The sequence below is a fragment of the Paenibacillus sp. FSL H7-0918 genome (genome assembly GCF_038007025.1).
In the GTDB taxonomy this organism is placed as follows: Bacteria; Bacillota; Bacilli; order Paenibacillales; family Paenibacillaceae; genus Paenibacillus_AQ; species Paenibacillus_AQ odorifer.
Window position 1 is genome coordinate 1 of the sequence record NZ_JBBOWJ010000005.1, and the last position, 57671, is coordinate 57671.

Genomic DNA, 57671 nt, shown 5'->3' on the forward strand with positions numbered 1-57671 from the left:
CTTTTTGTTATGTAAATAAAGAATTCATTAGGCTATATTTCGAGATACTAAGATGGAGATAAGCGTGGCTTAAAAGGTGAACAGAGATGCATTGTGAATTTTTTACACACTAAATTGTCCGCCCAGCACGGACTAACGTCCAATAATTCGCTTACTCGGCGGCCGTTTTTTGAATACCTACTCTGATGATGTAATGTTCTTGACAGTCCAAATGCCCTTTGCTAAGATGGCAATAATATATTTTTGGATAAGCATCTCAAACCTTAATTGAAGATCTACACTTGTTCAGCCCCCAGATGTACAGAATTGTCTGTCGTGAATGGACTGGAGTCAAAGGTTCTTCTTTCATAAAGTTTGTAGGCGGGTATAATTTAAAACAACCGAGGAGGAATGACCCAGGTGTGGAAAGATAAGTTTGGTAAAGAAGGTCTAACTTTTGATGATGTGCTGCTGGTTCCGCGTAAATCTGAGGTACTGCCTAAAGAAGTGGATTTGACCACAGTTCTAAGTAAGAATGTGAAGTTGAATATTCCACTTATGAGTGCAGGTATGGACACAGTCACAGAAGCCGCCATGGCCATTGCAATTGCTCGTGAGGGTGGCATCGGGATTATACACAAGAATATGCCTGTAGAGCAGCAAGCGGAAGAAGTAGATCGTGTGAAGCGTTCCGAGAGCGGAGTTATTACGAATCCATTCTCACTTACGGCAGAACATATGGTATCTGATGCAGAGCTTTTAATGGGTAAATATCGCATTTCCGGAGTGCCGATTGTAGACAGTGACAATAAACTTGTCGGTATTCTGACTAATAGAGACTTACGCTTTATTCATGATTTCAATATTCAAATTAAAGAAGTTATGACACATGAGAATCTTGTAACAGCTGCTGTGGGTACAACCCTTCAGGAAGCAGAAGGTATCCTGCAACGTCATAAGATCGAGAAGCTTCCCCTTGTGGACGAGAATAATATTCTTAAGGGTCTCATCACCATTAAGGATATTGAAAAAGCTATTCAATTCCCTAACGGAGCCAAAGATGCACATGGCCGTCTACTTGTTGGAGCAGCTGTTGGTATCTCTAAAGACACCTTCGAACGTACTGCAGCATTAGTAAAAGCTGGTGTGGACTTGATCGTCGTCGATTCTGCACATGGTCACCACATTAATATAATTGAAGCGGTTCGCCAAATTCGTGAGTTGTATCCTGATCTTACGATTGTTGCTGGTAACGTGGCTACAGGCGAAGCAACCCGTGAACTTATTGAAGCTGGTGCATCTGTAGTTAAAGTAGGTATTGGACCAGGATCGATCTGTACAACACGTGTTATCGCTGGTATCGGCGTACCTCAGGTTACAGCCATTTATGATTGTGTGACAGTTGCTCGTGAGTACGGAATTCCTATTATCGCTGATGGCGGTATTAAGTATTCTGGGGAGATCACTAAGGCTATCGCAGCGGGTGCTCATGCTGTAATGATGGGAAGTATGTTTGCAGGTACTGAAGAAAGCCCAGGGGAATCTGAGCTTTATCAAGGCCGTAAATTTAAAGTATATCGTGGTATGGGCAGCATGAGTGCCATGAAACAAGGCAGTAAAGACCGTTATTTCCAAGATGATGATAAAAAGCTCGTTCCTGAAGGAATTGAGGGACGTATTGCTTTTAAAGGGCCTCTTTCTGACACTGTTCATCAATTGATCGGCGGATTGCGCTCAGGTATGGGCTATTGCGGTACGAAGTCATTGGAAGAACTGCGTAACGATACTTCTTTCATTCGTATCACAAGTGCTGGACTTCGTGAGAGCCACCCGCATGATGTGCAAATTACAAAAGAAGCACCAAACTATTCCGTATAATGGACTAACCGTATTATTTTTTGGACAGACAGGACTATTTCGTCCTGTCTGTCTTTTTTTGCGGGTACCCCTGTGTTAGAATAGAACAAGCTATTGATATGAGATTTAAAGGAGAGTCGTAATCATTGAAGCACAAACGAAAATTTAATGGTAAGCAAATTGTAATTAAGACAGCGACTGTAGGTCTGCTTTTAAATATGTTAATGAACCCAGTAATTCCAGCATTGGCTGAAGCGGGCAAAACTCCGGTTACAACCGAAGGTGCCGCAACTGCTACTGAAACTGCACCCAAGACCAACGCAGTTAAGATCCCTTCTGTGGAATCTCTTAACTTGGAATTGAGTTCTGCTATTCTAATAGAACCAACTACAGGCCAAGTACTTATGGCTCTAAATCCAGATACACCACTCCCACCTGCGAGTATGACCAAGATGATGACTGAATATCTTGTATCTGATGCCGTGAAAAAAGGAGACATCTCTTGGGATCAAAAGGTTATCATTCAAGAGAATGCTTCCAAACAGGTCGGATCACGAATTTTTCTGGCGGCTGGAGATGAACATACGGTTAAAGAGCTATACATAGCGATGGCTGTAGGATCGGCGAATGATGCCACAGTTGCTTTGGCAGAATTGGTATCGGGTTCAGAAGAACAATTCGTAGAACTAATGAATCAGACTGCACAGAAGATGGGCATGAAAAATACCTATTTTATTAACTCAACTGGACTTGATCGGGCAGACATGCCGAAGAAATTCCGTCCTGATCTTGATAAAGAGACTGTAATGTCAGCTAGAGATGCAGCTACTCTTGCTAAATTTATAGTTACTGACCACCCGGACTTCACTGAATTTACAACGATTCAGTCTTATAAATTCCGTGATCGGGATACAGCGCCGATCATTAACTACAACTGGATGCTGGAAGCTAACAAAAGTATTCCCAACTTTAAGGCATATGCTTATCCAGGTCTAGATGGACTGAAGACTGGCCATACCACAAATGCAGGTAACTGCTTTACAGGTACTGCTGTGCGTGATGGAATGCGTCTAATCAGTGTTGTTATGGGTGCTAATTCAGAGGCACATCGATTCACAGAAACAAAAAAAGTGCTCGACTACGGGTTTAACAACTTTGAAATCAAACAGGTTGTAGCTCCGAAGGCTGTTATTGCTGGCACGGAAACAGTTCCGGTACTGAAAGGCAAGAATAAAGATGTTTCTATAGTTACTGATGAAGGAGTTTCTTTCATTGTTCCTAAGGGAACGGTTTCTCCTGAAGTTACTACAACTGTTGTAACAAATGACCCTGCAACTTTGGTTGCTCCTATAGCTCAATCCTCTAAAGTAGGTAAAGTTACCTATTCCTACAAGGCTGAAGGCATGCAAGCAGCACAGGAGAAAACAGTTAATCTGATCACAGTAGAGGAAGCTGAGAAGGCTGGCTGGTTCAAGTTGTTCCTTAGAGCGATTGGCGATTTCTTCGGTGATTTATTTTCAGGGATCAAGAACTTGTTCTAATGCAGTTTGGTGTCGAAATCAGCAGTAAATCCGAGTAAATGGGTTGTAGATTTCCCTTCATTGGGGTAAAATTACAAGTTAGATTAAGATAGATCATTCGGGGGGTTAGGACATGGAAACAGGTACATCGCGAGTTAAAAGAGGCATGGCAGAAATGCAAAAAGGCGGCGTCATTATGGACGTCATGAATGCAGAGCAAGCAAAAATTGCTGAGGCTGCTGGTGCAGTTGCTGTTATGGCTCTGGAACGCGTACCTTCTGACATTCGTGCAGCTGGCGGTGTAGCACGGATGGCCGATCCTACAATTGTAGAAGAGGTTCTCAAGGTGGTAAGTATCCCTGTTATGGCTAAGGCTCGTATCGGCCATTATGTAGAAGCGAAAGTTCTAGAATCTTTGGGTGTTGATTACTTGGATGAGAGTGAAGTTCTTACTCCTGCTGATGAAGTATTCCATATTGATAAACATGAGTTCACCGTTCCTTTTGTATGTGGAGCGAAGGATCTGGGAGAAGCACTGAGACGTATTAACGAAGGTGCCTCCATGATCCGTACAAAAGGTGAACCAGGAACAGGCAACATTGTTGAGGCCGTGCGTCACATGCGCTTTATCAACAGTCAAATCCGTAAAGTAACGAATTTGTCCAAGGACGAGCTATATAATGAAGCAAAGAACCTGGGAGTTTCCTACGAGCTGTTGCTCGAAGTACATGAGCTTGGCAAACTGCCGGTTGTTAACTTTGCCGCTGGGGGTGTAGCTACTCCTGCAGATGCTGCTCTTATGATGCATTTGGGTGCTGATGGTGTATTCGTAGGCTCGGGTATTTTTAAATCGGACAATCCTGAGAAATTTGCGCGTGCGATTGTTGAAGCCACTACACACTATACTGATTACAAACTGATTGCTGAAGTATCCAAGAACCTTGGTGCACCAATGAAGGGGATTGATATTGCAACTCTCACCCCGGCTGAACGTATGTCGGAGCGTGGCCGTTAATAGAGAGAAGGTTGTAGGATGAAGATAGGAGTATTGGCGCTGCAAGGCGCTGTTACGGAGCATATTGTTAGTATAGAGAAGACCGGTGCAGAAGGCGTGCCTATCAAGCGTGTGGAGCAGCTAGAAGAGGTTGAAGGCCTGATTATCCCCGGCGGAGAAAGTACAACGATTGGAAAGCTAATGCGGAAATATGGCTTCATAGAAGCCATCCGTGATTTTTCTGATCAGGGTAAGCCTATTTTTGGCACATGTGCGGGTATGATCGTGCTGGCCAAAAAAATTGCCGGTGGTGAACCGGGGCATTTGGAGCTGATGGATATTACCGTAGCCCGGAATGCATTCGGCCGCCAACGGGAAAGCTTTGAATGTGATCTGGAGGTTAAAGGCATTGATGAGCCGGTTCGTGCTGTGTTTATACGTGCACCGCTTATCAACGAGGTAGGACCGGGAGTTGATGTGCTTACAGTCTATAATGATGAGATTGTAACCGCGCGCGAAGGCAACTTGCTGGTGTGTTCTTTTCATCCAGAACTGACCGATGATTTCAGACTGCACCAATATTTTGCCGATATGGTAGAGGCGAATAGGGAAGTCCAACAACAAAATCGCATATAAAGAACATCCTGACTCTTTCAAAGCTGTAATCAGCATTTTGAAAGAGTTTAGGCTGTTTTCAGGAGGGAAACTTTGTGTTAGATGTAAAAATACTACGTAGTGATTACGCAAGAGTGGAAGAGGCTTTAGAAAAACGGGGCAAATCACTGGACTTAATTGCTGATTTTCCACAACTTGATTTGCGTCGACGTGAATTACTGCAAGAAACCGAAGGTCTTAAGAACCGTCGTAATACAGTTTCAGGTGAAGTAGCGAAAAAGAAAAAGAACGGCGAGCCAGCAGATGATCTAATTACAGAAATGCGTACAGTATCTGACCGAATTAAAGAGCTTGATGATGAAGTACGTGAACTGGAAGCTCAGATTGCTGATCTTACTATGAATATCCCTAATATTCCTCATGATTCAGTTCCAGTAGGGAAATCCGAGGATGATAACGTTGAATTACGCCGCTGGTCGGAGCCCAAAGAGTTCGGATTCACTCCGAAATCACATTGGGAGCTTGCGCAGCAGCTTGATATTATTGATTTTGAAGCTGCAGCAAAGGTTACAGGATCCCGGTTTGTTTTCTATAAAGGACTTGGAGCACGTCTAGAACGGGCGCTGATTAACTTTATGATGGATCTTCACAGTGGTGAGCATAACTATGAGGAAATGCTGCCGCCTTACATTGTAAACAAAGACAGCTTGTATGGTACAGGACAACTGCCTAAATTCGAAGAGGATCTGTTCAAGCTGCGGGATACCGAATACTATTTGATTCCTACAGCTGAAGTACCGGTAACGAACTACTATCGCGAAGAGATTTTGACGGCAGCTGACCTGCCTAAATACCATGTAGCTTACAGCTCTTGTTTCCGTTCTGAGGCGGGCTCGGCGGGCCGTGATACTCGCGGTTTGATTCGCCAGCATCAATTCAACAAGGTAGAGTTGGTGAAGCTCACCACCCCTGAATCCTCTTATGAGGAATTAGAAAAAATGACAGCAGATGCTGAAAGTGTGCTGCAGCTGTTGGGACTGCCTTATCGTGTACTTGGGTTATGTACGGCTGATATGGGCTTTACATCGGCTAAGACGTATGATTTGGAAGTGTGGTTGCCTGAGAGTGGGATGTACCGTGAGATCTCCTCTTGCTCAAATACAGAAGACTTCCAAGCACGCCGGGCAAATATTCGTTTCCGTAAGGATCCAAAATCGAAGCCTGAATTTGTTCATACGCTGAACGGCTCTGCTTTGGCGGTTGGACGTACGGTTGCTGCAATTCTTGAGAATTATCAGCAAGAGGATGGCAGTGTTCTGATTCCAGAATGCCTACAACCTTATATGCGCAATGTAAAATCGATACAACCAAAAACTATTTAAAGATATAGTTGCTTTTTCTTTGCATTGTATGGTACAATCCTAATGCATGTGAAATTTAAATGCATTTGGAGAGGTACCGAAGCGGTCATAACGGGGCGGTCTTGAAAACCGTTAGGGTGCAAGCCCACATGGGTTCGAATCCCATCCTCTCCGCCATTCCTTTATGAACTTAAAGAATAATTAGATAGAAACCGTTCCCTCTGGGGGACGGTTTTTTGTTTTGTTTGGTAGACCCAGTTCTATTGAGAATAAAAAGCTTCATTTCTCCGCAATGTATTAGAGAAGGAGGATGATCATAATCATGGATAGATCATTAGAAGTTGATCAGCATAAGCTTGTCTCAGCCTGGCAGGAGCGCTTGCCGGCGTTGATGGATGATGGGGATAGTTTCAGTGTGCTGGCGGATAATGGGGATCCGAATAGCTTGCTGATTCATTTTAATGCGGCAGGTCATCAAGGCTATTCGCTGGATTTTCGCTGCAAGTATGTAGATAGCAGAGAAGTGGCAGTGGATCTGCTGGATGTGGAACAGAGCGGTCTCCATATTGATGAGCGTAGTGATGCCGTACAGCAGCTGGCACAGCAATACTCACGGCAAATTCATGAATGTGCTCAGGCTCTTCAGAACTTGACCAATCCTTAGGAGGAATGAAAATGTCGAAACCAAAAAGTATCCCTGTTCCTGGGGCAGAGCCAACAAGTGGTGAGCGGAGAAAAGACCATACTCCTTCAGGCCCAGAACCACTTTCAGGTTCTAAAAAGGTGAAACAAGCGAACCATGTTGACCACCATAATCCACAAGGTTAACAAATAAAAACGTTAAGAATTTTAAAGAAGTGTTTCTTGATTTTTACAAATGGTTTATCATAGGAGGGGGAGAGATTTCTTTTACAATGGGAGAGGAGAACAATAATGAACAAAAAGTGGGGTTTGTCGGCCGCTGCATTGCTGCTTACAGCAGCAGTAATTCTGCCGGGATGTGCAAGTAAACAGGAGGCGCCAAAAGAGGCCTTAAAATCAGCCGCTACTAAAGCGACTACAATGTCATCTTATGAGATGAAGAGTAAATTCACGATCAACGATCTTACGATCGAGACTTCTGACGCTGAATCTGCTGCAATGACTACACAGGTACTTAGTATGCTTAAGAATGCTGATATTACCATTGATGGGGTATATCAAGCAGAGCCAATGCAGACAGAACTAACTATGGTTCTGAATCTGAAAGGCGATATGAGCATGAGCTTTAATGTTCCTATGGTAATGACTGCCGAGAAGTTGTATGTTAAGATTCCATCTATTCCTTTCGTACCGATTCCTGAGACGATCCTCAATAAGTTTGTAGAGGTTGATCTGAAGGCGTTGGCAGAGCAGGAGGGTGCAGAATTTAACCCAAGTACGATGGATACTCAAAAAATGCAGAAGCTGTCTAATGAAGTGGTGGACACTGTCCTAGCTGAATATGACGAAGAAAAATATTTTAACGAGATTGATCCCAAAGATGCTAATTTACCAGAAGGTGTGGAAGCTAAACAAGTCGTTCAGTTCCAAGTGACTAACGATAATGTTAAAGAAGCAATCACTATCTTGGTGAATAATGCCCTGCCAAAAATCATTGATATCGTAAGCAAGGAAGAATACAAGGATATGCTGCAGATTAAAGATGCAGATCTAGCTAAGGCTAAAGAAGAACTGACATCAGGTGAAGCTAGAACTGAATTGGATAAGGGCTTAGCTGATCTTGATAAGTACCTTACCATCAACCAGTTCCACTATAATACTGCGATCAATAAGGACGGATACGCTGTGTATCAGGATTTATTGATGGATGTTAAAGTAAATGATCCGGAAGATGGCACAAAAGTGGCCTTCTCAGTAAATGGAACGGGCCAATACAGCAAGATCAACGAAAAGCCGGTATTCAAGATTGGTATCCCTCAAGGTGATGATGTAATTACAATGGATCAACTTGGAGAAGAATTCGGTGGTTTGGGAACTTATTAATCCCAGTTCGCAAGATAAAGACCCGCATGAGGCGTATATTATACGCCCATGCGGGTCTTTTTTTAGGAAAAAAAGTAGCACTGATTCCTGCGACAATGCAGAATCCTATTTCTGTTCCTCTGTCAGCACATCTTCAGTTAAGATTGCGTAGGTTTGGTGATCCTGCCACTGTCCATTTATTTTAAGATACTGACGGGCAACCCCTTCAGGTTTAAACCCACTCTTCTCCAGGACTCTTCGGGAAGCTTCATTATGCAATAAAATAGCTGCCTGAACTCTATGTAGACCTAAGGCTCGGAAAGCATAGCCAAGGACTAATCCGACCGCTGCTGTCATATAACCTTGTCCTTGCATCCGATGATCCATTAAATATCCTAAATCAGCATATTGTGCTACACCTCGTGAGACGTTGGACAATGTGATCTGACCGATTAGCTGTCCATCCAGCAGATAAATGCCGAACATATAAGCTCTGTCCTGTAGGGCGTCCTCAATACGCTGATTGATGATCTGTTGCTGACTCTCCAGGGTAAAGAAGTGCTCATCACGTTTTGGCTCAAACGGTTCGTGGGTTACCCGGTTATTTAAACGAAGCTCCAGCAGGCTTTGTGCATCCTTAAGCTCAAGTGGAGAAATATAGATCCCTTGAGAGGTATGATATAGAGTAAGGGTCATTTAGGAGTCCTCCTTTTGTTTAATTGGCTTTTTACGTAAACGGCGAAAGAAGGAGGTGAGTAGATCTGCACATTCTTCTTGTAAAACATCCTGTATTACCTCAGTTCTATGATTAAATCGCGGCTCTTCAAGCAAGTTCATGAGGGTCCCGGCACATCCAGCTTTAGGGTCAGGCGTTCCATATACCGTGAGAGGCACTCTGGACTGCACTATTGCTCCTGCACACATCGGACAAGGTTCTAGGGTGACGTACAGCTGGCAATCCAGCAGACGCCAAGAATTCATGACATTGCTGGCCTCGCGAATGGCTACCATCTCTGCATGGGCTGTCGAATCCATTGTCGTTTCTCGTAAATTGTATCCACGTCCTATAATTTCACCATGTCGAACAATGACAGCGCCAATAGGAACCTCACCTAATGCCTCAGCTTTACGTGCTTCTGCGATCGCCTGCCTCATCCAATATTCATGAACCGCTTGTATATCTTCTGGCGATTCATTGGCTTTAATATTCAAGATCATCTTCCCTTCTTCTGTAACCATTGTACAACGAACAAATATTCGTTCTTAACAAAATGTGCATAACTCTGTGGATAACAGCCTACTTATACACATTTTTGTACACACCGGACTTTAATAATTTGTTTATATGTGCATAAGATGTGGATGGTTTCTTATATATTGTAGAGAAACACCTTTTGAATTTCAATATTTGGTGAATTAATAGGCTTGTTTTAAATGTCCTTTTCAAATGAGGGGGCAAAAGGTATGATGTTTATTATAGGCTCCGCAAGGATTTACCAGTGGATAAGAGGTGAATAACAGTTTGTCCATAAAGACAAAACTATCTGCTATTATTTTTGGAGCGGTACTGCTAATTTTAGCATTGAATCTGACATTTAACCTTTATGCCGCTCAGAATAATCTAAGAAATGAAAACGTAAATAATATGCAGATCACCGCTATGCAAATGGCTGTTTCTGTAGAACAAAGTAACTATAGCTCTAACTATGTAGAATATCAAATCGCGCATAACTTAAGAATGGCTGCCATCTTTGCCTCTAAGGAATTGGGTCCGGATTATAAGAATATAACCAACGCTCAACTTAAGGCCCTAACTTCCAAGTTGGGCGTGTCTAATATTTCAATTCTGGTAAAGACTGATAATGATATCGTGGTGACAAGGGCATCAAATCCGATTGATATTGGAATGTCCACTCAAGGTTGGGGGTACTGGTACCTTGCCCTTTTGGAGTTATTTGATAATCAGGAAGTCACTGTGGGGCAAGGTCAGTCATTGGATCATTTTTGGTCAGGCCCATTTGAATATTCAACCTACAATCCCGATTTCATTGAGAAGTGGGGTTATTATCATGATGAAGCAAGCAACTACATCATTAATCCTGTTATTCTCAATACTGCGGCAAGTGAATATATCGAAATCACCAACCCCGATCAAATTGTAGAGCGAACCAAAGAAGTTAATCCAGGGATTTTAGAGCTTACAGGATTTAATCCAACAACATTTGGTTTAGCAAGTATGGCGGGTGATGGAAGCGATGCATTTAAAAAGAAACTTGGCAACCGCCCAATTAAGTTCGGTACCTATACTTATGGTAATGTGGAGCAAGATAAAGCAGCTATTCTATTAGCTCAGCAGAAGCAGAAGCCAGTTACACTGGAGACGAAGGTACATGGGAAAAGAGTGCTCAAAAGCTTCATTCCTATTCAGAATCCTAAAATGGAGCCTTACGTAATCGGTGTAGTTTTGGATTATTCTGTGATTTCATCCGTAGTTCATGAACAATTAGCCAATTATTTGACTACGTCTCTGTTATTGCTAGCATTATTTTTGCTATGTAGTTACATACTTTCAGGTTTTATTACTCGTCCAATTCAGGCTATACTTGCCAAAGTCAATGACGTAGCGCGAGGTAAGTTCGAACCTCCATTAAAGGTAACCTCTCGTGATGAGTTAGGTCAATTAGCCTTGCGGATTAACGCTATGACTTCTCATCTTATGCAACGCACCAATCGTCTTAAGCAGACGCTGGAAGAGAACCGGGCGGTTAAGGAGCATTTGGAATCCGTAATTAACGGTACGTCGGATGCGATTCATACGTTGGATATGGAGGGACGAATCACTAGCACTAACAGAGCCTTTGAGGAGCTGTACGGATGGAGTGCAACAGAAGTGATAGGCAATATGCCATATCTTGTACCCGCGACAGCGCTTAAGCAAGAGGAAGAGCGGCTTGACGCGTTAAGAAATGGTGCAGTTCTGCCGCCGATCGAGACAGTGAGACTTAAACGGGACGGATCATTAGTTGAAGTTAGCGTTAGTACCTCGATAATTCGAGATGAAGAGGGTTATCCCCATTCCTTTATTCACGTTTCCCGTGATATGACGGAACGCAATCGAATGGAGGAGCTGCTTAGACGCTCTGAGAAACTAACTACAGTCGGCCAATTGGCCGCAGGAGTAGCTCATGAGATTCGTAACCCTCTTACCACGTTAAAAGGATTTCTACAGCTTCAACAGGAGAAGGAGCTCTTGGTTCCGCTTCATGTAGAGCTGATGTTATCCGAGCTGGAGCGGATTAATCTTATCGTCAGTGAATTTTTAATCCTGGCTAAGCCGCAAGCCGTTCATTTTCAGGAGAAAGATCTTCGCTACATATTAGGTGATGTAGTTTCTCTATTGGATAGTCAGGCTCATCTACATGATATTCAATTTAGTACGAAATTCTCTGAACAACCTGCTACTGTACATTGTGAAGAGAACCAGCTGAAGCAGGTATTTATTAATATTGTTAAAAATGCAATTGAGGCTATGCCTGAGGGTGGCGTCATTTCAATGGAACTGTGGAACTCTGTGGATTGCGTCTTTATTGTAATCAAAGATCAGGGTGAAGGGATTCCAGAGGACGTGCTGCCTAAGCTGGGTGAACCGTTCTTCACGAATAAGGAATCGGGGACTGGGCTTGGGTTAATGATTAGCCAGCGTATTATTCAGGCTCATAAGGGTCATTTGGAAATACAAAGTGAAGTTGGCCGGGGGACAACCGTTATGATTAAGCTGCCTGCAGCTGGAGGGGTTACACCTTGGCTTAACATTAAGGATGAACGGAGTGAAGAACAACGTGAGAATTAATAAATTCATCAGTGAGACAGGATACTGTTCACGCCGAGAAGCAGACAAGCTTGTGGATGCCGGCAGAGTTACGATCAACGGAGAGCCTGCTGTGCTGGGCAGTCAGGCTGTTCCGGGCGATGATGTGCGAATAGATGGTATAGCGCTTGAAACCTCAAGCCAGACGGTCTACATTGCTCTAAACAAGCCGGTTGGGATTACATCAACCACAGAACAGCATATCAAGGGGAATATTGTCGATTTTGTAGGTCATCATGAGCGTATATTCCCGATTGGTCGTCTCGATAAGGATTCGGAAGGATTAATCTTGCTTACTAATGATGGTGATATCGTTAATAAAATTTTGCGGGCGGAAGGCCGGCATGAAAAAGAATATGTGGTTACCGTGGACAGACCCATTACGCCTTCATTTATTACCGGCATGTCGAGCGGTGTGAAAATATTAGGTGAGAAGACGCTGCCCTGTGAGGTCACGCGTATTACGGAGCGTGTCTTCCGTATTATTTTGACAGAGGGCAAAAATCGCCAGATTCGTCGTATGTGCAGCGCTTTTGGCTATGAGGTGCGAAAGCTGCAACGCATTCGGATTATGAATATTCGCCTGGGGGCATTGCAAACGGGAGAATGGCGGGAGCTGTCTGCTGTTGAGAAGAAGGAGCTTGGAGCTACGCTGAACTACGAGTTACTGTAGGAATGTTATTACAATGTTACAGGTCCATATAGAATGTAGTACTCGCAACAAAAAAAGAGCTGTCCGGGGTCTAAGACCTTTGGACAGCTCTTTTTATTACCTTACGAAATCAATTATTCAGCAGAGGGAACAATCCCTGTAAACTCTTTGGATTCTTGATATTTGCGAATAATGGAAACCTCTACCCGGCGATTCTTGCTTCGGCCGGTAGCTGTGTCATTATCCGAAATAGGATGATACTCGCCGTATCCAATCGCACTAAATTTGCGCGGATTTAGATTTGTGTTCTGCAGCAAAATCTTCATGAACTGAAGTGCCCGATCCGCACTCAGATCCCAGTTGGATGAATAGTTGCTATTGGAAATCGGAATATCGTCGGTGTGTCCTTGCACTACTACATCATAATCCGGGAATTGCTGCAGCATCGTTGAGATGGATTTAGCTAATTGCCGCGAATCATCCTTAACAATGGCTTGGCCAGAGGCGAACAATGCGTTATCACTGATCGTAATCATTAGCTGAGATTGATTAAGCTTCGTACTGAGCAGATCAGTTAGGCCGTTGCTCTTAATATATTGATCGAATTGTTTCTTAAGCTTCTCTAAATCCTCTTGTTCCTTTTGTCGTAGCTTTGCCATTTCTGCTTCTTCAGCTTTCTTGGAAGTAGAGCTACCCATCTTATCATTTTTCCCCAGATCTTCTTGAGTTTTACTAGGCATTGCTGCCCGCTCTTCAAGAATACCTGTACCGCCATTAAGTGCGGAACTGAAGGCTTGACTCATCTCTTCAAATTTCTTGGCATCCGTTGCGCTCATAGAATACATAACGATGAACAGAGCCACCAGAAGAGTCATGAGGTCGGAATAAGGTAACAGCCACGATTCATCGGCATGTTCTTCATGCTCTTCGTGTCTAGTCTTTTTGCTCACCTGATCCACCGTCCTTCTCATTTAACTTAACGCGTTGCGAAGGTGTTAGGAATACAGCAAGCTTCTGATTGATGGCAATAGTAGATACACCGGACTGTATGGACAAAAGACCTTCGACCATCATCATTCGAACTTCGATTTCTTGTTTGGAGAGACGTTTCAGTTTATTAGCAATAGGATGCCATAATACGTAACCTGTAAAGATACCAAGCAAAGTGGCGATGAAGGCAGCCCCGATTGCCGCAGCCAATTTGTTCATATCACTCATATCAGCCAGAGCGGCGATGAGGCCGATAACCGCCCCGAGCACCCCAAGGGTAGGAGCATACATACCTGCCTGTGAGAAAATGAGCGCTCCTGCTTTATGTCTATCCTCTGTGGCGTGGATATCCTCCATGAGGACATCGCGGACAAAATCCTGATCATTTCCATCAATGATCATCCGCATGCCATTCCTGAGGAAGTTATCTTCTATTTCATCGACCTTTGATTCTAGAGCCAACAGACCTTCACGCCGTGTGATAGAAGCCCATTCCATGAACATAGTGATTAATTCGGGTTTACTGATTAATTTCTTTTTGATAAAAATCATTTTGAACAGACTTGGAATCTTTTTGACCTCGTTGAAAGGAAAGGCCATGAAAATAGACGCTGCCGTACCCACCAAGATAATAACGTAAGCAGCAGGTGTGGCCAAAGCATGAAGTGGAGCGTGCTTGAGGATCATGCCCCAGATTACAGCAACCAAACCAAAAATTAAACCAATTATTGTTGAAATTTCCATTTTGCACCTCGTCCGTGAGATTTAAGATGTGTTCCGACAATGCCGCGTATATCATCCTTGAAACAGCGGCAGGGCACTCTGTGCGAAACCGAATTAACGTATATTCTTATTTATCGACATCATTCGGTTTTTTGTGAAGTCATTTTTTCGGCTATAATGGATAAGGTAAGTAATTATTCATCTGTGAAGAAAACGGAGTGATATACGTGGGTGTAAAGCATGGTAGAGATTACGGTGAAATTCTAACAGATTTGACCGAAGCCGTCGGACGAATTTCCGATGGATATTTATTTTTTGAGATGGATCCGGACGAGTGGCAGGAACTACCCCAAGAATCAAAGCTGGAGGTATGGGAAGCATTGGCTGAGGATCTTTTCTTCGCGCTGGGTAATGAACCTATGATTGAAGTGGGGAGCGGCGTAATTATTTACGATAAGGACACGCATCGCATTAATATTTTAGTTGGCGAAGAGGATTTGGCTTCAGTGGTTTTGATTTAGGCAGAGGAGACGTCTGGACGTAATTTGCCCGTAGTTAGTAGCCCGTGTTAAAATTGATAAAGCCGAGTTATAATCGCTGGGATTTGTGAATACATTAAATCGAAAATATCGCCTTTATCCTGGCACATCCCTTGGACCTCAGAAGCTAAGGGATGTTTTGTTTAACGCCTAAGTCATGTAAAGGGAACTGCGCACTTTACTGCAATTTTTTGTAAGGGAGGAAACGAATTGTTATTTACGGAAGAGGAACTGCGTGAGGAGATCACCAAGCTGGAGGGGTGGAAGCTGGATAATAATGTTATGGTGCGAAAATATATGTTCAGCCAATATATGAAGGGCATTGCGTTCGTTGATGAAGTAGCCACGATTTCAGAAGCCTTCGATCATCATCCACATATTACGATTGATTATAAAACAGTTACCCTGCGACTTGAATCTAATGAAGAAGATGGGATTACGGCTCTAGATCTTCGAGCGGCGCATGAATTTAATGAAGCCTTTGAAAAAAATCATTAGTTTAGCCAAAATCATAAAATAAACGCCCGTGCATAGATAGTCACCTATCTCATACACGGGCGTTTTTAGTTGCTTGATGGGTTACTTTTTCTCTGAGAGCCAGAGTGCGACGTTGGCGATCTCTTCAGGGGCTAGCTTCTCTTTAAAGGAAGGCATTTGACCACGTCCTTTGGTGACGATGCTGTAGATTTCCTCAGCGTCATGCTGGCCGCCTTCATTCTGAAGACTTGGTCCAACTCCACCTTGAAGCTGATCGCCGTGACAGGTGATACAGCTGGCTTTCACGGTTGCTTCTGCCTTTGCTGCGTCCAGTTGAACTACCGGCATCGTGGGCTTATTTTCTTCCGCTACCTCTTCTTTACCCGGAAGTGTAAACATGAGTACTACCGCAAAGGCACAGGCGGCAAAAAACAAACCGCTCATGATCCATTTCTGCATCCCAATTCGTCCCTTCTATGTAAGCTGCTCCCTACATTATAGCTTATGGTGAAGCGTTATCATAGGGTTTGTGACAAAAAAATGAACGAGAATACAATCATTCTTATGAAATATCTGGTATTTAATATCATTTGTCATAGACCATGCAATAAAAAGGTTTGTCTCCTGTAGGTGTGCGGCGTTCATACGTATCTGTAATCGTAAATCCACATTTTTGATAAGTTCGAATGGCGCGTTGGTTCCAGGTCAGGACTTCTAGATCTATCTCTCGATCAGGATAACGACTCAAGGCTGTCTGGACGATGGCATCTACGAATAGTTTGCCTAAACCATGGCCGCATAGATCGGGGCGCATCCCAACTCCTAAACGGACGACTCCTTCCATCGGGAACAACTGTGCGAATCCGCACAAAACCTCTTGTTCATTTAATATGGAGATATATTGTTCCTCCCGGAGCTGCGGATCACCAAACTCGATGCCAAGAGCCTGCATCTGCTCCCACGGCATCCAGCCATAAATATTATATGGGGGCGTATAGCTCCACTTACAAATAGCTTCTCCGTGAATTGCCTCCATAGGAACAACATGAAAAGTTACCGAGGGATTTATCATAAAGTCAACGATCTCCTTTCACGAGGACATTGCTATATTACTAATTATATACAAAATGGGGGAGGTTCGACTCAGAAACTTTATATGAGAGGAATGTTTTACAAATTATGAGAGGGGTAAATAAGTAATAAGACAAAAAAACAAGCTCTCCTCCAAGAGTTACCTTGGAAAAGAGCCTATGTACGTTACTTATTGCACATCATCATTGTCTTCCGATTCAGCAGCAACCGATTGATAAGCGTCTGTGCTCATAATGCGCTTGGCACCAACGTAGCGTTTCACGTAGTAGCTATCACTCAGAGAGCTAATCGTAACACCGCGTGAGGTAGAAGCGTGTGCGAACTTACCTTCACCGACATAAATGCCGACATGTGAGACACCTTTGCCACTTGTATTGAAGAATACAAGATCTCCGGCTCTTATATCATCACGGGAGATTGCTGTGCCCATTTGATATTGGGAACCTGATTGGTGTGGAAGGTTAATGCCAATCTTATCAAACACATACATTGTAAATCCGGAGCAATCAAATCCGTTAGTGGATATACCGCCGGATACGTATTTAGTACCGATGGCCTTGTCAATCACTTTATCCATTTTGGAATCTGCGAAAGCGCTTCCTGCTCCGATGGTGAGGATGATGGAAAAGCTTAGTACTGCTGCTGCTAACTTCTTCTTCAAAAGTGTATACCCCTTCCAAATGCCTACGAGGTTAGCTTAAGGGTTCGGTTGAAGGTCCCCTATGACCCCTCTATATAATGGAGGTCAATTCACCCAAAGTTGGTTCCCCCGTTTTCCTAATAGTTAGGAAACTCGGCTCATACTGTTGATTAGGATTAGCTTGTAATCAATACATGACAAAACCTTTGTAAATAACAACTTAATGATTACAAAAATGTTACTAAAATCTCACTGCGCTAATTGTAACAAACAGAAAGCCGCTTGGCAATCGTTTTTAACATATTAATGCAGAAAAATTGGCATTTTTACGGTAGAAAGGCATATGTAAGCGTTAATAATGACCTAATTTTTAATATAATTGCAATTTTTATCAAATAAACGTGTTTCAATTGGGCTCTATTAGTGTAAAAATATATTATGGAAAAAAGAAAAACCCGAATTTGATTACGGGAATAATCAGATTCAGGTTCATATAGTTGTAATTATGAGGTTATAGTTGTGAGGAAGGTTTCAATCGAAGGCTACAGCTTGATAAGCTGAAGTACTCATTACTCTTTTAGCGCCAACATAACGATTGGCCCAGTAGGCCTGACTGAGTGAAGTGATGGTCACTCCACGCGAAGAGGACGATTGTGCGAATTTTCCGTTTCCAACATAAATGCCGACATGGGATACTCCATTGCCAAGTGTGTTAAAGAACACTAGATCACCAGAACGCAGATTGCTTTTGGATACAGCAGTTCCAACGCTATATTGAGCTTTTGATGTACGAGGTAAAGTAAGACCCACATTCTTGAATACATATTTTGTAAATCCAGAGCAATCAAATCCGGCAGTGCTTGTACCTCCGGTTTTATAGGCAACTCCAATAGTCTTTGAGATTACAGTGTCCATCTTAGAGTCGGCAAAGGCGCTTCCTCCACCAATAGATAATGCCATTACAAGTCCTAGCGCCGCAGCGACGCATTTTTTTCTTAAATTATGTCTTTTCAAAAGATGTACTCCTTCCAAGGCCTGCGAGGTTAGCTTAAGGGTTCGGTAGAAGATTCCCTATGATCCCTGTAAAGCGAGATCAATTCACCCAAAATATGGTTCCCCCACTTCCCGGTGCAAAGGAATTAGGCGTGTTAAGCACCAAGAGAATGACGTTTCGACAGTTACACTTACGATAAATACATTTAGTTATGTAGGAATCGTTTCAATTGATTACAAAATTGTTACTAATAGCACAGGACTTATTGTAACAGAGCTTTTATGATTTTGCAAATACTCTTAAGTTATCCGTAATGAGAAAAAGTCCCAGCTCCTGAATACAGGAATTGGGACCTTTTTATTATGTCAAATAAGGTTAATTTATTGTGGAAATGCTTTGCTACGCCATAGATGATATTGTGCAGAGATTCCCCACATTTTTAAGAGCGTAGAAGGTAGTGGTGAGATTTGCCGTATTATAAGTGCCGGCAGGCCGGGACAGAACAGACCCGTCAGTCCGCACACTAGCAGTAAGAGCAAGCCTCCCGCACCAAGTACAATGGAAACACCTATAGCAGGAATCAGTGACCGCAAGCAGATGAACAGTGAGGAGAACATTCCTGTACCGCCGGTGTAACCAAACTGCATATATAGAAGAAACAGGCGCACGATAAAAATATATATAAGCCATGCCAATACGTATGGTACTAAATGAAGTAACAAAGTGTAGTTAAACAAAGAGGATAAGAACAGCCCGTACATTTTTGGAGCAAGCCAGTAAAGCGGCAGCAGGGTCAGCACCCATTCGATTAGGCTAAAGACTAAGACAGGTAGTCCATAGATCTTCATGCCGGGGAAAAAGAACAGCCCGCGCTCGCCCTTTCGCTCCTGGTGCAGCTCATGCAGCAATCCTGCCCTTATGAAAGGAGAAAGCAGAAGTCGCAAGACAACAAGTCCTAGAAGCATCCATAACCAAGTGCGTATCGCAGGGTCAGTATTCAAGCTGAACTGTCCCTCGATATAATACAACAGTCTGCCCATACCGCTGCCGCCGGCGTCTTTATCTGGATAGCGCAGTAGAATTGGAATAATAGCAGATCGGATGAAACCATACATAAAGTAGCCCCAGAGCAGTCGGTAGATGAAGAGCAGAATTAAAATATAAAATTGCTCCTTCATGCTTTGCCAGCCGCGGGTTATCGATGTTCTCACAATCATTCACCTCACCAGACAAGAGTTCCGAGCACGGTTTCAAGTAGTTTAGTTACACTTAACGTCCAGCGAGAGAGCGTCTTGGGCTCTATTTCCGCCAGCCTAAAGTTGTTTAAATGTTTGCTCTCCAATAAGATGGAATGCTCAGGGTCAATCTCAGCAGAGAGAAGAGGCTTATCGCTTAACAATTGAAACGTAGTCTCTGCTCCTTCACCGTTCCAGACCCGCTGCACCGAAGAGCTGTCGGCGAATGTGAATTTCACGGGAACATCAACGTAATGGCTCCCTTTATTTGAAATCTTCACTAATGATTCGTAGCTTTGAGCATCGCCGCTGTTATTTTTTTTAAAAGTAATCGTATCTACTGAGAAGTCAGGCGCACCATCACCATAAATGTAATCATCGAAATAGGCCTGCCATGATTTTTTGGTTACCTTCTCAACGACTTTCTGAAAATCTGACGTAGCGGGATGCTGGAAACGGAACTTACGAGCGTAGGAGGACATGATGTTGTTCATTGCTTTGGTACCTACCTGGCGTTCGATATCTTTAAGTACAAGCTTGCCGCGGATATAAACATTTCGGCTATAGGAATCCGCCCCTGCATATTTCCACGTTTCCAGATTTAACGGCTCAGGTATAGTCACCAGGCTGGCCTGTAAAGGCAAATTAGACTTGATACCGTATTCTTGTTCCATAAGTCTGTCTTCGGCATAGGAAGTAAAGCTTTCATCCAGCCAGGCCTCCTCGAATTCATTGCTGGCTACCATACCGTAGAAGTATTGATGGCCGATCTCATGAATGACGGTTCTTTCAAGTGAGGTATCTGGAGAAGAATCTGCGGCCCCAAAGGCTGTAATAAGGGTAGGATATTCCATTCCTCCAGCGCCGTTTCCCTCCTTAGGTGGGACGATAATAGACAGCGTAGAGTAGGGATAAGGGCCATACCATTTGCTGAAGTAGGTCAGGGCAGCCTTGGCAGCTTGAAGGTAACGCTCTTGTAAGTCTTTGTGCAGTGGGTCGAGATACACCTTAATTCGTACTCCAGGCACTTCCGGCGTAGAGAAAGCTTCCTCTGCTACTGTAAAATCAGGGGATGCAGCCCAAGCGAAGTCGTGGACATCATCGGCGTAGAACTGATATATTTTTTGATCTTGTTTGAGCTTGGCATTTTTTACAGGAAATCCGGTCGCAGCCACCGTATAGTTGGAAGGAACGGCAATCGTTACATTAAAGATGCCAAAATCACTGTAAAACTCAGAGGTCCCGTGATACTGATGCAGGTCCCAGCCTTCTTCTTTAACTCCGCGCGTGCCCTTAGGCTCGTATACACTAAGCTTAGGGAACCATTGCCCAGCCATAACGAAGTTACCTGAAGCACCCATGCGAGCAAAGATTTTGGGCAGCTGGACTTCATACTGAAGCTTAAGTGTTACACTTTCCCCACCATTAACAGGCTGAGGAAGATGTACCTTTAGAAGCGTCTTATCGTTGATATTGCCGTCATCAGGTTGAACATATTGCACTCTTTGCATTAGCGAAGTTCCTTCTGTCGTGCGCAGATCGGTCAGCGTCATATTTCCGAAGCCGTTCTCAGGCATGCTGTCGCCTCTGAGCGTCCCCCCGGATTCCTTCATAAAGGTGGTATCTGATGAGGCAAATGCATTTGGATACATGTGAAAATATAAATCACTTACTGGCTTTACTCCGGGGTGTGTCCAGGTTACTGTCTCAGAAGCTTTTAAGGTTTCTGTGTCAGGAACAAGCTGGACATCAATGTGATACTCGACTACCCGCTGGCTTAAAGCCTCCTCTGCCGGGACGGGTGCGCTCTCAGGCAATACCTGCTGTGGTACGGCTGCAGGCGCTGTGCCGCTGGAGGACTTGGCCTCTTTTGAAGCAAAGCTAGTAACAGAAGCTGTTGAGCTATCCCCTGAAAAGGCCCATATTCCTCCTCCCAGCAGCGCGAGGATGGCCAGGGTCGCAAAGATGATGTACTTTAATGACAGTGACTTCATAGTGTGATTCCTCCCGTGACAAGCATCTACGGGATGTATATGTTTGCAATCGCCGCATTATTAGCTAAAATTAAATTATTCGTAAGAGGAAGGGTGTGCACTCGTGGACAACATACAACCGGAGGGCAAGAAACAGATTGCCTTAAATATTGTGAACGCTAAAAGTAAACATAAAGGCTTTGGAGCAGGCTCTATAGATCTCAACAACGTTTCACCTGTCATTATTGATGGTGATGTGGCGGTTATTGATATCGGTGCCATGCATGCCAAGAGCAAGGTGGAAAAAGGAATTAAATTTTCCATGAATCGTGAAGATGTACCGAATGGAAGACAGGTTTGGGTGGTATGGGTAGCGGTAGACCGTACATTGGAAGCTCAATTTTATGGTGGAATCACAGCCTGTGAAATGTGGATTGATACAGAAGCGCGCCGCGGATGGAAAATTCTTGCCGAGCATGTCAATAAGCTGGATGCAGCTCTTAAACGCAAGATCGATGTGGCAGGGCTTGGAGCCATTGAGAAGTCGGCGCTCAAATCCCTTCTGATCTCTCATAATGAAGCATGGTGGAATGCATCCTCAGATGAGCTTAAAGCTGCACTGACTGAATAGTATAGGAGCCTCCAGAAGGGTTATCCGATATAAAAAAAGCTTCGACCTCCGGAAATAGGAGCGTCGAAGCTTTTTTAATTTATGATTTGCTTGTGCTGCTAAGCTTGCGTTTGAGCTGACTCACTCTGGCTTGGCTAATCCCGAGGATTTCTGCAAGTTCTTTTTGGTTGGCATAGGGATGATCTTCAATAGCTTGTTCCAGACGTTGGCACATTTCCTCTGTCTTCGACTTTCGGATGCTGGTGTTGTGCTCTGGTGCCTCAACAACAAAATCCTCACGTGACTCTGGCAATTGAGACATGCGTTCAGGATCGACAATTTCTTTTAGACAGCTGCTACAAATAAACTGCTCTTTATAGTAGGTGACATGGTCGTGGCTTCTGCAAAATGTACACTCTGTCGAGGTGTACTTCCTAAGGACGATGATTTTTTCGTCTAAAACAAAAAATTCGATAGGATCACCAATGTCGATATTACGCGTCATACGGATTTCTGCGGGAACCACAATTCTCCCAAGACTGTCTAAACTCCGGATCATGCCTGTATCCTTCATCCCATGTCCCTCATTTACATCATTATATTTTGGTTTCTAATAACTATTATAGCAGTAATTGTGAGTTAAGAGAATGGGGTAAGCATAATAAATAAAACGGTTACATCCCTTATGCGACAAGTGATATTTGAATTTAGAAATCCTGTTGTTACTACAATATATGACTTATAAAAAAAGAAAAACCCCTTCAATATAAATGAAGAGGCTAATTCAACCACCAGCGTTTAATGTTCTTCCATAGGGAACGATTCTCTTCAGCAGGATCTACCTTGCTTTGTGTGTCATCGACAGCAGGAGCGGCCCCAGTTCCATGCAATTCGCAGTATTCGGTGGGCTCAGTTCCACTAATAAAGGTTTCCAGTTCTTTGTCGGGACATGCTGCTGTAGCAAGTTTACCGGATTGCGGATTGACGTATACGCTGACCACTCCATCTGGAATGGGGAATATTTTTGGAGGGACATTTTCAAGCGCTTTTTCAGTAAATTGGGCGAAAATGGGAGCTGCACGCCGTCCGTCGGTAGTTGCGATGTCGCGCCCCTTGTCGTATCCAACCCAGACTGCCGTGGATAGCTCCGGGGTGAAACCTACCATCCAGCCATCTGTATCCGTAGTACCAGTCTTGCCGGCTACCGGACGTTTGATTATGGAAGCCACACGATTGCCCGTCCCCCCAGTCTCGAATACCCCCTCCATTAAACGAGTCAGTACATAGGCAGCTGAAGGTTCTACGACGGTTACTCCTTTGGGTTGAGGTGCTTCATACAGGACTATGCCATTTGAATCGGTTATTTTTAGAATGGCTGTGGTCGGCATTTTCTGACCGCTGTTTCCAATTACAGCAAAAGCCGCAGCCATTTCAAGCGGACTGATCGGTGAAGTGCCTAGTGCCAGCGAAGGTACGCTTTGAAGTGGACTGTCAATGCCCATTTTCGCAGCCATTTCGCTCACTTTATCCGCGCCGATCTTCATAATTGTATTAACAGCATAGATATTGTCCGATGCTGCGATAGCTTGCCGCATATTAATTTCACCCAGATACTTATCCCCAAAGTTTCGGGGCTGATACGTTTTGCGGTTGTTATCATAATGAAACATCGTTGGCTGACTATTGAAGACCGAAAGTCCTGTCATCTCTTTGGAAGAGAGTGCGGCCAAATACATAATCGGCTTAAAGGAAGAACCCGGCTGGCGTGTGGTGGCCAAAGCATGATTGTACTGGTTGGTACGATAATTTTTTCCGCCGACCATTGCTTTGATGTAACCGGTGCGAGGATCGATGGATACAAGCGCAGTCTCCAGATCACTAGTTTGATCCATCTCTGTGTCAACGGCATTTTCTGCGGCATGCTGCATGTCAGGGTCAAGGGTGGTATAGACATTTAGTCCGCCTTGCTCCAGCTCATCATTACTGATGTGGAGCGATTCTATAGCCAAATTGCGGATATAATCCCGGAAATAAGGCGCAGCTACAAGCGTATCCTTTTGTCCTTGCGGCTTGAAGTTTAAGTTCTCTTGGACAGCTTGTCCGGCTTCTTCCTGAGTGATATTACCTAAATTCGCCATGACGGTCAGGATGATTCTCTGGCGCTTTTTAGCATTGTCCATGTGGTTGTATGGTGAATAATAGGTAGGTCCCTTTGGAATTCCAGCCAGCATGGTACTCTCTGCCAGGTCTAAATTAGCTGCAGATTTACCAAAATACATCCGTGAGGCTGCTTCAATGCCGTAAGCACCGTGGCCATAATAGATATTATTTAAATACATGTTCAGGATTTCATCTTTGCTGTATTTCATCTCCAGCTGCATCGTATAGACAGCTTCTTTAGCCTTGCGCGTCCACGTTTTTTCATGGGATAGGTAGAGGTTACGTGCGAGCTGTTGAGTTAGCGTACTAGCACCCTGCGACCGGTTCCCCTCTTCCAGATTGACAAGAACAGCTCGTGCCATCCCTTTCAGATCAAATCCGGAATGCTCATAAAATTTACGATCCTCGACTGCTAGTGTAGCTTCAATGAGCAGGGGAGAAATTTGACTTAATTTGACGGGTTCACGGCTGCGGCCGTCTGAGGTAAAGGTGGCAAGAACATTGCCCCGGGAGTCAAACAGCTTGGAGCGCACATCATCGCTAATCGGTGGAAGATCTTTTTGATATAGATAACCGAGCAGAGCTCCGGTGGTTAATACAAATAATATGATCAAGGCTGCCAGCAGCCGAAATAAACGCCGGAAGCGGCTTTTTCGTTTCGGTGGATTCGTTGATTCGCGTGTCATGGCACCAGACTCCTTTCTTTCATATTATGGGGAAGGATCTGGAAGGATATTCATTAGGGATATGGAGGGTAACAAATTGTTTCTATTTTGTGATTGTTTAAGGTAGATAGGGTATCCTCTCTGGCGGTATAACAGAGTAGAGATTGTGAGTAAGGGTATATACATATTAGGAGGTGTCATCATGAAATGGACGAAAAGGATTCATAAGACGACAATAACCGCCCTCTCGGCGACGCTTATTATGGTTTCGGGCTGGAGTGCACCTGTAACTTCTGTACATGCTGCGGCTGCACCAGCACCAGTGACTTGCGGCACGGGAGATCACGGCTTGCTACAGGCCCTGCAAAACAAGCATTCAGGCGATGTATCCACACCGCTTAGCTTTTCTGATGTTCAGTTTTTGAATGGGAATACCGGACGGGCAGCAGGTAATGGATTTATGATTGGTACCTCTGACGGAGGTTGCCATTTTCAAGAGATCTATCAAGGCCAATGGAGCTTCAAACAATTCGATTTTCCCGATAATGTACATGGCTTTGCTCTTGCTTCTGTAGAGGAGGGGCAGGCTCAATATTTAATTGGTACCTCTAACGGTGGCTCGGAGTGGAAGAGACTTTCGAACAATGCCGTCAGCTTTGAAAGAATGAATTTTATCGATAGTAAGAAAGGTTTTGCTTATGAGAGAGCCGCCACGTTTTACACCAAAGACGGGGGGCTGAGCTGGAGTAAAATTTCCACCCCACCCAATACACGAGGCGCTTATTTTAGTGACCGGAATACCGGCTGGGCGGTTGTAATCGTGCCGGGAAGCGGATATCGGGTAATGAAGACCACAGATGGAGGGGGAACTTGGAGCCTTTCACTGAAGGCGGCTTTTGCCGAGCCCGAGTTTGGACAAATCTCCGCTAAGGGAGATCAGGTCGCTGTAGTGCTCTATGGCGGTACGGGGATGAGTCAGACCTCCTACTCGCTGTATGAAAGTGCGAACAGGGGGAAAAGTTGGAATCGTGTGATCGCTGAGGAAACTGCCGGCGGCGGACCTGCACCAGGCAGTGGCAAGGCTGAATTCAATAAAGGGCCAGCCGCTGGCAAACCCGGGAACCTGCAGCTTGTGGGAAACAGCACATCTTTTTTAGTGGGATTTTCTCCAGCAGCAGAGAAAGTGGCAGTTGGACGCTCTTATAACGGCGGTAAGCAATGGACTAATCTTCCGGAGCTCGCTGGTTATGACGGGGTAATCTCCTTCACTAGTAATAAAGAGGGCTGGCTCGCCATCCGTGAGCTTGATTACTCTTCCTTGTATGTGACCAAAGACGGCGGAGCTTCATGGGAACGCAGGTTTTCTTTAAAAGTGATGACCCAATAATTCTCTTCAATAAAAAATATAAGGGTCCGAAGTATTGTAAACATCGCAAATAAACAGCAGAGCAGCGATTCTCCGGATACTTGGAGAATCGCTGCTCTGTATTTTTTATCCTTGGTTGCTTGCTTGAATAGTACCCTTATCAGTGGCCTTATCAGATCCCTCATCCTCGGAGGGGTACGGACCCAGTTGACGTTATTTGCAAATTTTCGGCCTTTGGGATAGGGTTTCGGACTCCAGTAACACTATTGCCTAGAAAGAGGTTCAAATGGGTTGCTTTTTATGCCAATAGCGACTAAGGGGTCCGTTATCACACCGAATATGGAATCATACTGCGTTTCAGGTCATCTATGTCCGATAGGTGCTTGGTAGGTGCAAATATTATCGAAGTAAATGATATACATAGAGAATGGACGTTCAAAGTGTGCTTTTAATCATCAATATGGTAATATTTTATGTGCTTATGAAGATATGCTTGATTCTGTATTGAAATGCTTCTTTGAACTGGATTATAGTGTACAATGGGAAAGCGAAATAGGCCTTTGATTAATATAAAAATGTTTAAGCTTTGCCATTAGACGTTTTTCTTATGCAGAATGCAGAGGCTTGCAGAATGGAGGAACGTGTGATGCCTGAAATACAGTCTGACAAATATGATGTCTCTATTACGCTCGTGAGCCTTCAAGATGGTCAGCGAAATGTTATGGAAGCGAATGGAGAAGTAACATCCAAGGGACCGCATCTATATATTCAATATGAAGAATTAGAGCAGGGTCCTCGCGGAGAGGAAGTTTCTGTTCGTACAACGATAAAGATTGCAGGCAATCAACTGAAGCTAATCCGCCATGGCGGGATTCAGTCGGAGCAGAGCTTTGAAGCTGGACGGCGTCTGCCAGGATTCTACCGCTCGCCATATACGCAGTTCAATCTTTCTACGGAAACGAACAAGCTGGAAGTTGTGCGCGAAGGGCGTTCTTTAACGGTTGCCTGGGAATATGATTTGTACGTTTACGAGGAATTGACAGGAAAGTTCGCTATTAGTTTGCATATACAGGAGGAACCGAAATTATGACACATAGTAAGAATCCGTTAGAGCTTGTAAATGAACGGGTAAAAGAAGCCATCGCCGATGCGATTGTGAATGCTGGGCTGGTTGCACCGGAAGAGGTTCCGGATATTGTACTTGAAGTGCCAAGAGATAAGGCGCATGGTGATTTGGCTACGAACGCTGCCATGCAGTTGACCAAAATTGCTAAACGTAATCCACGCCAGATTGCTGAAGCTATTATTGAGCATTTGGATACGAGCCGAGCTTCTATTGAGAAAGCGGAGATTGCAGGACCAGGCTTTATTAACTTTACCCTGTCTAAGAATTACTTGTACCCAATCATCAGCCTTGTTGCTGAGCAGGGGGATGACTATGGCCGTATTAATCTGGGTCAAGGTCAGAAGGTTGAAATGGAGTTCGTCAGTGCCAATCCAACGGGTAGCCTACATTTAGGGCATGCTCGTGGTGCTGCTGTCGGTGATGCGCTGTGTAATGTGCTTGATTATGCAGGTTACGAGGTGACCCGGGAATATTATATTAATGATGCCGGTAACCAAGTGGCTAATCTGTGTAAATCCATTGAAACCAGATACCTGCAGGAGCTGGGTCAAGAGGCAGAAATGCCGGAAGATGGTTACCATGGTGAGGATATTAAGGGTTTTGCGAAGGAGCTTGTGGCAGAAAAGGGCGATACCTTGCTCGAGATGAGCCCTAGTGAGCGCGCTGCTTTTTTCCGGACCTATGGACTTAATAAAGAGTTGGATAAAATTAAACGTGATCTAGGTCTTTTCCGTGTAAACTTCGATATCTGGTTCAGTGAAACCTCGCTGTATGAGAACGGAGAAGTACTGCGCTCGCTGGACGAGCTCCGTGATCGTGGAGAAGTGTATGAGCAAGATGGGGCAACCTGGCTGCAAACGACAAAATACGGGGATGATAAAGACCGTGTCTTGATCAAAAATGATGGCACATATACCTACCTTACCCCGGATATTGCTTATCACAGCGATAAGTATGGCCGCGGTTACGATAAAATGATTAACATTTGGGGCGCTGATCACCATGGTTATATTCCGCGGATGAAGGCGGCAATGTCAGCCCTTGGCAATGATCCTGAGAAGCTAGTGGTTCTGATTGCTCAGATGGTCAGCCTGTTCCAGAATGGTGAAAAGGTCAAAATGTCCAAACGTACCGGCAAAGCGGTTACGATGGAAGATTTGATGGAGGAAGTAGGAATCGATGCGATTCGTTATTTCTTCACCATGCGCAGCATGGATTCTCATCTTGATTTCGATATGGATTTGGCGATCTCTACTTCTAATGAAAATCCTGTATTCTATGTTCAATATGCGCATGCGCGTATTTGCAGTATTTTCCGTCAGGCAGAGGAGCAAGGGATTTCTATCCCTGATTACGCGGAAATTGACTTCTCCAAGCTGACAGCAGTGCATGAATATGACCTGCTGCGCAAAATTGGTGAGCTCCCGGCAGAAATCGCTGTTGCGGCTGAAGGTTATGCTCCACATCGCCTCATCCGTTATGTATATGAGCTGGCTGCGATGTTCCACAGTTATTACAAAGCTGAACGTGTAATTACTGAGGATGCTGCTCAAACCGTGGCGCGTCTTGCACTGCTGGGCGCAACACGTACTACTATTGCCAATGTACTGCGTCTTGTCGGAGTTTCTGCACCGGATCGCATGTAAATCAACAGCAAACGACAAAAAATCCGCCTTCCGGTTTCCTGGGGGGCGGATTTTTCTTTGCTGCCGTTCTTCGTACCGGCATCAGCTGCGCTAACGTCAGAGTGACCCACCCGGTGCCCGGGCGGGGTCTACACGTTCGCGGAGACCGAACGCTTCGCCCTTACTCCTGCTCTCAGCAGGCGTAGGGCATCGGCAGAGCCGCCGCCTAGGGATGCGCGGCGCTGCCCCTTACGCAGCCGCACCGGGGACGCGGTGCGGCGCAAGAGCAGCTTCAGCTCCCTTGGCGTGAGGCCCGGTCGCAGTGCGAGCAGCAGTGCGGCGGCTCCCGTGACATGCGAGGTCGCCATGGAGGTGCCGCTCATTTCTTTGTAGCCCTCCTTCAGCCAGCAGGAGGGCACGCCTTCGCCGGGCGCGTATACATCGATATATGAACCGCGATTGCTGAAGCCGGCAACCCGGTGTCTTTTATCGATGGCGCCCACGGCTATCGTCTCGGGATAACGTGCGGGATAGTCCCCGCCACGTTTGCCGTCATTCCCAGAGGAGGCAATGACGGCGATTCCGGCCCGATACGCTTTTATAACCACATTGTGGAGCGCCTTGCTTCTAGTCTTCATTCCAAAGCTCATATTAATGACGTCGATTCGGTTCTGCACACACCAATCAATACCTAGCACAATATCGGATACATAGGCTGATCCACTATGATCAAAAGCCTTGACTGGATATAGCAGCGCTCGCGGCGCCACTCCCATCATTCCGCGATTCCCCCCTGCTGCCGCTAAGGTTCCGGCGATATGAGTTCCGTGCCCATTATCATCCAGCGGCAGCATTCCGCGGTGTAGTAGGTTGACTCCAGTGGCTAATGAATGCTTCAGATCGGGATGACGGTAATCCGCTCCGGTGTCAATGACGCCGATTTTGACGTGAACTCCGGTTGATTTAGACCATGCCTGAGGAGCATGAATCGCTTTCACCCCCCATGGGAGCGCTGCGATTCCACTTTTTTCGTTAGCTATGGAATGGATTTGGATTTGCAGATCGTCTTCGACATTTAGAAGGTCTGCAAATCGGTTCATCAGCTTTCCGGCGGCAGCGGGCACGAAGAAGGCCCGAATCAGCGGAGATACCTGTACTTGCCGCAGCTCGGGCTGCTTTGCTTTTAGAGCCTTCCATTGGGAGAAAGCTCCGGCATACTGGCGGGGATCGTTGAAGGTAAGAATACGCCGCTCACCATTTTTGGGGGCAACCGATATTTCTTCAAGAAGCATGTTCCAAAATTTGTAATAGTCCATAGGTTTCGCTGTCCCTCCTCGGTGCCCTGCTGCCATATTGTATGAGCGGAGGGAGGGGTCCGAATGGGAACTTGCCCTTTTTTAAGGAAATGGGCTGCCCAGCGTGTCAAAAGACGGCGCTTTACATAAAATAAACAGAAGAGATTAAAACTCTCTTTGTAACATCCCGTAAGGAGCCGATCCTTGGCGTGGATACAGTCATGCGCGGAGGTCTTCCTCCGCCTTTTTAAATCCCATTTCTAAAAACTTTGGGTGCGGCGAACCTTGCTACAATTACATATCAACTCTTCTTGATGAAGACAGGTTTCCTGTATGGATAATAAGCAGGAGGCTTTTTCTGTTGGACGGTTCTTGCATTTGACTTGCATTTTGTTGTTAAATAGGTTTTACTTAGTTTTGTTAATGGATATTATTGAAATAAACCGTAATGTGAACAATGCGTGAGAGGAAGTGTCCTTTAGTGAGTACGCCACTCAATTTAAAGCTAGACCCTGAGAAAGTTAAAGAAATGCCAATGGTGGATCTTGCCTTTCTGGTGCTTAAAGCAGCCAATACACCGTATTATTACCGTGATCTGATGGTCGAGGTAGCCAAGTTACGCGGCATGACCGATCAAGAAAGCCAAGATACTATTGCCCAGTTATATACCGAGATTAACATTGACGGGCGTTTTGCCTGTGTCGGAACCAACCTTTGGGGACTGAAACGCTGGTATCCTCTTGAGCGCTCCGATGATCCGGTTGGTAACACTAAACGGGTGCGCATCATCAACGATGAAGACGATGATTTGGAAGATGACGATTTTGCTGATGAAGAAGAAAACTACACAGCTGAAGAAGAGGATTTCGACGCTATCGATGAAGATCGCGACGACCTCTATTCTGACGACGACAGCGAAGAAGAAGTCGACGAAGATGTCGTGATCGATGAAGATGACATAGACGAAGACGATACGGACGAAGACGATGCAGAAGATGGCGACGATGAAGATTCCGAGGATGACAAGTAAGATCAATAATCAGAAGAGTCTTGTCTGTGGCATAATTCCTCCCTTGACAGTGGGGGATCGTCAGAGTAAACTATTGCATGGGCTTATCATGTAAGTTAATAAACGTGTTTTCTAAAATAAAAAGTGCCCCGGTTCTACGGGTGTCACTTTTTTGTTTTTTTAGATGCAAAGTAGCTGTAGATTAATGGGATTTGAGGGATGACGGTTTATGTTTTCCCCGGTGAATTAAACTTTTGATTTCCCCTGTTTTGATGATAGTAAAACGGGTTACGATAAACACCATGTGCCGCTTTTATGTTTGGACTTTATTTAGGAGGGTTTTACAGTGACAAAGTATATTTTTGTAACGGGTGGCGTTGTGTCTTCCCTGGGTAAAGGCATTACCGCCGCTTCGCTGGGCAGGCTGCTCAAGAACAGAGGTCTAAAGGTAACGATTCAGAAATTTGATCCGTATCTTAACGTAGACCCTGGAACAATGAGCCCTTACCAGCACGGAGAAGTCTTCGTAACGGATGACGGTGCAGAGACTGACCTTGACCTTGGGCACTATGAACGGTTTATTGATATCAATCTGTCGAAGAACAGCAATGTGACGACAGGTAAGATCTATTCATCCGTAATCAGCAAGGAACGTCGTGGAGAGTACTTGGGTGGAACTGTACAAGTTATCCCGCATATTACGAATGAGATCAAAGAACGCGTGTTCCGCGCGGGCCGCGAGACCAACTCTGATGTTGTTATCACAGAGATCGGCGGTACTGTAGGGGATATTGAAAGTCTTCCGTTCCTGGAAGCGATTCGTCAAATCAAGAGTGATATTGGCCGGGAAAATGTGATGTATATCCACGTAACCTTGATTCCTTATATCAAGGCTGCTGGAGAAGTGAAGACGAAGCCGACACAGCATAGCGTTAAAGAGCTGCGCAGTATCGGTATTCAACCGAATGTCATCGTGTGCCGTACGGAATATGAGCTTTCCGCAGATATGAAAGCCAAAATCGCACTCTTTTGCGATATTGATGCTAATGCTGTTGTGGAATGCCGCGATGCTTCGACGTTATATGAAGTTCCATTGAACCTTCGTGATGAAGGATTGGACGAGATTGTTGTTAATCATTTGAAGCTTACAACACCTGCGCCAGATATGCGCGAATGGGAAAGTATGCTTAGCCGGATTCAGAAATTAGAGAAGACAGTAGAAATCGCAATTGTAGGTAAGTACGTAGCACTGCATGACGCCTATTTGAGCGTTGTTGAATCACTTTCACACGCAGGTTTTGCTGCGAATGCAGAGGTTAAGATCCGCTGGGTGAATGCAGAGGAAATTACGGATGAGAACGTGGACGAAATGCTGCGTGGTATTGGCGGTATTCTTGTTCCTGGTGGTTTCGGTGATCGGGGAATCGAAGGTAAAATCTCCGCTATTCGTTATGCCCGTGAGCAATTGATACCTTTCTTTGGCATTTGCCTTGGAATGCAGGTTTCTGTAATTGAATATGGCCGTTCTGTTCTTGGACTACAAGGTGCAAACAGCTCCGAAATCGATCCAAATACACAATATCCATTGATTGATTTGCTTCCTGAGCAAAAAGATATTGAAGATATGGGCGGCACTATGCGTCTTGGGTTGTATCCTTGTAAGATTATTCCGGACTCTCTGGCAATGTCTTGCTATGATGATGAACTGGTATATGAGCGTCACCGTCACCGGTATGAGTTCAACAATGCTTACCGTGACGAAATTGAAAAAGCAGGACTGGTTATCTCCGGAACTTCTCCGGATGGCCGTCTAGTTGAGATCGTAGAGCTTCCAGAGCATCCGTGGTTCCTCTCGGTTCAATTCCACCCGGAATTCACTTCACGTCCGAACCGCCCGCAACCGCTATTCCGTGAATTTGTCAAAGCCTCTTTGACGCATTCCGAGCAGCAATAATTTATACACAGACAGAAAGAACCCTCGGTTCTTAAATAGTCGAAGAGAGCCTTCATCCGAAGGCTCTCTTTTTGTATTACCCTTTAATAGAAATATTGTAACTGACATTTATTTCATTTTAGACTCTTTATTTACCCATTTTATCCAATTAGCAGGATTTGGACAGTAAAGCACGAATAATAGGTTTCGTATGGAGTAGTTTCTAAAGGGGCCGGTCGCTGTGGAGAGCGCGGTATAGTCAATCTGCCTTAATTTCTGGGAGGGTATCGTATGGAAAAGAAGAAAGTATTAATTGTCGATGATCAGAATGGGATCCGGATTCTTCTTATGGAAGTGTTCAATAGTGAGGGATATACAACATTTCAAGCGGCTAACGGAAAATTGGCATTAGACATTGTTCGCAGCGAGTCACCCGATTTGGTCTTACTCGATATGAAAATACCGGGAATGGATGGACTCGAGATTCTGAAGCATCTAAAGGAGATCAATCCGTCCATTAAGGTCATTATGATGACGGCCTATGGTGAACTGGACATGATTAAGGAGGCGACCAAGCTAGGGGCGTTAATGCATTTTACAAAGCCGTTCGACATAGACGAAATGCGCGTAGCGGTAAACATGCATCTTCATAACAAGTCTGTGGATCAATGCAGTTAGAACGGTGATTTCTGTATCGGTCCTATTTAGCGTGGTGACTCCGAAGAGGATGAGTGTAATTGTTATATGGGCTGGATAAAAATCGTCCCACCGGGACATTTTTTTGTTTACCCTATTTAGTATTTGACACAGGATGTGCTATAATAAGCCTGTATGTGATGTCGGTTTAAAAACATAGCCAACCAACATTCTTAGGAGGATGAAACCATGCCATTAGTATCTATGACAGACATGTTGAACAAAGCACTTGAAGGAAAATATGCAGTAGGTCAGTACAACATTAACAACTTGGAGTGGACTCAAGCTATTCTTGGTGCCGCTGAACAAGAAAAATCACCAGTAATCCTTGGTGTATCTGAAGGCGCAGCACGCCACATGGGCGGCTTCACTACTGTTGTTAAAATGGTTGAAGGTCTAATTATTGACATGAATATCACTGTTCCTGTAGCTATCCACCTTGACCATGGATCTAGCTTTGATAAATGTAAAGCAGCAATTGATGCTGGATTTACATCCGTAATGATCGACGGTTCCCATCACCCAATCGATGAGAACATCGATATGACTAAAAAAGTCGTTGAATATGCTCACGCTAAAGGCGTTTCTGTAGAAGCTGAAGTAGGTACTGTTGGTGGACAAGAAGACGACGTTATCGGCGGCATCATGTATGCTAAGCTTGATGAGTGCGTACGTATTGTGAAAGAAACAGGTATCGACACCCTGGCTCCTGCACTTGGTTCCGTTCATGGACCTTACCATGGCGAGCCTAACCTCGGATTCAAAGAAATGGAAGAAATCCGTGACGCTACTAACATCCCAATGGTTCTTCATGGTGGTACAGGTATTCCTGAACATGACATCAAGAAAGCCATCTCCCTGGGTACTTCCAAAATCAACGTGAACACTGAGAACCAAATCGTGTTCGCAAAAGTGGTTCGCGAAGTTCTAGCTGCTAAACCTGATGCTTACGATCCACGTACATTCATCGCACCAGGCCGTGATGCAATCAAAGAAACCGTTATTGGTAAAATTCGCGAATTTGGATCCAACAACAAAGCCTAATCATTGTAGCTTCCGCCTCAGGTGGACAAGCAATTTGTTAAAGGATAGGGCTATTACTCTGTCCAGTTGAATAGTTTGATGAGGAAAGCACACCGCTTAGCCGGTGTCTTTCCATTTTCATCACTAAAAGTCCACAGCACGTATTGCCCACCCAGCTGCAATACACGTAGGGGGAAATTGATAAATCTATGGAAAAATTAATGATTGGCGGTGGACGTCCGCTAGAGGGCGTTGTAACCATCAGTGGAGCAAAGAATAGTGCCATCGCGCTTATTCCTGCGGCAATTTTGGCCGAATCTGAAGTTGTTCTGGATAATTTACCGTCCCTTAGTGATGTAGCCGTATACTCCGAAATCTTGCAAGAGCTTGGCGCTAATGTATCCTGGTCAGGCAATCAGATGAGAATTGACCCTTCACGTATTGTATCTATTCCAATGCCCAATGGGCCGGTTAAGAAACTTAGAGCTTCGTATTATATGATGGGAGCTCTGCTTGGAAGATTCAAAGAAGCGACAATAGGTCTTCCTGGTGGCTGTAATTTTGAACCTCGTCCAATTGATCAACATATCAAGGGATTCGAGGCTTTGGGAGCAACAGTTACCAACGAACATGGTTCTATCCACTTATATGCAAAAGAGCTACGCGGTGCGAAGATTTATCTGGACGTATCAAGCGTAGGTGCCACTATAAACATCATGCTGGCGGCTTCACGAGCCAAAGGCTCTACAATTATTGAAAATGCGGCTAAAGAGCCTGAGATTATAGATGTAGCTACCCTATTGAACTCTATGGGCGCTGTTATTAAAGGCGCTGGTACAGAAACCATCCGGATCGAAGGGGTCTCGGAAATGCACGGTTGCCGTCATTCCATTATTCCCGATCGGATTCAAGCAGGAACTTATATGATTGCCGCTGCGGCTACGCGCGGTAATGTGTTGATAGATAATGTTATTCCTAAGCACTTGGAAGCCTTAACAGCCAAGCTTTTAGAGATGGGCGTGGATATTGAAGAGCTTGATGAAAGTATCCGAGTTATAGGTAGAGCTAATTATGAACATGCAGATGTTAAAGCACTGACCTATCCTGGATTTCCTACAGATTTACAATCTCCTATGACAAGTATGCTGACACAGGCAGAAGGGGTTAGTGTGCTTAGCGATTTCGTCTACAGCAACCGCTTCAAGCATGTGCCAGAGTTGGTAAGAATGGGCGCAAAGATTCGTGTTGAAGGCCGATCTGCAATTATTGAGGGCAGTAAACTTAATGCTGCTAAAGTAAAGGCAGCTGATCTGCGTGCGGGTGCAGCCCTTGTCATTGCCGGGTTAACAGTAGAAGATGGTATTACTGAAGTGACCGGCGTAGAGTATATTGATCGTGGTTATGATAATTTAGTGAGCAACCTTCGGCAACTTGGTGCTCATGTTTGGCGTGAGAATGAATAATATTAGGATATCCCGCTTGGAAGGAGTATTAATTTGCGGCCAAACCGCATATTTCCTTCCATTTGGGGTAATACTAACCTAATGAGCATTTTAATAGAATCATATTTTTGCCTAGTAGATAGACTAGGAAGAACTCATTTAAAAATTGAATAGGTGGTTATTACATGGATCTTCAAATTTCCGATCTGGAAGAAATGAAGCTGACCGAGTTATATAAGCTGGCCAAGAAATACCAGATTCCTTATTACGGACAGCTGAAGAAACGGGAACTGATCTTTGCGATCCTTCGGGCACAGGCAGAGCAGAGCGGTCTCATGTTTATGGAAGGCGTACTAGAAATTTTGCCTGAGGGCTATGGATTTCTTAGGCCGATTAACTATTTGCCCAGTGCTGAAGATATTTACATCTCAGCTTCACAAATTCGTAAGTTTGATCTCAGAAGCGGAGATCTTGTGTCTGGTAAATGTCGGACACCAAAAGAAAATGAACGATATTTTGGCCTGCTTCAAGTCAATGCCGTTAATGGCGAGAACCCTGCTAGTGCAGCGGAGCGTCTTCATTTTCCAGCATTAACACCACTTTATCCGCAAGACAAGCTACCGCTTGAAACATCCCCTACTCATTTGTCTACCCGAATAATGGATTTGCTCGCTCCTGTAGGTTTGGGGCAGCGGGGTTTGATTGTAGCACCTCCAAAAGCAGGAAAAACGCTCCTCTTAAAAGAAATTGCCAATAGTATTTCCACTAATAATCCTGAGATTGAGCTCTTTGTATTGCTGATTGATGAACGTCCTGAAGAAGTAACCGATATGCAGCGTTCTGTAAAAGGCGAAGTGGTTGCATCGACGTTTGATGAGCTTCCAGAGAATCATATTAAAGTGGCTGAGCTTGTGTTGCAAAGGGCACTTCGTTTAGTTGAGCACAAGAAGGATGTAGTTATTCTTTTGGATAGCATTACGCGTCTGGCGCGTGCTTATAATCTGGTGGTTCCACCATCTGGACGTACACTTAGCGGGGGGATTGACCCGGCGGCTTTTCACCGGCCGAAGCGGTTTTTTGGTTCTGCACGGAATGTGGAAGAAGGCGGCTCATTAACTATTTTGGCAACAGCATTAATAGATACTGGCTCGCGTATGGATGATATTATATATGAAGAATTTAAGGGTACCGGTAATATGGAGCTTCATTTGGACCGCAAATTGGCGGAACGCCGGATATTCCCAGCTATCGATATTCGTCGTTCAGGTACACGTCGCGAAGAAGTGCTCTTGAGCAAAGAAGAACTGGATACGATTTGGGCGATTCGCAAAAATATGAACGAGTCCTACGATTTTGTGGAGGGATTCATCAAAAAGCTGCGTGATACGAAGACTAATGCTGAGTTCTTGGCATCCTTTGACGTTGCTGGGGCAAAAACAACACCAAACGGGACTGCAAGTAACGGAGGCACCTCCAACAGCGGTACAGCTGCTCGTCGTACCACACGGGCGAAGACACCTTCAGTACCTACAACTTGAGAATTGATAATAAGAGGAGACTAACATGTATTTGGTATATGCCGACGGGCAAGGAAACGTATATGATCATCCTGAACTGTACGGGCTAGCCCGTAGTGGGGATATGATTGTTGAAATGCTGGAGGAAGAATTAATTCCATTACCAGAAGGTGCTACGCTCGTGGGCTTGCCTAGTACACGTGCTGTGGGTATGAATCCTGAGACGGGTGAAATGATGTCTTTGCCGGAAGGTTCGCAGGCTGTCGGAGCGCTGCTGCCGCAAGGCTACACTCGTCTATGTCTTCCTGGTTATGTGAAGACAGATAAGTCTTATAAGCTTCCTCTGTTTGGGTATTCGGCTGTAGTGTGGAAGGATGGCGGGTTCTATGTTGCGGCAGACCCTACCGATAATCCAGAGAAATGGAATCCACTTAATTGTGACAAAGAAGATCTTGAAGTCAGTGTTGGTGAGATGACAGCCAAATATCCTGATAACCGCCTCTATGAGCATCTTTCTAACTGTGCGCTTGGCTATGAATGCCTGACTTCCTCCAATACCTTTTTAGGGCGTTGGGAGGGCGGTGTACCCGTCTCTTATTCATGTAATGCTGGATGTTTTGGCTGTATTTCTGAGCAACCTGATGATAGCGGCTTTGTATCTCCGCAGACTCGGATGAATTTCCGGCCTACGGTCAACGAAATTTCACAAGTTATGTTGGAGCATTTAAAGACGCCTGAATCGATTATCAGCTTTGGACAAGGCTGTGAAGGGGAACCTTCCACGCAGGCAAAACTTATTATAGAAGCTATTCGTGAAGTGCGCTCGATTACTGATATGGGCTATATCAATATCAACACCAATGCGGGATTAAGCGATCATATGCGAGGAATCGTTGATGCTGGGCTCGATTTGATGCGTGTCAGCACAATCAGTGCCCTTGATGACCATTATAATGCTTATTACAAACCACGCGGTTATACATTGGCCAATGTAGAAAAATCTTTGAAATACGCTGCTTCGCAGGGGGTTTACACATCGATCAATTATCTGATCTTCCCTGGAGTGACTGATCGCGAAGAAGAGATTGAAGCGATGCTGGAGTTTGTAAGACGTACTGATCTGAAGCTTATTCAGATGCGCAATCTAAACATTGACCCGGAGAGTTATTTAGAGTTGATTCCTCCTGCCCAGGGTGAAATCCTTGGGATGAAGACGATGCTTGATATTTTCCGCGATGAACTGCCGGATGTAGTTATAGGCTCTTATACACATGTGCCACCAGCAGATATGGCGCGGGCTAAGCGGCGGGGAATCAATATTTAAGCAGCTAAAATGTAAAAATGAAACATATTGCCCAATTTGATATTTCGTGCTAAAATACCACAGTGTAATCATATAACTCTGGGTCCGCATGAGGCTTAGGGCATGAGAGGTGAAATTCAAAATGCAAGAAGCAATTCAACCAAAGTATAATGTAACTAAGGTAACCTGCGCATGTGGCAACACTTTCGAAGCTGGCTCTGTTAAACAAGAGCTTCGTGTCGAAATTTGCTCCAACTGCCATCCGTTCTTCACTGGCAAGCAGAAGTTCTTGGATGCCGGCGGTCGCGTTGATAAATTTAAGAAGAAATATGGTATCTAATTCGAACAGTCGCTTTGCGGCTTAACAGTTAGATTGAGCCCCCAGCTGTATAGCTGAGGGGCTCATTTTATGTCTTAGAGTTGATTTTTGTCCGAGCGTGAGCTATACTTATCTTCGCCGTGCTAGACGGGGAGGTAGCGGTGCCCTGTAACTCGCAATCCGCTGTAGCGAGGTTGAATTCCTGTTAGAGGTGCTATCGATGTGAGGCCTTGGTTCCTACGGGCTGTGTTGACAGTTGGGTCCTCCGCAATGAGTGCTTATGAACCTGGTCAGGTCCGGAAGGAAGCAGCCATAAGTAAGATTACTCTTGTGCCGGAGGGTGGCCTAACTCGAGCAGTCATGTAGGGTTGCCGCTTGGATCGTAGCCATCAATAACAGGTGCACGGTTTATAATTCTGTTTATCATAGCATCTTTGCCACAAGCAAAGATGCTTTTTGTTTTTGGTCAATAGCCGATGAATATAGTATAATAAATTTGCGACAAATGCCGGGAAAGCGGCAGCTTAAGAGAGGGTAATGCATAGTGGAACATATCGCGCTGTACCGTGCTTGGCGGCCGCAGTCGTTTCAAGACATGGTTGGACAACAGCACATTATCCAAACGCTGCAGAACGCAATTCGTGAACAGCGGGTTTCGCATGCCTATCTGTTCAGCGGTCCGCGGGGAACTGGTAAGACAAGTGCTGCTAAAGTCTTAGCTAAAGCGGTTAACTGTGAACGTGGGCCAGGTCCGGAACCTTGTAACGAATGTCCATCCTGCTTGCGAATCGCTGCGGGTAATGTAATGGATGTGCAGGAAATAGATGCGGCATCAAACCGGGGCGTAGAGGAGATTCGTGATCTGCGTGAGAAGGTGAAGTATGCACCTACCGAGGTGCGCCGTAAAGTGTATATCATTGATGAAGTGCATATGCTGACGACAGAAGCTTTTAATGCTCTATTAAAGACTTTGGAGGAACCGCCGTCACATGCGATGTTTATTCTTGCGACAACGGAACCTCACAAATTGCCGGCGACAATAATTTCCCGTTGTCAGCGTTTTGACTTCCGTAGAGTGGCGTTAGAAGAACAGACCGCCCATCTGACTGCTATTTGTGAGAAGGAAGGGATTACAGCGGATAACAACGCATTGCAGTATATTGCCCGTCTATCTGATGGTGGTATGCGTGATGCATTGAGCTTGCTGGATCAGATTTCATCCTTTACAGATGGTAATGTTACGTACGAGCAAGTGTTAGGAATGACAGGGGGAATTCCCTCCGAGCAATTTGCACGTCTTGCCACTGCCATATTAGAAGGTGATATGGGTCTTCTTCTGGAGCTCGTTGAGCAGCTTATGCATGAAGGTAAAAGTGCAGATAAATGCCTAGAGAATCTCATGTATTATTTCCGTGATTTATTGATGATTAAGATGGTACCCGAGGCCGATCAATTAACAGAGCGGGTGCTGAATCCTGCTGAATTTAAAGATATGGCCACCGCATTTTCTCGGGAGCGTCTATTTCAGATTGTAGATACAATCAATAAATACCTAGGTGAAATGAAATACGCAACACATCCTCAGACACTGTTTGAAGTGGCGCTGATGAAGCTTTGCAGCTTGCAGCAAGAGGTAAGTCAGAGTGCCGCATTTGCTCCGTTAGGTGAAACAAATGCCGGAGTAAGCGCGAATAATTCGAGCATTGACTCTGGTGAACTGGATCTTCTCAAAAGACAGATCGCAGCACTGGAGAAGAAGCTGGAACAGGCAATGCAATCCGGTGGTATTTCCGGAGGAGGGCGTGATGGTTCTCCTGCACCGAAATCGCACGCGGTTCCAACACCGCGGGTTTCTTCAGCCTCCAAAATGCCTCCTAACGTAGATAGGTTTATTGCTGGTAAGGATAGTCCCGATTTTGCAGCTATCTATAAACAGTGGAGCCTTGTCCTGCAGGGAGTAAAAGAGGAAAAGGTAACGGTTCATGCATGGTTTGTAGACGGTGAGCCAGTATCGATTATGGAGGATGCGGTACTTGTTGCATTCAAGAACACGATTCACCGCGATACTACTGAGAAGCCGGCAAACAGACAGGTTATTGAGAGTGTGCTTGCAGCGCGTCTAGGCAAACCTTATAGACTTGTAACCATGATGCTTCGTGACTGGAATGAAGCTGCCCAGAAGTCTGTGGGACAGACTGGCAAAGAAGAACTGCAGCTGGAGCATGAACACGATACTGCAGAAGCTAAACCTGAACCTTGGATTGATGAGGCTATCCAGCTTTTTGGAGAAGACCTTGTTGTCATAAAAGAGTAATATAAACATACTAGCGCTAATTGCGCATTCCAAAGGAGAGACGATGTATGAATAATATGAACCAAATGATGAAGCAAGTTAAGAAAATGCAGGAGCAAATGCTTAAAGCTCAAGAGGAACTCGGAGGCAAGGTTATTGAGGGTTCATCAGGTGGCGGCGTAGTTACTGTTCAAGTAAACGGCCACAAAAAATTGCTGTCTATTCAAATTAAACCGGAAGCCGTTGATCCGGAAGATGTTGAAATGCTGCAAGATCTTGTAATCACTGCTGTAAATGATGCATTGACTCAAGCTGAAGAGCTTGCTAACAATGACATGGGTAAATTCACTGGTGGAATGAAGATCCCAGGCTTGTTCTAATAGCCCACTCCACTTCAGTCTAAAGGAGAATTATTAATTTGTATTATCCCGAACCGCTAGCTAAGCTGATCGATGCTTTTACGCGTTTGCCCGGGATTGGACCGAAGACAGCCGCCCGGTTAGCTTTTCATGTGCTTAACATGAAAGAGGATGAAGTCATTGATTTTGCAAAAGCGCTAGTAAGCGTCAAACGCAATCTTCACTATTGCTCGGTCTGCTGTAATATTACGGATACGGACCCATGTAAGATATGTCAGGACAAAACTAGAGATCCTTCAGTGATATGTGTGATTCAAGACTCTAAGGATTTGGTGGCTATAGAACGAACCAAGGAGTTTAATGGATATTACCATGTTCTTCAGGGTGCTATTTCACCTATGGAAGGTATCGGCCCTGATGATATTCGCCTGAAAGAATTATTGACCCGTCTGAGTGATGAGAGAGTAAGTGAGCTTATAATGGCGACTAACCCCAACATTGAGGGAGAAGCAACGGCGATGTACATTTCTCGTCTTGTTCGGCCGTTTGAGATTAAAATCACCAGGATAGCTCATGGCTTGCCTGTAGGTGGCGATCTTGAATACGCTGATGAAGTTACTTTGTCCAAAGCGTTGGAAGGCCGTCGCGAGCTATTCTAGCAGCTCTATAGTGGTATTTTTCAAAAAGGAAGCCCTCGGGTTTCCTTTTTTTTGTTCTAAGTTTGTCCCTATCCCGATATGAATGAGAATAACGAGATGTGTATTTTGCATCAGAATTATTCTGAGGAGGAATTGAAATGGGATGGTGGAGAGAGCTGTGGTGGGGAGTGGATAAGGAACAAGGCGCAAAGGAAAGTGAGGGATGGGAAACCCTCTTAGAGGTCCGTAAGGCGCATTCAGAGTGGGAGAGGGCGTACCTGATGTTCGACGAGGCGTTGGGACAGGATCAGATAGATTACGCGATATATATTTTGGAGGCTGCAGAACGTAAATATCAGATACATCTCAAACATGCAAAAAGCATGGGGTTGAACAGCAGTCAAATATAAGGGCTTATAAATAAATGTATAAGGGGGATCTACATGCTTAGAATGATAGCTATGGGCGTATTGATATTATCCGTTATCTTATTAGGTTTAGTTGTATTTAGAAAAAAGCTGGGTTTTGGGTGGCTAAGTTTATTTGGGGTTCATTTGGTATTGGCTGCACTCGGGATATATGTAGTGAACTTCTCAGGTTTGCTCACGCAGGTGTATATCCCTTTGAACCCTGCAACTATAGGCGCAGTAACGATTCTTGGGCTTCCTGGCGTGGTTATGTTACTCGGATTAAGAATAATTTTATTTTAATGCTTGACGTGGCTTTGAAAAATATGATACATTAAGTCTCGCCCGTTTGGACAAGCTGTTGATTAACAACTTGCTGAAATGGTCAAGCAAAAAAAGAAATTAAAAAAATGCTTGACGAAAACAAAGGCGCTGTGATATATTATAAAGGTCGCTGCTGACAAGCAACGACGACGAAAGATGAGACATTGATCTTTGAAAACTGAACAACGAGTGAGTGGGAAATCACGTAAGTGAAATCCAAATTAGAGAATTAATTTTCTCGTCAGATGTTTCAAAATGAGCATATCGCTCTTTTCAATACTAATTGGAGAGTTTGATCCTGGCTCAGGACGAACGCTGGCGGCGTGCCTAATACATGCAAGTCGAGCGGAGTTATTTTGAAAGCTTGCTTTCAAAATAACTTAGCGGCGGACGGGTGAGTAACACGTAGGCAACCTGCCCTTCAGACTGGGATAACTACCGGAAACGGTAGCTAATACCGGATAATTTCTTTTTTCTCCTGAGAGAAGAATGAAAGACGGAGCAATCTGTCACTGAGGGATGGGCCTGCGGCGCATTAGCTAGTTGGTGGGGTAACGGCCCACCAAGGCGACGATGCGTAGCCGACCTGAGAGGGTGAACGGCCACACTGGGACTGAGACACGGCCCAGACTCCTACGGGAGGCAGCAGTAGGGAATCTTCCGCAATGGGCGAAAGCCTGACGGAGCAACGCCGCGTGAGTGATGAAGGTTTTCGGATCGTAAAGCTCTGTTGCCAGGGAAGAACGTCCGGTAGAGTAACTGCTACCGGAGTGACGGTACCTGAGAAGAAAGCCCCGGCTAACTACGTGCCAGCAGCCGCGGTAATACGTAGGGGGCAAGCGTTGTCCGGAATTATTGGGCGTAAAGCGCGCGCAGGCGGCTATTTAAGTCTGGTGTTTAAACCTTGGGCTCAACCTGAGGTCGCACTGGAAACTGGGTGGCTTGAGTACAGAAGAGGAAAGTGGAATTCCACGTGTAGCGGTGAAATGCGTAGATATGTGGAGGAACACCAGTGGCGAAGGCGACTTTCTGGGCTGTAACTGACGCTGAGGCGCGAAAGCGTGGGGAGCAAACAGGATTAGATACCCTGGTAGTCCACGCCGTAAACGATGAGTGCTAGGTGTTAGGGGTTTCGATACCCTTGGTGCCGAAGTTAACACAGTAAGCACTCCGCCTGGGGAGTACGGTCGCAAGACTGAAACTCAAAGGAATTGACGGGGACCCGCACAAGCAGTGGAGTATGTGGTTTAATTCGAAGCAACGCGAAGAACCTTACCAGGTCTTGACATCCCTCTGAATCTGCTAGAGATAGCAGCGGCCTTCGGGACAGAGGAGACAGGTGGTGCATGGTTGTCGTCAGCTCGTGTCGTGAGATGTTGGGTTAAGTCCCGCAACGAGCGCAACCCTTAACTTTAGTTGCCAGCAGGTAATGCTGGGCACTCTAGAGTGACTGCCGGTGACAAACCGGAGGAAGGTGGGGATGACGTCAAATCATCATGCCCCTTATGACCTGGGCTACACACGTACTACAATGGCCGGTACAACGGGAAGCGAAGCCGCGAGGTGGAGCCAATCCCATCAAAGCCGGTCTCAGTTCGGATTGCAGGCTGCAACTCGCCTGCATGAAGTCGGAATTGCTAGTAATCGCGGATCAGCATGCCGCGGTGAATACGTTCCCGGGTCTTGTACACACCGCCCGTCACACCACGAGAGTTTACAACACCCGAAGTCGGTGGGGTAACCCGCAAGGGAGCCAGCCGCCGAAGGTGGGGTAGATGATTGGGGTGAAGTCGTAACAAGGTAGCCGTATCGGAAGGTGCGGCTGGATCACCTCCTTTCTATGGAGAATCGTTCTCTGCAATGAGAACATTCAAATCGGAAGCTTAGCTTCCACAATAGAACCTTCGGGTTCGAACACTCACTCGTGTTCAGTTTTGAAAGAGCAAGTCTCTTTCGTATGCGTTTGGTGGCGATAGCGGAGGGGTTCCACACGTACCCATCCCGAACACGACCGTTAAGCCCTCCAGCGCCGATGGTACTTGGACCGAAGGGTCCTGGGAGAGTAGGACGTTGCCAAGCGGACAACCAATTCATTGGTTGATTCACAATGTTATATATGTTATATGGGCTTTTAGCTCAGTTGGTTAGAGCGCACCTCTGATAAGGGTGAGGTCGGTGGTTCGAGTCCACCAAGGCCCACCATATAACATTATAGAGTAATTTTATGGGGCCATAGCTCAGCTGGGAGAGCGCCTGCCTTGCAAGCAGGAGGTCAGCGGTTCGATCCCGCTTGGCTCCACCATAAATTTTTAAATGAATAACTTTTTCAACTTGATCCTTGAAAACTGGATACCGAAACGAATTTGCGTTTTAGAACATCTTTTAGCAACTTGTGCAAACAAGTAAATGTTATTAGTGAGATTTTTCTTCGGAAGAATCAAGGTTAAGCTAATAAGAGCACACGGAGGATGCCTAGGCGCCAGGAGCCGACGAAGGACGTGGCGAACAACGAAACTGCCTCGGGGAGCTGTAAGCAAGCTTTGATCCGGGGGTGTCCGAATGGGGAAACCCAGCTGTGGTAATTCGCAGTTACTCATACCTGAATACATAGGGTGTGTAGAGGCAGACCAGGGGAACTGAAACATCTAAGTACCCTGAGGAAGAGAAAACAATAGTGATTCCGTCAGTAGCGGCGAGCGAACGCGGAACAGCCTAAACCTAAGAGCTTGCTCTTAGGGGTTGTGGGACGTCTCACATGGAGTTACAAAGGAATATGGTAGGTGAAGAGGTCTGGAAAGGCCCGCGATAGAGGTAAAAGCCCTGTAACCTAAACTGTATTCTCTCCGAGACGGATCCCGAGTAGTGCGGGGCACGTGAAACCCCGTATGAATCCAGCAGGACCATCTGCTAAGGCTAAATACTACCTGGCGACCGATAGTGAAACAGTACCGTGAGGGAAAGGTGAAAAGCACCCCGGAAGGGGAGTGAAATAGAACCTGAAACCGTGTGCTTACAAAAAGTCAGAGCCCTATTAATGGGTGATGGCGTGCCTTTTGTAGAATGAACCGGCGAGTTACGTTTAACATGCAAGGTTAAGCCGAGAAGGTGGAGCCGCAGCGAAAGCGAGTCTGAATAGGGCGAATTAGTATGTGGACGTAGACCCGAAACCGTGTGATCTACCCCTGTCCAGGGTGAAGGTGCGGTAACACGCACTGGAGGCCCGAACCCACGTACGTTGAAAAGTGCGGGGATGAGGTGGGGGTAGCGGAGAAATTCCAATCGAACTCGGAGATAGCTGGTTCTCCCCGAAATAGCTTTAGGGCTAGCCTCGGTATAAGAGTAGTGGAGGTAGAGCACTGATTGGGTGCGGGGTCCGCAAGGATTACCAAGCTCAGTCAAACTCCGAATGCCATATACTTATTGCCGGGAGTCAGACAGTGAGTGCTAAGATCCATTGTCAAAAGGGAAACAGCCCAGACCATCAGCTAAGGTCCCCAAGTGTGTGTTAAGTGGGAAAGGATGTGGAGTTGCACAGACAACCAGGATGTTGGCTTAGAAGCAGCCACCATTGAAAGAGTGCGTAATAGCTCACTGGTCGAGTGACTCTGCGCCGAAAATGTAACGGGGCTAAACACACCACCGAAGCTATGGCTAGATACGTATGTATCTGGGGTAGGGGAGCGTTGTGTAGGGGTTGAAGGTGTACTGAAAAGAGCGCTGGACACTACACAAGTGAGAATGCCGGTATGAGTAACGAAAAGATCAGTGAGAATCTGATCCGCCGAAAGCCCAAGGTTTCCTGAGGAAGGCTCGTCCGCTCAGGGTAAGTCGGGACCTAAGGCGAGGCCGAAAGGCGTAGTCGAAGGACAACAGTTTGAAATTACTGTACCACCGTAATCCGCTATGAGCGATGGGGTGACGCAGGAGGGTAGTGACGCGGACTGATGGATGTCCGTCTAAGCAGTGAGGCTGATGTGTAGGCAAATCCGCACATCATTAAGGCTGGGCTGTGATGGGGAGCGAAAATTGTAGTAGCGAAGGTCATGATCTCACACTGCCAAGAAAAGCCTCTAGCCAGGAGAAGGTGCCCGTACCGCAAACCGACACAGGTAGGCGAGAAGAGAATTCTAAGGCGCGCGGAAGAACTCTCGTTAAGGAACTCGGCAAAATGACCCCGTAACTTCGGGAGAAGGGGTGCCCCGGTAGTGTGAATAGCACGAGGGGGCCGCAGTGAAAAGGCCCAAGCGACTGTTTAGCAAAAACACAGGTCTGTGCGAAGCCGCAAGGCGAAGTATACGGGCTGACGCCTGCCCGGTGCTGGAAGGTTAAGGGGAGTGGTTAGGGGTAACCCGAAGCTATGAACCGAAGCCCCAGTAAACGGCGGCCGTAACTATAACGGTCCTAAGGTAGCGAAATTCCTTGTCAGGTAAATTCTGACCCGCACGAATGGCGTAACGACTTGGGCGCTGTCTCAACGAGAGATCCGGTGAAATTTTAATACCTGTGAAGATGCAGGTTACCCGCGACAAGACGGAAAGACCCCATGGAGCTTTACTGCAGCTTGATATTGAATTTGGGTACGATCTGTACAGGATAGGTGGGAGCCGTAGAAATCGGAGCGCAAGCTTCGGTGGAGGCGCCGTTGGGATACCACCCTGATCGTATCTAGGTTCTAACCTAGTACCCTTACCGGGTACGGGGACCGTGTCAGGCGGGCAGTTTGACTGGGGCGGTCGCCTCCTAAAGAGTAACGGAGGCGTTCCAAGGTTCCCTCAGAATGGTTGGAAATCATTCGCAGAGTGCAAAGGCATAAGGGAGCTTGACTGCGAGACCTACAAGTCGAGCAGGGACGAAAGTCGGACTTAGTGATCCGGTGGTACCGCATGGAAGGGCCATCGCTCAACGGATAAAAGCTACCCTGGGGATAACAGGCTTATCTCCCCCAAGAGTCCACATCGACGGGGAGGTTTGGCACCTCGATGTCGGCTCATCGCATCCTGGGGCTGAAGTAGGTCCCAAGGGTTGGGCTGTTCGCCCATTAAAGCGGTACGCGAGCTGGGTTCAGAACGTCGTGAGACAGTTCGGTCCCTATCTGTCGTGGGCGCAGGAAATTTGAGAGGAGCTGTCCTTAGTACGAGAGGACCGGGATGGACGTACCGCTGGTGCACCAGTTGTTCCGCCAGGAGCATGGCTGGGTAGCTACGTACGGACGGGATAAGCGCTGAAAGCATCTAAGCGTGAAGCCCCCCTCAAGATGAGATTTCCCAATTAGTAAGACCCCTTGAAGACGACGAGGTAGATAGGTTGGAGGTGGAAGTGCAGCAATGCATGGAGCTGACCAATACTAATCGGTCGAGGGCTTATCCTATACGTAGAATGCAGATTCGTTTCGGATTCAGTTTTCAGGGAGTCAAATTCCTGTTTGGATTGCTGTGGTACTGATATCGTTTGGAGAGATACCCAAGTGGCTATAAGGGGACCCTCTGCTAAGGGGTTAGACTGCGTAAGCGGTGCGTGGGTTCGAATCCCACTCTCTCCGCCATTTTCAATCCATAGCAATACTAATTATTGTGGCGGTGTAGCTCAGCTGGCTAGAGCGTACGGTTCATACCCGTGAGGTCGGGGGTTCGATCCCCTTCGCCGCTACCATAATACCTGGAGGCTTAGCTCAGCTGGGAGAGCATCTGCCTTACAAGCAGAGGGTCGGGGGTTCGATCCCCTCAGCCTCCACCATTTTCATCTTTTAGAATTGCTTTTACACCGTGCCGGTGTAGCTCAACTGGTAGAGCAACTGACTTGTAATCAGTAGGTTGGGGGTTCAAGTCCTCTCGCCGGCACCATTTTTAATTAATGCGGAACCGTGGTGTAGTTGGCCTAACATGCCTGCCTGTCACGCAGGAGACCGCGGGTTCGAATCCCGTCGGTTCCGCCATTTTTTCCACAAAATGAGTGGGAAGTGTAAGACTTTTCCGCTTAATTGTCATGTAATCTTATGGCTCGGTAGCTCAGTCGGTAGAGCAGAGGACTGAAAATCCTCGTGTCGGCGGTTCGATTCCGTCCCGAGCCACCTTTTTTGGGGGATTAGCGAAGTGGCCAAACGCATCAGACTGTAAATCTGCTCACGTACGTGTTCGGTGGTTCGAATCCATCATCCCCCACCATTTATGAGCCATTAGCTCAGTTGGTAGAGCACCTGACTTTTAATCAGGGTGTCGAAGGTTCGAGTCCTTCATGGCTCATCCCAAACAGAAAGTCATCACCTTAGGGTGGTGGCTTTTTTTGTGTTTTTATGTCGTATTATAGTAGCGCGCTGCTGTAGTGATTAACATAATATTAGAGAATATGCTAAAATAGGCGAAAAGAGCAAAAGTGGTGGAGTATGGTGACTATGGATAGCGAAACATTGCGAAAAAAGTTAGAGCAGCTCACCGGAAAGAAAACCGGAATCAAGCAGTTAGGGAGGCAACATTCAGCTTCTCTTTTTAGCCTGGGATTGGAAGCACAAGAACAGCCGGTAATCCATGAAGGTCATCTTTGGGCACCATTATATGAGACTGATGGACGTGTAACCGCTGTCTGGGTGGAATTGGATGGACTTAACTCTTTGGAAATACAATTAGTGAATTATGCAGTTCGAAACTTTGCAATTGCACTAAAAGCTACTGGGGTTAGAGAAGAAGGGGAAGCGGAGGCTCGGCAGCTGGGTACCTGGTTGAACACCGAACTGGAGCAAGAGAAAAATGACTCTGAGATACCCGATGAGATGGCTCTAAAGGGACGTTTATTCGGAGATATGGTTCCATTCCTACTTAGCAGTGAGAATGCACATAGCCCGCAGATCACTTATCGTTCCTTAATGAAGCTGCTGCGCAGCTATTTTGAGAATGAAATTCTGCTTATACCTCTTCAAGAAAAAGAATGGTTAATATTGGCCCGGAAGGAACTACTCACGGGCGGAGATGATAAGGATGAGGAAGAAGAGAGTGTAGATGAAATTCTGGCTCAGACCAGTATGGGCTTGCACGAACTGATAGCCAGCGAATGGGTAGGTGTATTCCATTTGGCTGTAGCTCCGGCTATAGTCCCTGTTAAGGGATTGACGGGATCCGTGGCCTTGCTGAGGGAGACCATTGTACTCGGACGTATTTTCCAAGTGGGTGAATATATTCATTTACCTTGGGAGCTGCATTTGGAACGTTTGGTTAACAGCATTCCTGATGCACGGCGTAAACAGTTACTTGGACAGATTGGCGACTATTCTTCCGTATTATCGGATAAAGAGATGCTGATGACCCTGGAGACGTTTTTTGAGATGGATTGTAATGTAAGTGAAACAGCCAAGAAGTTATATATTCATCGCAACACGCTTTTATACCGTCTGGACAAGATAAAACAGGAGACGGGTGCCGATGTGCGTAGCTTTGGGGACGCTGCTATTGTGAAGCTTACTATGCTTTTGTATAAAGTGACGAAAAGGAAATAGGTTTTTTGTGAACGTTGCAAATAGCCACCGTGTCCCGTCTAGGGTAATATAAATGTACAAGGAAAAAAGAATTTTTCAATTAATCAATAATTAACTCGAGGGGGAAATACAATGGCAGGCGTACGTTTAGAGCATATTTTCAAAAAATACCCGGGTTCAGATAAAGCAACAGTAATGGATATCAATCTTGATATTAAAGATAAGGAATTTCTAGTATTGGTTGGACCATCCGGTTGCGGTAAATCCACAACTTTGCGTATGATCGCTGGTCTGGAAGAAATCTCCGAAGGTAAAATGTACATTGGCGATCGTGTAGTCAACGACGTTGCACCTAAAGACCGCGATATCGCGATGGTATTCCAATCCTACGCCCTGTATCCGCATATGAGCGTATACCAAAACATGGCTTTCGGTTTGAAACTTCGTAAAGTGAAGAAAGATGAAATCGACAAGAAAGTACGTGAAGCTGCTAGAATTCTCGATATCGAGCATTTGCTAGATCGTAAACCAAAAGCACTTTCCGGTGGTCAACGCCAACGTGTCGCTTTGGGACGCGCTATCGTACGTGATCCACAAGTCTTCTTGATGGATGAGCCTCTTTCCAACTTGGATGCTAAACTTCGTGGTCAAATGCGCGCTGAAATCACTAAACTGGTTAAACGCCTTGAAACCACTTGTATCTACGTAACGCATGACCAAACAGAAGCTATGACAATGGGTGACCGTATCGTAGTTATGTATGATGGTATCATTCAACAAGCTGCTTCCCCTGAAGAGTTGTACAATGAACCAACTAACCTGTTCGTAGCTGGATTTATCGGATCCCCTACAATGAACTTTATCAATGGTACTTTGTCCGAAGCAAACGGTTCTATCCGTTTCCGCGCTGAGAACCTTGATGTTGAAGTACCAGGCGGAAAAGCTCAAATCATCCGCAGCAAAGGCTACATTGGCAAAGAAGTAATTATGGGCGTTCGTCCAGAAGATATCCATGAAGAGCCAGTATTCTTGGAAGCTTCCCCGAACACAATCTTTACTTCATTGGTTGATGTAACTGAAAACCTTGGTCACGAAATGCTCCTTTACTTGAGCGGCCTTGGTAAATCTACTGTAATCGCTCGTGTAGATGGACGTTCCACTACTCGCGAAGGCAGCAAGCCAAAATTGGCTATCGATATGAACAAAGTTCACTTCTTCGATAAAGAATCCGAAGTTAACATTCTGTTGGGATAAGATCGCAGGATCTTTTCTCTCTTGATAAAGCCACCCGAAAGGGTGGCTTTATTGTTTAATTAGGGTCGTAATGGATAGGCGTTAAGATTGCATTCACAAGCGTTATCAATTAAGATAGCAGGAGAATTACCTCCGGAATTGTAATGAGATCGCTGTCAACCGGACGCAGTAAGCGGACATATACCGCAGGTGACGAAAGGACGAATTTACATGGCTAAGAAAGTAAAAGTATCTGAATTGGTACAACATTTTCAATTAGAGGTTATTTCCGGCCAGGAAGGTCTAAAACGACCTATTACGGTCGATGACCTGAATCGCCCTGGACTAGAGATTGCTGGTTATTTCGAATATTATCCGGAAGAACGTGTTCAATTATTAGGTAAGACAGAACTCGCATTCTTCTCCATGCTGCCTGAAGCTGAACGTAAAAGTAGGCTTCGTGGAATCTGTAATGACAATACCCCTTGTATCGTAATTACCCGTAGTTTGGATGTGCCACAGGAGTTAATTGATATAAGTAATGAAAAGGGACTTCCTGTGCTTCGTAGCTCGATGGCTACGACTATTTTCTCCAGCCGTTTGACGAGCTTCTTAGAAGGGAGATTAGCCCCTACAGCAACGATTCATGGTGTACTCTGTGATGTATATGGTGTAGGTATGCTGATTACTGGTAGTAGTGGTATTGGTAAGAGTGAGACAGCCCTTGAACTTGTAAAACGTGGACATAGACTGATCGCTGATGATGCCGTGGAAATCCGCCAGACTTCAGATAACCAGCTGCATGGTACAGCCCCTGAGTTGATCCGTCACTTGTTGGAAATTCGCGGAGTAGGTATCATTAACGTAATGACACTTTTTGGTGCGGGTGCTATCCGTAATCATAAACGGATTACACTTGTCGTTAGATTAGAGGCTTGGCAGCAAGACAAGCAGTATGACCGGCTTGGACTTGATGAGGAAACAACGCGGATTATTGATACCGATGTTCCACTTGTAACCATTCCTGTACGTCCAGGACGTAACCTTGCCGTTATTATTGAGGTTGCTGCGATGAACTATCGCCTGAAGCAAATGGGCTTTAATGCAGCCCTGCAGTTTACGAATAAGTTAACTGCGACCATATCTGAGGATATGGACGATCTCGATTAGGAGTGTGAGACAATGTTCCCATTAGCAATAGATCCTATTGTATTCTCAATTGGATCACTACCTGTACACTGGTACGGGTTAATACTAGGGGTCGGTGCACTCGCGGGATTATTTCTTGCGATCCGCGAGGGCAAACGGTTCGGAATCCCGCAAGAATTCTTTATGGATATGCTGCTACTGGGTGTACCCTCGGCAATTATAGGGGCACGGATTTATTTTGTAGCTTTTAAATGGGACGATTATAAGCATAATCTGATAGACGTCTTTAAGATCTGGAATGGCGGCATCGCCATTTACGGCGCATTAATAGGAGCGATTATTTGCGGAATTATTTATTTCCGTTATAAGGGTTACCCTTTCTGGCGTATTGTTGATATTTGTGCACCTGGACTACTGGCGGGTCAAATGATTGGCCGCTGGGGAAACTTTGTCAACCAAGAGGCATACGGCAGCGTAGTTGAGGAATCTTTTTTACGGGATAAACTGCATTTACCTGACTTCATCGTTAATCAAATGTACATAGGGGATGCTTTTCATCATCCGACCTTCCTGTATGAATCTCTTTGGAGCTTACTAGGGATTGCGTTATTGATGGTTCTCCGTCGTCAGAAGTTTGTACGTGCTGGAGAAATCTTCATGTCTTACTTTATATGGTATTCCATCGGTCGGTTCTTCATCGAGGCTGTGCGTACTGACAGTTTAGCTTTTAACGGAAGTGCAGGACTGGCTTCGTTTATAAACGGCTTATGGAGTCCGATGGAATGGTTAGGTTTTGAACAAGGATATCTGGATCCTGCCTATGGTAATATTCGTATTTCTCAGCTGCTTTCTCTACTTATTATTGTGGCAGCTATATTGCTGATCGTTATTCGCAGAGTAACCGGAGAGCCTAAAGCACATTATTCTGACCCTATCGTATGTACTAAACCGATCCAAGCAGATACTGTAGTGCCAGAAAGCGCAGTAAATACACCGCAGAAAACTCGTCAAGGAACACAACCTGAGCAAGGACAGCCAGCGGATGGAGATAAGAAGGAGCAGTAAAACTTATGATAGAATGCGTTCTTTTTGATCTGGATGGAACGATTGTCGATACGAATGAGCTAATCATTAGCTCATTTATGTACGCGCTGAAGGACAATGGTCTGGCTCCACTGACCAGAGAAGAGATAATTCCGCATATGGGAACAACCCTTCAGCAACAGATGAGAGTATTCTCTGGACTAGAGGATGTAAATGGTACGTTAGAAAAGTCCTATCGTTCTTATAATAATGAGCATCATGATGAGTTAGTGCGTTCCTTTCCGCTTGTAAAGGAGACCATAGAGGAGCTCTCGCGTCGTGGGATCAAACTTGGGATTGTAACTACTAAGATCCGTCCAACAACGATCAAGACCCTGGAAAGGTTCGATTTGCTTAAGTACATGGATACGATTGTGACTGTGAACGATGTTACTGAACCAAAGCCACATCCGGAGCCCGTACTGACAGCGGTCCACAACCTTGGTGTTGATCCTCGCAAAACCTTAATGATAGGTGACAGTGCAGTTGATATTCAATCAGCCAAAGCTGCCGGTGTATACGCTGCTGGAGTATCTTGGTCTTTGAAGGGCGAGGATATGCTCCGCAAGTATGATCCGGACTTTATCATCCATAACATGAAGGATATTATAGAAATTATGGAGCGAGGAACGAATGAATCGTGAGAAACGTAACCCGTTATCCAGTAGAAGGTCATAACTCACTTTGGTATATTTACCGTACGGTCAGCCCTTGGAAGGGTGTCCGCAACTTTATTTTTATTCAGATTGCCCGCTATTGTCCGATTCTACCGTTAAAGAATTGGATCTATCGACGGATGCTGGGGATGAAGGTTGGTAAACACACGGCTTTTGGTCTTATGGCAATGGTGGATGTGTTTTTTCCGGAGAAAATAACGGTAGGTGAGAATTCTATTATTGGTTATAACACGACGATTCTGGCGCATGAGTATCTGATCAAAGAATATCGTCTGGGCGAAGTGGTGATCGGTGAAAATGTATTGATCGGCGCGAATACAACGATTCTTCCCGGTGTAACCATTGGAGATTGGGCAGTTATAGCTGCTGGCTCCGTGGTGCACAAAAATGTGGCGGCTGGCTCTTTTGTCGGAGGCAATCCTCTGCGAGAGCTGCGCCCCTCTTCAACGGAAGAACATTCGGAACAAGTGTAAACGATGCTTTTTTAACCCTGCAGTTACATATTGCGTTTTTTTAGCGCAGGTTCTGCAGGGTTTCTTGCGTCTTAGAGAAGATTATTAAGGAAACTTTAAGTTCTTCTTAAGTTTTTAGAACAGATACATTCGATATAATTAGCGTTAGTGATAAGGCGAATCCCACGCTAGGCATTCAGCTTCAAATATCAGAATGTAAAATCAGCAGGTGCAGGCTTCCTGGTATTTTCAGTTTCCACATTCCGCTTAGCGTCTCTATGAACAACCATCATAGTAGAGAAGAGGAATATAATATGAACACTGCGAGACAGGAAAGGCTGCCCCAGCTGGATATTTTCAGAGCATTAGCGATCTTAGGCGTATTGCATGTGCATTCCTCATCTTTTGCCGCTGGAGAGCAGGCACTGCATTCCCCTTATTATTACTGGCTGAACTGGATCAACATTTTCTTTAAATTCGGTACGCCCTCATTTATTTTTCTGAGCAGCTTTGTATTGTTTTATAATTATTATGGGCGTCCTGTGACACGCAGCTTGATTATTAATTTCTACCGTCGTCGATTAAAGTATATTTTATTACCTTATCTGCTAGCCTCTATGGGCTATTACGCACTAACCTTATATGTGAACGGACGATTGACCCAGAACCTCGGTGGCAACCTGTACAGCTTTATTAGAGCGTTATTCTCAGGTTCCGCATATGCGCATTTGTATTTTGTATTTATCAGCATTCAGTTTTATTTGCTTTTTCCAGTACTGCTTAAGCTACTCCAGAGTTCCCGCTTTTTAATTAAATGGGCGGTTCCGCTCGGATTGGCACTTCAGTGGGGGTTTATTTTCTGGAATAAATACGAACTGCACATTGTTGAAAAAGGGAGCCTCGCGATCTCTTATCTGGCTTATTATATGATGGGTGCTTATATCGCAATTCACTTTGAGAAGGTGAAGACTTGGCTGATGAAGCCATGGAGAGAGCTAACTGCCAGGCAAAAAGGATGGACTGCCCTGTTAGTGAGCGGGTGGTTAATTGCAGCCTTTATCCATGTGCAGCTATGGTATGTGGCCCGCCATTTTGGGGTGTGGACGGATTCGCTGTGGTACGAGCTATTATGGAATGTCCATACGATGTTATCAGCATTGGTTCTGTTGTATGCTACATTCCTGATCTATCGTAAGGCCTCTCGCGGGATTGTTGCTTTTTTAACACGTTTGGGTGAACTCTCATTTGCGATATATTTGATTCATCCGCTATTGTTAGCGGTATATCGCAGGTTCCGATATCAGATTCCCCTAGAGTCGCTAACATATGTTTTATTCATCTACGGAGGGCTTGTGGTCGCACTGGGAGGGAGCTGGCTTATTGTGCAGTTTGCTTTCCGGCGAGTTCCGGGTTCATGGATTATTTTTGGAAGCGTGCCTCGCTCTTTGGAATCCAGTCCGCAGGAAAAGTCAGGTTATATCTCTGAGGAACGGGCAAAGGGGTTCGTGCAGCAGGAGAAATAGCGTTAGAAGAAGGTCGGATACACGCACACGCTTAAACGTGGGGAAGTAGCCTTCATAATATTTGATTAAAAAGGCATCACTTCGATGCGGAGCTTAACAGGAGGAAAGATTATGAGACAAAAAGAAAGAATTCCGCAGCTGGATATTTTTCGGGCGATTGCTATTTTTGCAGTGCTGGCTATTCATGCTACTTCACGAACGTTGGCGGAGACACTAGGTACAAACATGTTTCATCCGTTCTTATTTATTAATAAATTCAGCCAGTTCGCCGTACCTTCATTCATATTTTTGAGTGGGTTCGTGCTCTTCTATAACTATATTGACCGTCCGCTGGGTGGCAAAACGCTAGGAAAGTTCTACACTAGAAGGCTGCTTTATATTATTGTGCCTTATGTAGTATTTTCACTGCTGTATTTTGCGTTAAAAATGAATGCCGGGAATACTTGGGGCTTACCTCCGGGGGAGATGG

50 protein-coding genes, 11 tRNA genes, 3 rRNA genes, 1 other RNA gene and 2 riboswitches (1 of these 67 running past the window's edge) are annotated in these 57671 nt (G+C 45.3%); of the genes, 52 read left to right on the plus strand and 13 right to left on the minus strand.

Going from position 1 to position 57671, the window contains the following annotated elements; translation table 11 throughout:
- Nucleotides 1-399: 399 nt before the first annotated feature.
- The 9 genes from guaB (at nt 400) to MHI15_RS27460 (ending at nt 8351) form a co-directional block, all read left to right on the plus strand.
- Nucleotides 400-1857: an IMP dehydrogenase gene (guaB, locus tag MHI15_RS27420; RefSeq protein WP_341165143.1), complete on the plus strand. Its 1458-nt coding sequence runs from the start codon at nt 400-402 to the stop codon at nt 1855-1857.
- A 125-nt stretch (nt 1858-1982) separates the two neighbouring features.
- Nucleotides 1983-3377 (plus strand): D-alanyl-D-alanine carboxypeptidase family protein, encoded by a 1395-nt coding sequence (locus tag MHI15_RS27425; RefSeq protein WP_076187220.1) that lies wholly within the window; start codon nt 1983-1985, stop codon nt 3375-3377.
- A 112-nt stretch (nt 3378-3489) separates the two neighbouring features.
- The gene (gene pdxS / locus MHI15_RS27430) at nt 3490-4371 is read left to right on the plus strand and encodes a pyridoxal 5'-phosphate synthase lyase subunit PdxS (protein WP_036679980.1); all 882 of its coding nucleotides are present in this window, start codon (nt 3490-3492) and stop codon (nt 4369-4371) included.
- 18 nt (nt 4372-4389) lie between these two features.
- A complete protein-coding gene (gene pdxT, locus MHI15_RS27435; RefSeq protein ID WP_076282742.1) occupies nt 4390-4986 on the plus strand; it encodes a pyridoxal 5'-phosphate synthase glutaminase subunit PdxT in 597 nt (198 codons plus the stop codon).
- A 74-nt stretch (nt 4987-5060) separates the two neighbouring features.
- Nucleotides 5061-6347 (plus strand): serine--tRNA ligase, encoded by a 1287-nt coding sequence (serS, locus tag MHI15_RS27440; protein WP_038568043.1) that lies wholly within the window; start codon nt 5061-5063, stop codon nt 6345-6347.
- A 67-nt stretch (nt 6348-6414) separates the two neighbouring features.
- A tRNA-Ser gene (locus MHI15_RS27445) sits at nt 6415-6503 on the plus strand.
- A gap of 145 nt (nt 6504-6648) precedes the next feature.
- Nucleotides 6649-6990, plus strand: coding sequence for a hypothetical protein (locus MHI15_RS27450; RefSeq protein WP_036679977.1), 342 nt, complete (start codon nt 6649-6651; stop codon nt 6988-6990).
- A gap of 11 nt (nt 6991-7001) precedes the next feature.
- Nucleotides 7002-7154, plus strand: coding sequence for a small acid-soluble spore protein P (locus tag MHI15_RS27455; protein ID WP_076138623.1), 153 nt, complete (start codon nt 7002-7004; stop codon nt 7152-7154).
- A gap of 105 nt (nt 7155-7259) precedes the next feature.
- Nucleotides 7260-8351: a hypothetical protein gene (locus MHI15_RS27460; RefSeq protein ID WP_076130388.1), complete on the plus strand. Its 1092-nt coding sequence runs from the start codon at nt 7260-7262 to the stop codon at nt 8349-8351.
- A gap of 105 nt (nt 8352-8456) precedes the next feature.
- Here MHI15_RS27460 and MHI15_RS27465 read toward each other — a convergent pair whose 3' ends face one another.
- Nucleotides 8457-9026, minus strand: coding sequence for a GNAT family N-acetyltransferase (locus tag MHI15_RS27465; protein ID WP_076187218.1), 570 nt, complete (start codon nt 9024-9026; stop codon nt 8457-8459).
- The gene (gene tadA, locus MHI15_RS27470; protein ID WP_256716154.1) at nt 9027-9542 is read right to left on the minus strand and encodes a tRNA adenosine(34) deaminase TadA; all 516 of its coding nucleotides are present in this window, start codon (nt 9540-9542) and stop codon (nt 9027-9029) included. It abuts the gene before it with no gap.
- Nucleotides 9543-9852: 310 nt separating this feature from the next.
- Here tadA and MHI15_RS27475 point away from each other — a divergent pair, with 310 nt between their 5' ends.
- Nucleotides 9853-12180, plus strand: a complete 2328-nt coding sequence (locus MHI15_RS27475) for a sensor histidine kinase (RefSeq protein WP_076280415.1) — start codon at nt 9853-9855, stop codon at nt 12178-12180.
- Entirely contained in the window at nt 12170-12871 is a 702-nt protein-coding gene (gene rluF / locus MHI15_RS27480) for a 23S rRNA pseudouridine(2604) synthase RluF (RefSeq protein WP_076280420.1), read from the plus strand. The genes MHI15_RS27475 and rluF overlap by 11 nt, the downstream gene beginning before the upstream one ends.
- Before the next feature lie 113 nt (nt 12872-12984).
- Here rluF and motB read toward each other — a convergent pair whose 3' ends face one another.
- Both motB and motA read right to left on the minus strand, forming a co-directional pair.
- Nucleotides 12985-13800, minus strand: coding sequence for a flagellar motor protein MotB (gene motB / locus MHI15_RS27485; protein ID WP_076130384.1), 816 nt, complete (start codon nt 13798-13800; stop codon nt 12985-12987).
- Nucleotides 13784-14584, minus strand: coding sequence for a flagellar motor stator protein MotA (gene motA / locus MHI15_RS27490; protein ID WP_036679967.1), 801 nt, complete (start codon nt 14582-14584; stop codon nt 13784-13786). Before motA ends, motB begins: the two co-directional genes overlap by 17 nt.
- Before the next feature lie 206 nt (nt 14585-14790).
- Between motA and MHI15_RS27495 the strand changes: the two genes are divergently transcribed.
- A complete protein-coding gene (locus MHI15_RS27495) occupies nt 14791-15084 on the plus strand; it encodes a hypothetical protein (protein ID WP_036679966.1) in 294 nt (97 codons plus the stop codon).
- Nucleotides 15085-15312: 228 nt separating this feature from the next.
- Complete coding sequence (locus MHI15_RS27500; RefSeq protein WP_076130383.1) at nt 15313-15600, plus strand: 4a-hydroxytetrahydrobiopterin dehydratase; 288 nt, start codon at nt 15313-15315, stop codon at nt 15598-15600.
- 81 nt (nt 15601-15681) lie between these two features.
- Here the strand turns inward: MHI15_RS27500 and MHI15_RS27505 are convergent, their stop codons facing one another.
- From MHI15_RS27505 to MHI15_RS27530, 6 genes are all read right to left on the minus strand, one after another.
- Nucleotides 15682-16038 (minus strand): c-type cytochrome, encoded by a 357-nt coding sequence (locus tag MHI15_RS27505; RefSeq protein ID WP_036679962.1) that lies wholly within the window; start codon nt 16036-16038, stop codon nt 15682-15684.
- Nucleotides 16039-16165: 127 nt separating this feature from the next.
- Nucleotides 16166-16651, minus strand: a complete 486-nt coding sequence (locus MHI15_RS27510; RefSeq protein WP_076280416.1) for a GNAT family N-acetyltransferase — start codon at nt 16649-16651, stop codon at nt 16166-16168.
- A gap of 189 nt (nt 16652-16840) precedes the next feature.
- Nucleotides 16841-17332: a C40 family peptidase gene (locus MHI15_RS27515; protein ID WP_036679958.1), complete on the minus strand. Its 492-nt coding sequence runs from the start codon at nt 17330-17332 to the stop codon at nt 16841-16843.
- A gap of 5 nt (nt 17333-17337) precedes the next feature.
- Nucleotides 17338-17480: riboswitch (cyclic di-AMP (ydaO/yuaA leader) on the minus strand.
- A 362-nt stretch (nt 17481-17842) separates the two neighbouring features.
- Nucleotides 17843-18271, minus strand: coding sequence for a C40 family peptidase (locus MHI15_RS27520; protein ID WP_076130394.1), 429 nt, complete (start codon nt 18269-18271; stop codon nt 17843-17845).
- Nucleotides 18272-18328: 57 nt separating this feature from the next.
- Nucleotides 18329-18467: riboswitch (cyclic di-AMP (ydaO/yuaA leader) on the minus strand.
- A 218-nt stretch (nt 18468-18685) separates the two neighbouring features.
- A complete protein-coding gene (locus tag MHI15_RS27525; RefSeq protein WP_076280421.1) occupies nt 18686-19516 on the minus strand; it encodes a hypothetical protein in 831 nt (276 codons plus the stop codon).
- Nucleotides 19517-19527: 11 nt separating this feature from the next.
- Nucleotides 19528-21534, minus strand: a complete 2007-nt coding sequence (locus MHI15_RS27530; RefSeq protein WP_076187210.1) for a M1 family metallopeptidase — start codon at nt 21532-21534, stop codon at nt 19528-19530.
- 103 nt (nt 21535-21637) lie between these two features.
- On the opposite strand from MHI15_RS27530, the gene MHI15_RS27535 reads away from it, so the two are divergent.
- Nucleotides 21638-22144 carry a YwhD family protein gene (locus MHI15_RS27535; protein ID WP_036679953.1) on the plus strand — a complete coding sequence of 169 codons (507 nt, stop codon included), beginning with the start codon at nt 21638-21640 and terminating at the stop codon, nt 22142-22144.
- Nucleotides 22145-22223: 79 nt separating this feature from the next.
- Here MHI15_RS27535 and MHI15_RS27540 read toward each other — a convergent pair whose 3' ends face one another.
- A complete protein-coding gene (locus MHI15_RS27540) occupies nt 22224-22697 on the minus strand; it encodes an AbrB/MazE/SpoVT family DNA-binding domain-containing protein (protein ID WP_038568063.1) in 474 nt (157 codons plus the stop codon).
- A gap of 205 nt (nt 22698-22902) precedes the next feature.
- Nucleotides 22903-24969, minus strand: a complete 2067-nt coding sequence (locus tag MHI15_RS27545; protein WP_076280417.1) for a transglycosylase domain-containing protein — start codon at nt 24967-24969, stop codon at nt 22903-22905.
- A 181-nt stretch (nt 24970-25150) separates the two neighbouring features.
- Between MHI15_RS27545 and MHI15_RS27550 the strand changes: the two genes are divergently transcribed.
- The 3 genes from MHI15_RS27550 (at nt 25151) to argS (ending at nt 29086) form a co-directional block, all read left to right on the plus strand.
- Entirely contained in the window at nt 25151-26335 is a 1185-nt protein-coding gene (locus tag MHI15_RS27550; RefSeq protein ID WP_076280418.1) for a hypothetical protein, read from the plus strand.
- Between the two features lie 625 nt (nt 26336-26960).
- A complete protein-coding gene (locus tag MHI15_RS27555; RefSeq protein ID WP_036679946.1) occupies nt 26961-27404 on the plus strand; it encodes a DUF1934 domain-containing protein in 444 nt (147 codons plus the stop codon).
- Entirely contained in the window at nt 27401-29086 is a 1686-nt protein-coding gene (argS, locus tag MHI15_RS27560; protein ID WP_036679944.1) for an arginine--tRNA ligase, read from the plus strand. The genes MHI15_RS27555 and argS overlap by 4 nt, the downstream gene beginning before the upstream one ends.
- Before the next feature lie 128 nt (nt 29087-29214).
- Here argS and MHI15_RS27565 read toward each other — a convergent pair whose 3' ends face one another.
- Nucleotides 29215-30381, minus strand: coding sequence for a S8 family peptidase (locus tag MHI15_RS27565; RefSeq protein WP_036679942.1), 1167 nt, complete (start codon nt 30379-30381; stop codon nt 29215-29217).
- 460 nt (nt 30382-30841) lie between these two features.
- Between MHI15_RS27565 and rpoE the strand changes: the two genes are divergently transcribed.
- From rpoE to MHI15_RS27740, 35 genes are all read left to right on the plus strand, one after another.
- Complete coding sequence (gene rpoE / locus MHI15_RS27570; RefSeq protein ID WP_036679939.1) at nt 30842-31390, plus strand: DNA-directed RNA polymerase subunit delta; 549 nt, start codon at nt 30842-30844, stop codon at nt 31388-31390.
- Nucleotides 31391-31715: 325 nt separating this feature from the next.
- Complete coding sequence (locus MHI15_RS27575) at nt 31716-33323, plus strand: CTP synthase (RefSeq protein WP_076130377.1); 1608 nt, start codon at nt 31716-31718, stop codon at nt 33321-33323.
- Between the two features lie 270 nt (nt 33324-33593).
- Nucleotides 33594-33980: a response regulator gene (locus tag MHI15_RS27580; RefSeq protein ID WP_036679935.1), complete on the plus strand. Its 387-nt coding sequence runs from the start codon at nt 33594-33596 to the stop codon at nt 33978-33980.
- 207 nt (nt 33981-34187) lie between these two features.
- Nucleotides 34188-35042, plus strand: coding sequence for a class II fructose-1,6-bisphosphate aldolase (fba, locus tag MHI15_RS27585; protein ID WP_036679934.1), 855 nt, complete (start codon nt 34188-34190; stop codon nt 35040-35042).
- Between the two features lie 188 nt (nt 35043-35230).
- On the plus strand, nt 35231-36484 hold the full coding sequence (locus MHI15_RS27590; RefSeq protein WP_036679932.1) for a UDP-N-acetylglucosamine 1-carboxyvinyltransferase: 1254 nt from the start codon (nt 35231-35233) through the stop codon (nt 36482-36484).
- A gap of 164 nt (nt 36485-36648) precedes the next feature.
- Entirely contained in the window at nt 36649-38001 is a 1353-nt protein-coding gene (gene rho / locus MHI15_RS27595; RefSeq protein ID WP_036679930.1) for a transcription termination factor Rho, read from the plus strand.
- A 25-nt stretch (nt 38002-38026) separates the two neighbouring features.
- Complete coding sequence (locus tag MHI15_RS27600; protein WP_038568079.1) at nt 38027-39304, plus strand: radical SAM protein; 1278 nt, start codon at nt 38027-38029, stop codon at nt 39302-39304.
- A gap of 121 nt (nt 39305-39425) precedes the next feature.
- Nucleotides 39426-39623 carry a 50S ribosomal protein L31 gene (rpmE, locus tag MHI15_RS27605; RefSeq protein ID WP_036679927.1) on the plus strand — a complete coding sequence of 66 codons (198 nt, stop codon included), beginning with the start codon at nt 39426-39428 and terminating at the stop codon, nt 39621-39623.
- Between the two features lie 117 nt (nt 39624-39740).
- An RNA gene (gene ffs / locus MHI15_RS27610) (signal recognition particle sRNA large type) lies at nt 39741-40009 on the plus strand.
- A gap of 137 nt (nt 40010-40146) precedes the next feature.
- Nucleotides 40147-41916, plus strand: a complete 1770-nt coding sequence (gene dnaX, locus MHI15_RS27615) for a DNA polymerase III subunit gamma/tau (RefSeq protein WP_076280419.1) — start codon at nt 40147-40149, stop codon at nt 41914-41916.
- 47 nt (nt 41917-41963) lie between these two features.
- On the plus strand, nt 41964-42275 hold the full coding sequence (locus MHI15_RS27620) for a YbaB/EbfC family nucleoid-associated protein (RefSeq protein WP_036679924.1): 312 nt from the start codon (nt 41964-41966) through the stop codon (nt 42273-42275).
- A gap of 38 nt (nt 42276-42313) precedes the next feature.
- A complete protein-coding gene (recR, locus tag MHI15_RS27625; protein WP_036679922.1) occupies nt 42314-42913 on the plus strand; it encodes a recombination mediator RecR in 600 nt (199 codons plus the stop codon).
- Between the two features lie 137 nt (nt 42914-43050).
- Entirely contained in the window at nt 43051-43302 is a 252-nt protein-coding gene (locus MHI15_RS27630; protein WP_341165144.1) for a DUF2508 family protein, read from the plus strand.
- A 33-nt stretch (nt 43303-43335) separates the two neighbouring features.
- Nucleotides 43336-43602 carry a pro-sigmaK processing inhibitor BofA family protein gene (locus MHI15_RS27635; RefSeq protein ID WP_341165145.1) on the plus strand — a complete coding sequence of 89 codons (267 nt, stop codon included), beginning with the start codon at nt 43336-43338 and terminating at the stop codon, nt 43600-43602.
- A gap of 301 nt (nt 43603-43903) precedes the next feature.
- Nucleotides 43904-45461, plus strand: a 16S ribosomal RNA gene (locus MHI15_RS27640).
- 124 nt (nt 45462-45585) lie between these two features.
- A 5S ribosomal RNA gene (rrf, locus tag MHI15_RS27645) occupies nt 45586-45702 on the plus strand.
- A gap of 46 nt (nt 45703-45748) precedes the next feature.
- Nucleotides 45749-45825, plus strand: a tRNA-Ile gene (locus MHI15_RS27650).
- A 24-nt stretch (nt 45826-45849) separates the two neighbouring features.
- Nucleotides 45850-45925: transfer RNA gene (locus MHI15_RS27655), tRNA-Ala, on the plus strand.
- Nucleotides 45926-46064: 139 nt separating this feature from the next.
- A 23S ribosomal RNA gene (locus MHI15_RS27660) occupies nt 46065-48991 on the plus strand.
- Together the 16S, 23S and 5S rRNA genes with 10 tRNA genes alongside form the textbook arrangement of a ribosomal RNA operon.
- Before the next feature lie 82 nt (nt 48992-49073).
- A tRNA-Ser gene (locus MHI15_RS27665) sits at nt 49074-49165 on the plus strand.
- A gap of 30 nt (nt 49166-49195) precedes the next feature.
- A tRNA-Met gene (locus MHI15_RS27670) sits at nt 49196-49272 on the plus strand.
- Nucleotides 49273-49280: 8 nt separating this feature from the next.
- Nucleotides 49281-49356 (plus strand) — tRNA-Val (locus tag MHI15_RS27675).
- 31 nt (nt 49357-49387) lie between these two features.
- Nucleotides 49388-49463 (plus strand) — tRNA-Thr (locus tag MHI15_RS27680).
- Nucleotides 49464-49477: 14 nt separating this feature from the next.
- Nucleotides 49478-49555: transfer RNA gene (locus MHI15_RS27685), tRNA-Asp, on the plus strand.
- A gap of 62 nt (nt 49556-49617) precedes the next feature.
- A tRNA-Phe gene (locus MHI15_RS27690) sits at nt 49618-49690 on the plus strand.
- An 8-nt stretch (nt 49691-49698) separates the two neighbouring features.
- A tRNA-Tyr gene (locus MHI15_RS27695) sits at nt 49699-49784 on the plus strand.
- A 5-nt stretch (nt 49785-49789) separates the two neighbouring features.
- Nucleotides 49790-49862, plus strand: a tRNA-Lys gene (locus MHI15_RS27700).
- 149 nt (nt 49863-50011) lie between these two features.
- Complete coding sequence (locus MHI15_RS27705) at nt 50012-51106, plus strand: PucR family transcriptional regulator (protein ID WP_036687042.1); 1095 nt, start codon at nt 50012-50014, stop codon at nt 51104-51106.
- A 111-nt stretch (nt 51107-51217) separates the two neighbouring features.
- Nucleotides 51218-52339: an ABC transporter ATP-binding protein gene (locus tag MHI15_RS27710; protein WP_076126826.1), complete on the plus strand. Its 1122-nt coding sequence runs from the start codon at nt 51218-51220 to the stop codon at nt 52337-52339.
- Between the two features lie 210 nt (nt 52340-52549).
- On the plus strand, nt 52550-53488 hold the full coding sequence (gene hprK / locus MHI15_RS27715) for an HPr(Ser) kinase/phosphatase (protein ID WP_036687047.1): 939 nt from the start codon (nt 52550-52552) through the stop codon (nt 53486-53488).
- A gap of 12 nt (nt 53489-53500) precedes the next feature.
- The gene (gene lgt, locus MHI15_RS27720) at nt 53501-54532 is read left to right on the plus strand and encodes a prolipoprotein diacylglyceryl transferase (protein WP_076126827.1); all 1032 of its coding nucleotides are present in this window, start codon (nt 53501-53503) and stop codon (nt 54530-54532) included.
- A gap of 5 nt (nt 54533-54537) precedes the next feature.
- Complete coding sequence (gene ppaX, locus MHI15_RS27725) at nt 54538-55194, plus strand: pyrophosphatase PpaX (RefSeq protein ID WP_076280351.1); 657 nt, start codon at nt 54538-54540, stop codon at nt 55192-55194.
- Entirely contained in the window at nt 55191-55700 is a 510-nt protein-coding gene (locus MHI15_RS27730) for an acyltransferase (RefSeq protein ID WP_172628771.1), read from the plus strand. The genes ppaX and MHI15_RS27730 overlap by 4 nt, the downstream gene beginning before the upstream one ends.
- A gap of 293 nt (nt 55701-55993) precedes the next feature.
- Nucleotides 55994-57202 (plus strand): acyltransferase, encoded by a 1209-nt coding sequence (locus MHI15_RS27735; protein ID WP_076280350.1) that lies wholly within the window; start codon nt 55994-55996, stop codon nt 57200-57202.
- 111 nt (nt 57203-57313) lie between these two features.
- Nucleotides 57314-57671 carry the 5' portion of an acyltransferase gene (locus tag MHI15_RS27740; protein WP_341165146.1) on the plus strand. Its footprint extends 800 nt past the window's final position, so 358 of the gene's 1158 nt are visible here — the first part of the coding sequence; its start codon is at nt 57314-57316; its stop codon lies off the right edge, out of view.

Coding starts and splice junctions, on each gene's coding strand:
- pdxS (WP_036679980.1), top strand. CDS start 3,490: ATGGAAACAGGTACATCGCGAGTTAAAAGAGGCATGGCAGAAATGCAA.
- pdxT (WP_076282742.1), top strand. CDS start 4,390: ATGAAGATAGGAGTATTGGCGCTGCAAGGCGCTGTTACGGAGCATATT.
- MHI15_RS27450 (WP_036679977.1), top strand. CDS start 6,649: ATGGATAGATCATTAGAAGTTGATCAGCATAAGCTTGTCTCAGCCTGG.
- MHI15_RS27455 (WP_076138623.1), top strand. CDS start 7,002: ATGTCGAAACCAAAAAGTATCCCTGTTCCTGGGGCAGAGCCAACAAGT.
- MHI15_RS27460 (WP_076130388.1), top strand. CDS start 7,260: ATGAACAAAAAGTGGGGTTTGTCGGCCGCTGCATTGCTGCTTACAGCA.
- MHI15_RS27465 (WP_076187218.1), bottom strand. CDS start 9,026: ATGACCCTTACTCTATATCATACCTCTCAAGGGATCTATATTTCTCCA.
- motA (WP_036679967.1), bottom strand. CDS start 14,584: ATGGAAATTTCAACAATAATTGGTTTAATTTTTGGTTTGGTTGCTGTA.
- MHI15_RS27505 (WP_036679962.1), bottom strand. CDS start 16,038: ATGCAGAAATGGATCATGAGCGGTTTGTTTTTTGCCGCCTGTGCCTTT.
- MHI15_RS27510 (WP_076280416.1), bottom strand. CDS start 16,651: ATGATAAATCCCTCGGTAACTTTTCATGTTGTTCCTATGGAGGCAATT.
- MHI15_RS27520 (WP_076130394.1), bottom strand. CDS start 18,271: ATGGCATTATCTATTGGTGGAGGAAGCGCCTTTGCCGACTCTAAGATG.
- MHI15_RS27530 (WP_076187210.1), bottom strand. CDS start 21,534: ATGAAGTCACTGTCATTAAAGTACATCATCTTTGCGACCCTGGCCATC.
- MHI15_RS27540 (WP_038568063.1), bottom strand. CDS start 22,697: ATGAAGGATACAGGCATGATCCGGAGTTTAGACAGTCTTGGGAGAATT.
- MHI15_RS27545 (WP_076280417.1), bottom strand. CDS start 24,969: ATGACACGCGAATCAACGAATCCACCGAAACGAAAAAGCCGCTTCCGG.
- MHI15_RS27550 (WP_076280418.1), top strand. CDS start 25,151: ATGAAATGGACGAAAAGGATTCATAAGACGACAATAACCGCCCTCTCG.
- MHI15_RS27555 (WP_036679946.1), top strand. CDS start 26,961: ATGCCTGAAATACAGTCTGACAAATATGATGTCTCTATTACGCTCGTG.
- argS (WP_036679944.1), top strand. CDS start 27,401: ATGACACATAGTAAGAATCCGTTAGAGCTTGTAAATGAACGGGTAAAA.
- MHI15_RS27565 (WP_036679942.1), bottom strand. CDS start 30,381: ATGGACTATTACAAATTTTGGAACATGCTTCTTGAAGAAATATCGGTT.
- MHI15_RS27580 (WP_036679935.1), top strand. CDS start 33,594: ATGGAAAAGAAGAAAGTATTAATTGTCGATGATCAGAATGGGATCCGG.
- fba (WP_036679934.1), top strand. CDS start 34,188: ATGCCATTAGTATCTATGACAGACATGTTGAACAAAGCACTTGAAGGA.
- MHI15_RS27590 (WP_036679932.1), top strand. CDS start 35,231: ATGGAAAAATTAATGATTGGCGGTGGACGTCCGCTAGAGGGCGTTGTA.
- rho (WP_036679930.1), top strand. CDS start 36,649: ATGGATCTTCAAATTTCCGATCTGGAAGAAATGAAGCTGACCGAGTTA.
- MHI15_RS27600 (WP_038568079.1), top strand. CDS start 38,027: ATGTATTTGGTATATGCCGACGGGCAAGGAAACGTATATGATCATCCT.
- rpmE (WP_036679927.1), top strand. CDS start 39,426: ATGCAAGAAGCAATTCAACCAAAGTATAATGTAACTAAGGTAACCTGC.
- MHI15_RS27620 (WP_036679924.1), top strand. CDS start 41,964: ATGAATAATATGAACCAAATGATGAAGCAAGTTAAGAAAATGCAGGAG.
- MHI15_RS27630 (WP_341165144.1), top strand. CDS start 43,051: ATGGGATGGTGGAGAGAGCTGTGGTGGGGAGTGGATAAGGAACAAGGC.
- MHI15_RS27635 (WP_341165145.1), top strand. CDS start 43,336: ATGCTTAGAATGATAGCTATGGGCGTATTGATATTATCCGTTATCTTA.
- MHI15_RS27705 (WP_036687042.1), top strand. CDS start 50,012: ATGGATAGCGAAACATTGCGAAAAAAGTTAGAGCAGCTCACCGGAAAG.
- MHI15_RS27710 (WP_076126826.1), top strand. CDS start 51,218: ATGGCAGGCGTACGTTTAGAGCATATTTTCAAAAAATACCCGGGTTCA.
- hprK (WP_036687047.1), top strand. CDS start 52,550: ATGGCTAAGAAAGTAAAAGTATCTGAATTGGTACAACATTTTCAATTA.
- lgt (WP_076126827.1), top strand. CDS start 53,501: ATGTTCCCATTAGCAATAGATCCTATTGTATTCTCAATTGGATCACTA.
- ppaX (WP_076280351.1), top strand. CDS start 54,538: ATGATAGAATGCGTTCTTTTTGATCTGGATGGAACGATTGTCGATACG.
- MHI15_RS27735 (WP_076280350.1), top strand. CDS start 55,994: ATGAACACTGCGAGACAGGAAAGGCTGCCCCAGCTGGATATTTTCAGA.